51 protein-coding genes and 1 pseudogene (1 of these 52 running past the window's edge) are annotated in these 57,671 nt (G+C 64.1%); 45 read left to right on the forward strand and 7 right to left on the reverse strand.

Features of this window, described 5'->3' with window-relative positions; all coding sequences use genetic code 11:
- Window positions 1-782: 782 nt before the first annotated feature.
- The gene (locus G503_RS0101540; RefSeq protein WP_028026192.1) at window positions 783-1,178 is read right to left on the reverse strand and encodes an RrF2 family transcriptional regulator; all 396 of its coding nucleotides are present in this window, start codon (window positions 1,176-1,178) and stop codon (window positions 783-785) included.
- 152 nt (window positions 1,179-1,330) lie between these two features.
- Here G503_RS0101540 and nifS point away from each other — a divergent pair, with 152 nt between their 5' ends.
- Together nifS and nifU are read left to right on the forward strand one after the other, a co-directional pair.
- Window positions 1,331-2,557, forward strand: a complete 1,227-nt coding sequence (gene nifS / locus G503_RS13125; RefSeq protein WP_051190819.1) for a cysteine desulfurase NifS — start codon at window positions 1,331-1,333, stop codon at window positions 2,555-2,557.
- A 64-nt stretch (window positions 2,558-2,621) separates the two neighbouring features.
- A complete protein-coding gene (nifU, locus tag G503_RS0101550; protein ID WP_321194131.1) occupies window positions 2,622-3,083 on the forward strand; it encodes a Fe-S cluster assembly scaffold protein NifU in 462 nt (153 codons plus the stop codon).
- A gap of 213 nt (window positions 3,084-3,296) precedes the next feature.
- On the opposite strand, the gene G503_RS15410 is transcribed toward nifU, so the two are convergent.
- The gene (locus tag G503_RS15410; RefSeq protein ID WP_028026194.1) at window positions 3,297-4,184 is read right to left on the reverse strand and encodes a sortase domain-containing protein; all 888 of its coding nucleotides are present in this window, start codon (window positions 4,182-4,184) and stop codon (window positions 3,297-3,299) included.
- 342 nt (window positions 4,185-4,526) lie between these two features.
- On the opposite strand from G503_RS15410, the gene G503_RS15415 reads away from it, so the two are divergent.
- The 10 genes from G503_RS15415 (at window position 4,527) to G503_RS0101610 (ending at window position 19,497) form a co-directional block, all read left to right on the forward strand.
- Entirely contained in the window at window positions 4,527-7,262 is a 2,736-nt protein-coding gene (locus G503_RS15415; RefSeq protein WP_051190820.1) for a hybrid sensor histidine kinase/response regulator, read from the forward strand.
- A 98-nt stretch (window positions 7,263-7,360) separates the two neighbouring features.
- Window positions 7,361-8,938, forward strand: coding sequence for a methionine--tRNA ligase (gene metG / locus G503_RS0101565; RefSeq protein WP_028026195.1), 1,578 nt, complete (start codon window positions 7,361-7,363; stop codon window positions 8,936-8,938).
- Between the two features lie 39 nt (window positions 8,939-8,977).
- Window positions 8,978-9,979 carry a TatD family hydrolase gene (locus G503_RS13140; protein ID WP_202805147.1) on the forward strand — a complete coding sequence of 334 codons (1,002 nt, stop codon included), beginning with the start codon at window positions 8,978-8,980 and terminating at the stop codon, window positions 9,977-9,979.
- Window positions 9,972-10,928, forward strand: a complete 957-nt coding sequence (locus tag G503_RS16625) for a flavodoxin family protein (protein WP_051190821.1) — start codon at window positions 9,972-9,974, stop codon at window positions 10,926-10,928. The genes G503_RS13140 and G503_RS16625 overlap by 8 nt, the downstream gene beginning before the upstream one ends.
- Entirely contained in the window at window positions 10,912-11,964 is a 1,053-nt protein-coding gene (gene rsmA, locus G503_RS13150; RefSeq protein WP_235715466.1) for a 16S rRNA (adenine(1518)-N(6)/adenine(1519)-N(6))-dimethyltransferase RsmA, read from the forward strand. Before G503_RS16625 ends, rsmA begins: the two co-directional genes overlap by 17 nt.
- A gap of 82 nt (window positions 11,965-12,046) precedes the next feature.
- Window positions 12,047-13,600: a cellulase family glycosylhydrolase gene (locus G503_RS15425; protein ID WP_051190822.1), complete on the forward strand. Its 1,554-nt coding sequence runs from the start codon at window positions 12,047-12,049 to the stop codon at window positions 13,598-13,600.
- 540 nt (window positions 13,601-14,140) lie between these two features.
- Entirely contained in the window at window positions 14,141-14,860 is a 720-nt protein-coding gene (locus G503_RS0101595) for a GNAT family N-acetyltransferase (protein WP_156891872.1), read from the forward strand.
- 64 nt (window positions 14,861-14,924) lie between these two features.
- Complete coding sequence (locus G503_RS0101600; protein WP_028026198.1) at window positions 14,925-15,221, forward strand: nucleotidyltransferase domain-containing protein; 297 nt, start codon at window positions 14,925-14,927, stop codon at window positions 15,219-15,221.
- Between the two features lie 192 nt (window positions 15,222-15,413).
- On the forward strand, window positions 15,414-16,115 hold the full coding sequence (locus G503_RS0101605; RefSeq protein ID WP_028026199.1) for an ABC transporter ATP-binding protein: 702 nt from the start codon (window positions 15,414-15,416) through the stop codon (window positions 16,113-16,115).
- 109 nt (window positions 16,116-16,224) lie between these two features.
- On the forward strand, window positions 16,225-19,497 hold the full coding sequence (locus tag G503_RS0101610) for an ABC transporter permease (RefSeq protein ID WP_028026200.1): 3,273 nt from the start codon (window positions 16,225-16,227) through the stop codon (window positions 19,495-19,497).
- Window positions 19,498-19,574: 77 nt separating this feature from the next.
- Here G503_RS0101610 and G503_RS0101615 read toward each other — a convergent pair whose 3' ends face one another.
- The gene (locus G503_RS0101615) at window positions 19,575-20,207 is read right to left on the reverse strand and encodes a TatD family nuclease-associated radical SAM protein (protein WP_202805148.1); all 633 of its coding nucleotides are present in this window, start codon (window positions 20,205-20,207) and stop codon (window positions 19,575-19,577) included.
- Window positions 20,208-20,253: 46 nt separating this feature from the next.
- Window positions 20,254-21,081, reverse strand: a complete 828-nt coding sequence (locus G503_RS0101620) for a pyridoxamine kinase (protein ID WP_028026202.1) — start codon at window positions 21,079-21,081, stop codon at window positions 20,254-20,256.
- Between the two features lie 408 nt (window positions 21,082-21,489).
- Between G503_RS0101620 and G503_RS0101625 the strand changes: the two genes are divergently transcribed.
- The 27 genes from G503_RS0101625 to G503_RS0101760 all read left to right on the forward strand — a co-directional run bounded on the left by G503_RS0101625 (window position 21,490) and on the right by G503_RS0101760 (window position 44,408).
- Window positions 21,490-24,135, forward strand: a complete 2,646-nt coding sequence (locus tag G503_RS0101625) for a molybdopterin-dependent oxidoreductase (RefSeq protein WP_028026203.1) — start codon at window positions 21,490-21,492, stop codon at window positions 24,133-24,135.
- Between the two features lie 16 nt (window positions 24,136-24,151).
- Entirely contained in the window at window positions 24,152-24,727 is a 576-nt protein-coding gene (locus G503_RS0101630) for a 4Fe-4S dicluster domain-containing protein (RefSeq protein ID WP_028026204.1), read from the forward strand.
- A 76-nt stretch (window positions 24,728-24,803) separates the two neighbouring features.
- On the forward strand, window positions 24,804-25,592 hold the full coding sequence (locus G503_RS0101635; RefSeq protein WP_028026205.1) for a TorD/DmsD family molecular chaperone: 789 nt from the start codon (window positions 24,804-24,806) through the stop codon (window positions 25,590-25,592).
- A 28-nt stretch (window positions 25,593-25,620) separates the two neighbouring features.
- Complete coding sequence (locus G503_RS0101640; protein WP_028026206.1) at window positions 25,621-27,279, forward strand: ATP-binding protein; 1,659 nt, start codon at window positions 25,621-25,623, stop codon at window positions 27,277-27,279.
- 1 nt (window position 27,280) lies between these two features.
- Window positions 27,281-28,024 carry a response regulator transcription factor gene (locus G503_RS0101645; protein WP_051190824.1) on the forward strand — a complete coding sequence of 248 codons (744 nt, stop codon included), beginning with the start codon at window positions 27,281-27,283 and terminating at the stop codon, window positions 28,022-28,024.
- Window positions 28,025-28,307: 283 nt separating this feature from the next.
- A complete protein-coding gene (locus tag G503_RS0101650; RefSeq protein ID WP_028026208.1) occupies window positions 28,308-29,669 on the forward strand; it encodes a trigger factor in 1,362 nt (453 codons plus the stop codon).
- Window positions 29,670-29,755: 86 nt separating this feature from the next.
- Entirely contained in the window at window positions 29,756-31,894 is a 2,139-nt protein-coding gene (locus tag G503_RS13160; protein WP_235715467.1) for a YgiQ family radical SAM protein, read from the forward strand.
- Window positions 31,895-32,502: 608 nt separating this feature from the next.
- Entirely contained in the window at window positions 32,503-33,333 is an 831-nt protein-coding gene (gene rplB, locus G503_RS0101665; RefSeq protein WP_028026209.1) for a 50S ribosomal protein L2, read from the forward strand.
- A 20-nt stretch (window positions 33,334-33,353) separates the two neighbouring features.
- Complete coding sequence (gene rpsS / locus G503_RS0101670; protein ID WP_016309218.1) at window positions 33,354-33,626, forward strand: 30S ribosomal protein S19; 273 nt, start codon at window positions 33,354-33,356, stop codon at window positions 33,624-33,626.
- A 19-nt stretch (window positions 33,627-33,645) separates the two neighbouring features.
- Window positions 33,646-33,987 carry a 50S ribosomal protein L22 gene (gene rplV / locus G503_RS0101675; protein ID WP_028026210.1) on the forward strand — a complete coding sequence of 114 codons (342 nt, stop codon included), beginning with the start codon at window positions 33,646-33,648 and terminating at the stop codon, window positions 33,985-33,987.
- 4 nt (window positions 33,988-33,991) lie between these two features.
- Window positions 33,992-34,705 carry a 30S ribosomal protein S3 gene (gene rpsC / locus G503_RS0101680; protein WP_028026211.1) on the forward strand — a complete coding sequence of 238 codons (714 nt, stop codon included), beginning with the start codon at window positions 33,992-33,994 and terminating at the stop codon, window positions 34,703-34,705.
- Window positions 34,706-35,128: a 50S ribosomal protein L16 gene (gene rplP, locus G503_RS0101685; protein ID WP_016309215.1), complete on the forward strand. Its 423-nt coding sequence runs from the start codon at window positions 34,706-34,708 to the stop codon at window positions 35,126-35,128.
- Complete coding sequence (rpmC, locus tag G503_RS0101690) at window positions 35,128-35,322, forward strand: 50S ribosomal protein L29 (protein ID WP_016309214.1); 195 nt, start codon at window positions 35,128-35,130, stop codon at window positions 35,320-35,322. The genes rplP and rpmC overlap by 1 nt, the downstream gene beginning before the upstream one ends.
- Before the next feature lie 19 nt (window positions 35,323-35,341).
- Entirely contained in the window at window positions 35,342-35,602 is a 261-nt protein-coding gene (gene rpsQ / locus G503_RS0101695; RefSeq protein WP_028026212.1) for a 30S ribosomal protein S17, read from the forward strand.
- 50 nt (window positions 35,603-35,652) lie between these two features.
- Window positions 35,653-36,021: a 50S ribosomal protein L14 gene (rplN, locus tag G503_RS0101700; protein ID WP_028026213.1), complete on the forward strand. Its 369-nt coding sequence runs from the start codon at window positions 35,653-35,655 to the stop codon at window positions 36,019-36,021.
- 13 nt (window positions 36,022-36,034) lie between these two features.
- Window positions 36,035-36,367, forward strand: a complete 333-nt coding sequence (rplX, locus tag G503_RS0101705; RefSeq protein ID WP_035021434.1) for a 50S ribosomal protein L24 — start codon at window positions 36,035-36,037, stop codon at window positions 36,365-36,367.
- Between the two features lie 170 nt (window positions 36,368-36,537).
- Complete coding sequence (gene rplE, locus G503_RS0101710) at window positions 36,538-37,089, forward strand: 50S ribosomal protein L5 (protein ID WP_028026215.1); 552 nt, start codon at window positions 36,538-36,540, stop codon at window positions 37,087-37,089.
- A 96-nt stretch (window positions 37,090-37,185) separates the two neighbouring features.
- Entirely contained in the window at window positions 37,186-37,371 is a 186-nt protein-coding gene (locus G503_RS0101715) for a type Z 30S ribosomal protein S14 (RefSeq protein ID WP_013980746.1), read from the forward strand.
- Window positions 37,372-37,478: 107 nt separating this feature from the next.
- Window positions 37,479-37,877 carry a 30S ribosomal protein S8 gene (rpsH, locus tag G503_RS0101720; RefSeq protein ID WP_028026216.1) on the forward strand — a complete coding sequence of 133 codons (399 nt, stop codon included), beginning with the start codon at window positions 37,479-37,481 and terminating at the stop codon, window positions 37,875-37,877.
- An 18-nt stretch (window positions 37,878-37,895) separates the two neighbouring features.
- Complete coding sequence (rplF, locus tag G503_RS0101725) at window positions 37,896-38,435, forward strand: 50S ribosomal protein L6 (protein WP_028026217.1); 540 nt, start codon at window positions 37,896-37,898, stop codon at window positions 38,433-38,435.
- Between the two features lie 35 nt (window positions 38,436-38,470).
- Window positions 38,471-38,839: a 50S ribosomal protein L18 gene (gene rplR / locus G503_RS0101730; RefSeq protein WP_028026218.1), complete on the forward strand. Its 369-nt coding sequence runs from the start codon at window positions 38,471-38,473 to the stop codon at window positions 38,837-38,839.
- A 15-nt stretch (window positions 38,840-38,854) separates the two neighbouring features.
- Window positions 38,855-39,385: a 30S ribosomal protein S5 gene (gene rpsE / locus G503_RS0101735; RefSeq protein WP_028026219.1), complete on the forward strand. Its 531-nt coding sequence runs from the start codon at window positions 38,855-38,857 to the stop codon at window positions 39,383-39,385.
- Window positions 39,385-39,576 (forward strand): 50S ribosomal protein L30, encoded by a 192-nt coding sequence (gene rpmD, locus G503_RS0101740; RefSeq protein ID WP_028026220.1) that lies wholly within the window; start codon window positions 39,385-39,387, stop codon window positions 39,574-39,576. The genes rpsE and rpmD overlap by 1 nt, the downstream gene beginning before the upstream one ends.
- A gap of 156 nt (window positions 39,577-39,732) precedes the next feature.
- Complete coding sequence (gene rplO, locus G503_RS0101745) at window positions 39,733-40,182, forward strand: 50S ribosomal protein L15 (RefSeq protein WP_028026221.1); 450 nt, start codon at window positions 39,733-39,735, stop codon at window positions 40,180-40,182.
- Entirely contained in the window at window positions 40,176-41,456 is a 1,281-nt protein-coding gene (gene secY, locus G503_RS0101750) for a preprotein translocase subunit SecY (RefSeq protein WP_028026222.1), read from the forward strand. The genes rplO and secY overlap by 7 nt, the downstream gene beginning before the upstream one ends.
- Window positions 41,457-41,493: 37 nt before the next feature.
- Window positions 41,494-42,120, forward strand: coding sequence for an adenylate kinase (locus G503_RS0101755; RefSeq protein ID WP_028026223.1), 627 nt, complete (start codon window positions 41,494-41,496; stop codon window positions 42,118-42,120).
- Between the two features lie 113 nt (window positions 42,121-42,233).
- The gene (locus G503_RS0101760; RefSeq protein ID WP_028026224.1) at window positions 42,234-44,408 is read left to right on the forward strand and encodes a hypothetical protein; all 2,175 of its coding nucleotides are present in this window, start codon (window positions 42,234-42,236) and stop codon (window positions 44,406-44,408) included.
- Window positions 44,409-44,475: 67 nt separating this feature from the next.
- On the opposite strand, the gene G503_RS0101765 is transcribed toward G503_RS0101760, so the two are convergent.
- The 3 genes and pseudogenes from G503_RS0101765 to G503_RS16935 all read right to left on the reverse strand — a co-directional run.
- The gene (locus G503_RS0101765) at window positions 44,476-46,122 is read right to left on the reverse strand and encodes an ABC transporter substrate-binding protein (RefSeq protein WP_028026225.1); all 1,647 of its coding nucleotides are present in this window, start codon (window positions 46,120-46,122) and stop codon (window positions 44,476-44,478) included.
- A 345-nt stretch (window positions 46,123-46,467) separates the two neighbouring features.
- A complete protein-coding gene (locus G503_RS0101770) occupies window positions 46,468-47,094 on the reverse strand; it encodes a LysR family transcriptional regulator substrate-binding protein (protein WP_306812470.1) in 627 nt (208 codons plus the stop codon).
- 97 nt (window positions 47,095-47,191) lie between these two features.
- Window positions 47,192-47,554, reverse strand: a pseudogene (locus G503_RS16935) (LysR family transcriptional regulator); the annotation flags it as partial.
- A 211-nt stretch (window positions 47,555-47,765) separates the two neighbouring features.
- Here G503_RS16935 and G503_RS0101775 point away from each other — a divergent pair.
- The 6 genes from G503_RS0101775 to G503_RS13170 form a co-directional block, all read left to right on the forward strand.
- On the forward strand, window positions 47,766-48,668 hold the full coding sequence (locus G503_RS0101775; protein ID WP_028026227.1) for an N-acetylmuramoyl-L-alanine amidase family protein: 903 nt from the start codon (window positions 47,766-47,768) through the stop codon (window positions 48,666-48,668).
- Between the two features lie 45 nt (window positions 48,669-48,713).
- A complete protein-coding gene (locus tag G503_RS0101780) occupies window positions 48,714-49,034 on the forward strand; it encodes a hypothetical protein (protein ID WP_028026228.1) in 321 nt (106 codons plus the stop codon).
- A 986-nt stretch (window positions 49,035-50,020) separates the two neighbouring features.
- Complete coding sequence (gene nifJ / locus G503_RS0101785) at window positions 50,021-53,572, forward strand: pyruvate:ferredoxin (flavodoxin) oxidoreductase (RefSeq protein WP_028026229.1); 3,552 nt, start codon at window positions 50,021-50,023, stop codon at window positions 53,570-53,572.
- Window positions 53,573-53,750: 178 nt separating this feature from the next.
- The gene (locus G503_RS0101790) at window positions 53,751-55,268 is read left to right on the forward strand and encodes a helix-turn-helix transcriptional regulator (RefSeq protein ID WP_028026230.1); all 1,518 of its coding nucleotides are present in this window, start codon (window positions 53,751-53,753) and stop codon (window positions 55,266-55,268) included.
- A gap of 134 nt (window positions 55,269-55,402) precedes the next feature.
- The gene (locus G503_RS0101795; protein WP_028026231.1) at window positions 55,403-57,046 is read left to right on the forward strand and encodes an FAD-dependent oxidoreductase; all 1,644 of its coding nucleotides are present in this window, start codon (window positions 55,403-55,405) and stop codon (window positions 57,044-57,046) included.
- A 351-nt stretch (window positions 57,047-57,397) separates the two neighbouring features.
- On the forward strand, window positions 57,398-57,671 hold the 5' end (the start) of the coding sequence (locus tag G503_RS13170) for an FAD-binding protein (RefSeq protein ID WP_035021440.1). Its footprint extends 1,400 nt past the window's final position; the window shows 274 of its 1,674 coding nt (coding positions 1-274); it begins with the start codon at window positions 57,398-57,400; the stop codon falls past the right edge of the window.

Consider the following 57,671-nt stretch of genomic DNA (forward strand, 5'->3'; position numbering starts at 1 on the left):
CCAGCTCGAAGGCATTGGAGGGCGCCTGGGCGAGAGGCGCCGCCGCGCCGGGCGCAGGGGCGGGCGTCAGGGGGAGGTCCGCCGCCAGGACGGCTCGGGCCACGGGATCGGGCGCGCCGGCGGGAGAGCCGGCCGGGGCGGCGTTGGGGCCCGGCCGGGAGACCGTCCCTGCGGGATCGGCCGTGGGATTGGCTTGGGGGTCGGAGCCGATTGCGGAACCGGAATCGGTAGCGCCGTCGGGGGCGCTGGGAGATTGAGAGGGGGGAGAGGCGGCCGGATCGCCCTCGGCCGGGGTGGTCTCGCCGGGGTCGATAGCGTCGGCTACCGGCTCAGAAAACTCGATGGGGGGGGGGTCTCTGTGATTTGGGCCTCCGGGGTGGCGAAGGCCGCCGCGGGAGCCATCCCGCAGGCGAGCGCGGCCGCCAGGCCGAGGCGCAGAAGCGACCCCTGTCGCCTCTCTCTCATGGTGGTTCTCCTTCTCTCGAGCGCCTTTCCGGCGCGAAAACAGCCCGAATATACTCCTAACGTCTCTCTCGCGCAAGACGCAACGGGATTGGCGGCCTTGTTTCGGATCGAGGGAGGCTCCCCGCTGGGTGATACGTGATAACGAATTTCGAAAAACGAGCGCCTGCGGCCATTACCGCGGGCGGCCTGAAGGCCGCCCCTACGGGCGGGCTGCAAGCGGTGGCCGGCTGGTGGGTCTGCCGGAGATGTTCCGTAGGGGAGGGCTTCAGCCCTCCCGCAACTAGCATCGTGCCCCTACGGGTGCCGTAAGCGGGGGTTCAGATCATGTCGGCGAGGGTCTTGCTTTCCAGGTAGGTGTTCACGGCGTTTTGGAGGCCGCCCCACACAAGCCGGCTCGGGCAGGCGTCGGCGCGCTCGCAGGCGAGTAGGTCGCTGGTGCAGGTCATCAGGTCGAGGCCGTCTTCCGAGGCGGCGATGACATCGGCCAGGGTGATCTGCGCGGGCGGTCGCGACAGCTGGTAGCCGCCCTGGTAGCCGCGGGTGACGGTGAGCAGGCCGGCCGCGGCCAAGGGCGCCACCACCTGTTCCAGATACTTCTTGGAAAGCCCCTGGCGCTCGGCCACATCCTTCAGCGGCGTGCAGCCCTCTTCGTAGCGCGAGGCCAGATCGAGCATGGCGCGCATGCCGTAGCGAGTTTTCGTTGATATCTTCACAGGGCCACCATTCTCTCCTTGACATTCTCATTTTCCAGTTTATATTAAAACCTAGCAAACTACTAGACTTAGATGGGACGGCTGCGGGGCCCTCGGAGGAGCGAGCGGCACCGAGGGCCCCATCGCAAAGAAAACGAGGAACCGTGAGCCCCATGAAGCAGATCTACCTTGACCACGCCTCAACCACGCCGGTGCGCCCCGAGGTGGTGGAGGCCATGCTGCCGTACTTCACCGAGCAGTTCGGCAACCCCTCTTCCATCTACCCGCTCGGCCAGGAGGCCGCCGACGCCGTGGCCGCCGCTCGCGAGACCTTGGCCGCCCTCATCGGCGCCGCGCCTCGCGAGGTGTACTTCACGAGCGGCGGCACCGAGGCCGACAACTGGGCCATCAAAGGCTTCGCCCGCGCGAACGCCGGCAAGGGCAAGCATCTCATCACGAGTGCCATCGAGCACCACGCGGTGCTGCACACCTGCGAGGCCCTGGAAAAGGAGGGCTTCGAGGTGACCTATCTGCCCGTGGACGAGCACGGCCTCGTGCGCCCCGAGGACTTCGCCGCGGCCATCCGCCCCGACACCATTTTGGCCTCCATCATGTTCGCCAACAACGAGATCGGCACCATCGAGCCCATTGCCGCGTTGGCCGCCATCGCCCACGAGCACGGCGTGGTCTTCCACACCGATGCGGTGCAGGCCTTCGGCCACGAGCCCATCGACGTGAAGGAGATGGGCATCGATATGCTGTCCGCCTCGTCTCACAAGATCTACGGGCCCAAGGGCGTAGGCCTGCTCTACATCCGCAAGGGCGTAAAGGTGGAAAACTTCATCGACGGCGGCCAGCAGGAGCGCGGGCGGCGCGGAAGCACCGAGAACGTGCCCGGCATCGTGGGCTTCGCGAGGGCGGCCGAGCTGGCTGCGGCTGACATGACGGCCGAGCACGACCGGCTGCTGGCCCTGCGCGATCACGCCATCCGCCGCATTCTGGACGAGATTCCCTCGGCGAAGTTGAACGGCAGTTGGGAGAGCCGCCTGGCCAACAACGTGAACTTCTCCTTCGAGTTCATCGAGGGCGAGGGCATGCTGTTGCAGCTGGCGGCCCGCGGCATCTGCGTGTCGTCGGGGAGCGCCTGCACCTCCGGCTCGCTGGATCCGAGCCACGTGCTTCTGGCCATCGGCCTGCCCCACGAGATCGCCCACGGCAGCCTGCGCATGACCATCGGCCGCGACACCACGCGGGAGGATGTGGATTTCGCCATCGATTCCCTGAAGACCACCCTGGCGAACCTGCGCATGATGAGCCCCCTGTACGAGGACTTCCAGCACGGCAAGGTGGCCTCGGTCATCGAGCGCCTCAAGGCCGACGGCTTCCCCTACGCGAACTAGCCCGGACGGCGCGAACCCCCCCTTTTTTTCAACGACGACCCTTTGAACGAAATGAGGAACAACCATGGCAATGAACTACTCCGATAAGGTGATGGAGCACTTCACCAACCCCCAGAACGTGGGCGAGATCGAGAACGCGAGCGGCTGCGGCACCGTGGGCAACGCCGTGTGCGGCGACATCATGCGCGTGTACCTGGACATCGACGAGAACAACGTCATCCAGGACGCGAAGTTCAAGACCTTCGGCTGCGGGGCCGCCATCGCCACCAGCTCCATGGCCACGGTGCTCGTGAAGGGCAAGACCGTGCAAGAGGCTCTGGAGGTGACCAACAAGGCCGTGATGGATGCCTTGGACGGCCTGCCGCCGGTGAAGGTGCACTGCTCGCTTCTGGCCGAGGAGGCCATCCACGCGGCGCTGTGGGACTACGCCGAGAAGAACAACCTCGTCATCGAGGGCCTGGAGAAGCCGGTGACCGATATCGGCGAGCACGACCACCATCACGACCTGGTAGAAGACGAGGACTAGCATCGACGATGGCGCCGAAGCCTGACGCCGCGGGCCTTGGGGGCCTGGTGGCGCGAACGGCAAGGCAGACGCCGAGCTCGCGGAAGACGCCGCAGCGAAGGTGTCCGTTGGTGCCGGGGTGGCGTGCCCTCCCCCTTGCGGCCCTCGGGCCGATGCTCGCCACCCCTGTGGCTCTTCCAAGCGGCCGTCCCCTCGGGGGCGGTCGCTGTGTTCTCAGGCGGCCACGACGATGGTGTTGGTGGCGCCGTCGCCGGTGCAGGTTTGCAGAACGAGGGATTCCCCATAGCCGGTCACGCGCCCGGCGATGGTTTTCCAGGTGGCCGTGGTCTCGATGGTGAATACGTCGCGCACGATGTAGGTGCGCGTCGCGCCCGCTGCGTCGCACAATGTGATGGTGCTGCCGCAGCCGAGGGTTTTCACGGGGGCGAAGGGTCCGGGGTTGTGGCCGACGAAGTAGCCCCAGCTGCCGTCGGCGGTGTCGTCGGAGCCGAGCCAGAGCCCGGCGCCCGCATCGGGAGTGGTGCCCCCGCGCACGTCGCGGTAGGGAATGGCGGCCCCGCCGATGTACAGCGTGCGCGGGCTGGATGCAGGCGGCGCGGGGTCGGGCGCCGGCGCCGGTGCAGGGTCGGGCGCTGGCGCTGGCGTGCCTTCGGCGGCCGCCTCCGGCGCGCTGTCGACCGGCTGCTCCTGCTCTGTCACGGTCTCGCAAGGCGCGGTGGGGCCGTGGTCAGCAGCGGCATCGGCGGGGGAGGGCTTGCCGCCTGAGGTGTCGCTGGCAGCCCGGTGCGCGGCTTCTGCGGCTGGTAGCGCGGGTTCTGGGGCCTGGTGGGTATCGGGGGCATCGGGGGCGGTGGCCCGCTTAGCGTTGCGGATTGGCGGGTGGCCGCCCGCATCCTGATGCGAGAGCGCGGGACCGAGAGCCGGAGGCGCGATGAGACCGGCGCCTCGCCCGGCCTCTTCTCGATCGTCGGAAGGGGAGGCGGCTGCGGCTGGGGCGCATGGTTCTCCAGGGGATTGGTGGCTGGCCTCGGCGGCGGTGGCGCCGAGGGCGAGGGCGCTGCCCAGAACGACGGCGAGGATGACAATGCGGGGTGCTCTCATGACTTCTCCTCTCAGCAGTGCGGGCGAAGAGCGCACAAAGGAAAGGGTCGTGTGACCTTCGCTTTTGCACTATATCGAATATTTGTTCGCATCATACTGCCCCGTCGTGAAAAAGTAAACAATGATTCGCACATAATTCGTATTTATTTCTCTGCAAACTCGTGGTATAACCGTTCAATATTCGCATGAGATTCGTATAAATTTCCTAAATTGAGAGCCCGGCGCTTCAAAATTTCCCTTGGAGCCTGCGCAAAGTCAGTGTGGTTTCAACTTGTAACCGCGACGGGGACCTTCATCCCGTATCATGGAAGCGATGGAGACGAGCGGCCCGAGGGGGTGCGTATGGAGGACGAAGGCAGGAAGTACTGGCTGTCGGTGGCGGCCTTCGTCGTCGTGTTCGTGGCCGTGATCATTACGTTCTCCATGTTCATGCAGCAAACTTCCAACCGCATCGTGTCCCAGTCGAGCCAGTACGTGTCCGATGCCACCGACCAAACGGCTAAGCTGGTGTCCACCTTCATGGGCAATACCCAGCGCGACATCGAGACCATCGCCGCTTTGGCATCTTCCTCGTCGGATGCGGCTGCGGCGGCTACGAGCGAGGAATGGCTGCTCAGCGTGAGCGAGATCGCCCCCTTCGACACCATCGACTTCGTCGACGCCGACGGTATGCAGCATTCTCCCGGCCGTGACCCGGTGGATGTGAGCGATCGCGCCTATTACCAGAATGCCATGGCCGGCCAGTCGGGCATCGAGTGCGTGCTCAACACCCGGCTCACCCACGAGAATCTCGTGTACTTCTACGCGCCGGTGCGCGATGGCGCCGACGGGCCCATTACCGGTCTGCTGCTGGCCCACTACAACGAGGAGCGCCTCACGGAGCTTCTGCAGAACAGCTTCTTCGGCTATGAATCCCATGTGCTGCTCTGTCTGTACGACGGCGAGGTGATCGCCGCTTCCGACGGTCGGTTCACGGGCAAGAATCTGCTCGAGGAGGCCGCCCTTCAGGGCGGAGGCTCCGGTGGCCGCCAGCTGGAGCGGGCCTTCGAAACTCGCGAGGGCCTCACCTTCACCTACGACACCGCCGCCGGCGTGGGCTCGGCCTGTCTGAAGAGCGTGCCTGGCCTGGACTGGATGGTGCTGGAGACCTTCCCCGCGCCGGCCACCGAGCAGATGATCAACGCCGCCAACGAGGGTGGTTGGAGCGCGCTGTTCATTATCGTGCTCGTCTTCATGGTGGTCATTGTGGGCATCATCGTCTTCAACAACCGCCGCCACCGCCGCCTGGCGCTGTCCATGAAGGACCGCATCGACGTGCAGACCGGTGTGGGCAAGCTGACCGAGCGGCTCGTGCTCATCGACTTCAATCAGGACCGCTTCCGCTACATGAGCGGCCCGGTGACGCCGGGCGACCCCTACAACCTGGAGGGCAGCTACGACGAGATGGTGACGCGCCTGACGCGGCTCGTGGTGGGCGAGGACGCCAAGCGCGAGGTGGCCGAGCAGTTCAGCCGCGAAGCCGTTGCCGCGGCCATGGTCCCCGGCGTGGACAACCTCGGCTTCGAGTACCGCCTCAACCGCTGCGGCGAGCTGAAATGGGAGGACATCAACCTCATCTGCGTGGAGCGCAACGATGACGGCACGCCGGCGCGCGTGGTGTATACCACCCAAGACGTCACGGTGATGAAGACCCGCGAGAAGCAGTTGCAGCAGGCTATGGAGGACTCCTATCGCGCCGCCATCGCCGCCAACAACGCCAAGAGCGACTTCCTCTCGCGCATGAGCCACGATATCCGCACCCCCATGAACGCCATCATCGGTATGACCGAGCTGGCGCGCATGAGCGGGCGCGACTGGGAGCGCGTGGACGACTGCCTGGCGAAGATCACCTTGTCGAGCAACCATCTGCTGGGGCTGATCAACGAGGTGCTCGATCTGTCCATGATCGAGAACGGCCGTTTGGTGCTGAACATGGGCATGGTGGATCTGCGCGCGCTGGTGGACGAGATGGAGACTATGTTCGCCCAGTGCTGTGAGGAGTCCGGCCTCCGCTTCGCGGTGGACGTGCGGCACCTGATCCATCCCATCGTGCAGTCCGATGCCCTGCGCCTTCAGCAGATTTTCACGAACATGCTGGGCAACGCCGTGAAGTTCACGTCGACCGGTGGCTCCATCACGCTGCGCCTCATCGAGCATCCGGTGCGCATCGAGGGCTGCAGCGACTACGAGTTCATCTTCTCCGACACCGGCTGCGGTATGGATCCGGCCTTCGTCGAGCACGTCTTCGAGCCATTCACCCGCGAGCACGATTCGCGCACCGAGCACGTGGAGGGCACCGGCTTGGGCCTGTCCATCGTGCAGAGCGTCGTATCGCTCATGAGCGGCACTATCGATGTGGAAAGCGAGCCGGGGCGCGGCACTACCTTCACCGTGCATTTGAATCTGCGCCACGGAACCTCGGCGCGGAAGGGGAACGTGACCCATGTGGAGCGCGCGGATGCGCAGGACGCCGCCAAGGCGGGCGCGCCGTCGGTGGCGGCGGGGCCCGCAGACGGTGCGGTCGCTGCGGAGGCTTCCGCTGGCGGGGGCGTTTCTGCCGGTGCCCCCGGTGCCCCTGGCGCCCCCGGTGCCGCCGACGTTGCGGCTGCCGAGGTGCCGGCTTCCGAAGGTGTTCCCGCCCCCGCCGCCGACCCGCTGCCCGGTGCCTGCGCTCTGCTGGTGGAAGACAACGAGCTGAACAGCGAGATCGCCGCCGCTTTGCTGGAATCCCTCGGCATGACCGTAGAATGCGCCTTCGACGGCCAGGAGGCCCTGGCTATGTTGGAGGCCGCCGAGCCCGGCCACTTCGCCGTGGTGCTCATGGACATCCAGATGCCGGTGATGAACGGCCTGGAGGCCACGCGCTGCATCCGCGCGAGCGAGCGCGCCGACCTGCGCGATCTGCCTGTGGTGGTGCTGTCGGCCAACGCCTTTGCCGAGGACGTGCTGGAATCGAAGCGCGCCGGGGCCGACGACCACCTTTCCAAGCCCATCAGCATTAAGGATCTGGCCGCCACCCTGCGCGGAATCCTCGGGTAGCGCGCCCCTTCCCAGTGTTAAGATAGCCAGCACGTATATTCGAGGGAAGCGGCGGCGTCATTGGCCGCCCGTCTTCCGGATAGGAGCACCGATTCCTCATGGCTAAGGGAACCTTCGGCGTCACCACGCCCATCTACTACATCAACGCCGCGCCCCACCTGGGCACCGCCTACACCACGGTGGCGGCCGACACCATCGCGCGCTACCAGCGCATGAACGGCTACGACGTGTCGTTTGTCACCGGCACCGACGAGCACGGCCAGAAGATCGCCGAGACCGCCGAGAAGAACGCCATGACCCCCCAGGCTTGGTGCGATTCTTTGGCCCCGGCCTTCACCGACGCGTGGAAGACGCTGAATATCGACTACACCGACTTCGTCCGCACCACCGAGGACCGCCAGACCCGCGCGGTGCAGAAGTTCTGGAGCGCCCTGCACGATGCCGGCTGGCTGTACAAGAGCGCCTATGAGGGCTGGTACTGCGTCCACGAGGAGACCTACTACGCCGAGAGCGACCTGGAGAAGAACGACGAGGGCGAGTTCGTCTGCCCCGACTGCAAGCGCCCGGTGCGCTACGAGGCCTCCGGCGAGGAGAACTGGTTCTTCAAGCTGTCCGAGTTCCAGGACCGCCTGCTGGCCTTCTACGACGAGCACCCCGACTTCATCCGCCCCGTCACGCGCCGAAACGAGATCGTCTCCTTCGTGAAGGGCGGCCTGAACGACCTGTCCATCTCCCGTTCCAGCTTCGACTGGGGCATTCCCGTGCCGTGGGATGAGGGCCACGTGTTCTACGTGTGGGCCGATGCGCTCCTCGCGTACCTTACCGGCAATGGCTACGGCGACGCTGAGCGCGCCGGCGAGTTCGACCGTCGCTGGCCCATCCAGTACCACTTCGTGGGCAAGGACATCACGCGCTTCCACTGCGTGATCTGGCCGGCCATGCTCATGGCCGCCGGCATGCCCATCACCCACACGGTGTTCGGCCACGGTTTCCTGCTCACCAAGGGCGAGAAGATGTCGAAGTCCAAGGGCAACGGGCTTATGCCCGCCGATCTGGTGAAGGTCTTCGGCGTGGACGCCTACCGCTACTACTTTATGAGCGACGTGCAGTTCGGCCACGACGGCTCCATTTCCATGGAGCGCATGGTGCAGGTGTACAACGCCGATCTGGCCAACACCTGGGGCAACCTGGTTTCTCGCGTGACCAACATGACCACGAAGTACTTCGAGGGCCGCGTGCCCGAGGCGCCGGCCGCCGCGGCCGAGAACCCCCTGCGCGAGATCGCCGATACGCTGTACGCGGACTATGACGCCTGCATGGCCGAGGTGGACTTCACCGGGGCGGCCGCGGCCGTGCAGAAGCTCGCGAGCCGCGTGAACCTCTACGTGGAGGAAAGCGCCCCGTGGGCTTTGGCCAAAGATCCCGCGCGTGCCGACGAGCTGGCCGGTGTGCTGTACAACTGTCTGGAGGCCATCCGCATCATCGCGCTGTACATGGCGCCGTTCATGCCCAACACCTCGGCCGAGGTGTTTTGCCGCCTGGGTCTGGGGGACATCCTGGCCGTTACCGATATCCAGGACGAGACGGCCTGGGGCCTTCTGCCCGCCGGCAACGCCGTGGAAGTGGGGGAGCCGCTGTTCCCGCGCCTGGACGTTGACAACCTTCCCGAACTGTAGCGGTTGCAGCCCTATTCGCCGAAGTCAGCTAGAGGAAACATGATGAGTGAAGAAGAGCCCTTATTCGAGGATGCGACGTTCTATCAGAAGCGGAAGCACGGACAGTGGTGCGCCGTGGAGGCGCCGGTGATGGAGGGGCCCGTGGCCGACACCCACGCGCATCTCCAGATGATGCGCGACCCGGCCCTGTCGCTGGCCCGGGCCGGCGCGCACCACGTGGGCTTTGTGGAGGCCATCGTGGATCCCGCCGACGACGGTTTCGCCACCTTCGGCGCGCTGCCGGGTTGGCTGATGGAAGCGGCCGGCGATTTGCGCCGCATCACGAGCGAGCCGGGCGAGGACGTGCACGGCTGCGTGGTGGCTCTGCCCCGGGTGCGCATCGCTGCGGGCGTGCATCCGCACAACGCGAGCATGTTCACGCCCGAGCTGGAGGCGGCTCTGGTGGCGCGCCTGGCCGACCGCCGCGTCAGCGCCGTGGGCGAGATCGGGCTCGACTACCACTACGACCTGTCGCCGCGCGAGGTGCAGCGCGAGGTGTTCCGCACCCAGCTGCGCCTGGCGAAGGCCGCGGGGCTGCCGGTCTGCCTGCACATGCGCGAGGCCCACGACGACGGGTTCGCCATCTTGTCCGAGGAGGGCTTTCCCGAGGCGGGGACCCTGCTGCACTGCTTCAACCTGGACGCGGCCGAGGTGGCCCGCTGGGTGGAGGCCGGCTGCTACATCGCCTTCGGCGGTCCGCTCACCTTCAAGAAGGCCGACGAGGTGCGCGAGGCGGCGCGCGCGGTGCCGATCGACCGCCTGCTCACGGAAACTGACGCGCCCTACATGACGCCCGAGCCCCTGCGCGGCGCCCTGTGCGGGCCGGCCCACGTGGTCTGGACGGCCGACGTGCTCTGCGACGTGCTAGGCGCTGCCACGGCCGATGAGCGCCGCGCGCTGCTGACCCAGCTGTACGCCAATGCCACGGGGCTGCTCAACCGCGAGCCCACGGCCTGGCAGCTGTCCGCCGCCTCGGAATCAGAAGAGAGGGCCCATGCATAGAGTCATCCTGCACGGCTCGTGTCGTGTCGACGGTCGCAGCGCCGCTCTGGCCGACGAGCTGTTCAACGCCTGCATCGAGGAGTGCCCCGACGACGGCGTGTCCATCGTGTCGGTGGCGAGCACGCCTATCCAGCCCTGCACGGGATGCGACCAGTGCCGCGATGAGGCCGACGAGCCCATCCACGTGTTCCAGGAGGGTGATCCGCTGCTGCCCTGCGAGACCGTGGTGGAATCCGGCGCGCTGTTCCATCCCTGCGTCATCGACGATGACATGAACGAGGTGCGCAAGCACCTGGATGCGGCCGACGAGCTGATCGTGGTGTGCCCGGTGTACTTCGCCGGCGTGCCGGCCCAGATGAAGGCCCTGCTCGACCGCTTGCAGCCCTACTACTACACCGACCTGCGCACGCGTCCGAAGCGCCCTGCGGTCATCCATGTGGTGGGCGCGGGCGGCGACCCCCACGGCTTCGAGCCGCTCATCGGCACCCTGCGCTCGGCCCTGTCGGTCGCGGGCTTCACCGTGGAGCTGGTACTCGACTGGGTGGGGAAGATCCGCGCCAACGGCGAGATCACCGCCGAAGCTGAGGAATATCCCTTGCCCCCCATAGGTGGTTTCGGCGCCCTGGCCCGGGAAGACGCCGACGAGGATGCCGCTGGCGATGGGGCCGATGCCGACGACGGGGATGATGTTGACGCCGCCCGGGACGACGCTTGGGACGACGCTTGGGACGACGCCGACGCCAATCGATCCACATCCCGCGCCAAGCTCTCGGTCAGCCAAGTCCCCTCCCCGCAGAACGCCATCTCGGCCGACGGTAACGGCACTGGTCGCGCCCAGGGTCGCAAGGCCCATTCCCGCAACAACCGCAAGTCGGGAGGCAAGGGCGGCCCCGCCTACGGCAAGAAGAACGCCAAGAAGAAGGGTAACGGCCGTGGCGGCCATCGCTAGCGGATCTGCTCCCGAGGGCCGCGCCGGCGACGACGGGCGCCTCTCGCCCCTTTCCACCCCCAGCGCCACGCGGCTCGTGCTGGAGGCCCACGGCATCGGCACCAAGTACACCCTGGGCCAGAACTTTCTCGTGAACGACGATGTGCTGAAAAAGATCGTCGCCCTGGCCGAGGTGGGCGAGGCCGACCGCATCCTGGAAGTGGGCCCCGGCATCGGCACTCTGACCATCGCGCTTCTCAAACACGCCGCTCGTGTCGTGGCCGTCGAGCGCGATCCCGATCTGCCCGCCGTACTGGCCGACACACTGCATCCCTGGCGCGATCGCTTCGCCCTTATCGAGAAGGACGCCCTCGATCTGGTCGCCGCCGATATGGCCGCGCCCTGGCCGAACAAGCTTGTGTCGAATCTGCCCTACGCTGTGGCTGCCACCGTGGTGCTCGACTACTTCCAGCAGTTCCCCTTCGTGGATTCCGCCACCGTCATGGTGCAGAAGGAGGTGGCCGACCGCATGGCCGCCGAGCGCGGTACGAAGAACTACGGTGCCTACACCGTGAAGCTCGGCCTGTACGCCGAGCCCGCGGGACGCTTCACCGTGGGGCCGGGCAACTTCTTCCCGCCGCCGCGCGTGGATTCCGCGGTCATCCGCCTGAACCGCCGCGTGCCGCTGATGGCCGACGGCAGCCCCGCATCCCCGGCCGTTATTGCCGCCGCGGGCCTTATGGCCGATGCCGCTTTCGCCAACCGCCGCAAGACCTTGGCGAACTCCTGCAAGACGTTCTTCACCGGTCGCGGCACCATCGCGCTGGCCCTGCCGGCCGAGACGTGCCCCGCCGCGGCTGCGCCCCATGCTTCCGGCGCCTCGGCCCCGCTGGCTGTCGACGGCCCCGCTGCGGCGACCCAACTGCCTGCGCTGTTCGAGGCGGCGGCCGTCGATCCGAAGCGTCGCGGCGAAACCCTCAGCCAGCAGGAATTTCTCAGCTTGGGCGCCGCGCTTCTCGCCAGCGACGCCATGGTATACAATGTCAGGCTCAACTAAACGCAGCCGAAGCGCCCGCAGTGCTTCGGGCCACGGGGCCGCCTCCGCATCAGTGCGGCCCCTATAGAGAAGGGCGGTGCCTATGGCCGCGCAAGCAGGGAAGAAGGGACGCGCGAAGCGCCTGGTGATCGCAGGCCTGATCTTGGCGGCCCTCGCGGCGGCCGGCGTGGGCCTCGCCATTGTGTCGACGAGCCAGTCCGCGGCGCCCGATTACGGCGCCGGCATGGCCGTGGAGAACGAGCCCACGCGCCCCCAGCAGCCCAAGCCCGAGGCCGAGAAGCCCGCGACGACCCCCGAGCCCGAGTCCGAGGCCGAGGAGGCGTCCGAAGAGCCCGCACGGCCTCTGGCCACGCCGTCGGCCAACGGCGCGCTTGCGGTGCAGGGCTCGCAGCTGGTGGATGCCGCGGGCAACCCCGTGCAGTTGCGCGGGGTATCCACCCACGGCTTGGCGTGGTTTCCCCAGTACGTGAATCAGCCGCTGTTCACCGAGCTGCGCGAGGACTGGGGCGCCAACGTGGTGCGCCTGGCCCTGTACTCGGCCGAATCGGGCGGCTACGCCACCGACGGGGAGCGCAGCAAGCTGCGCGATCTGGTGATGCGAGGTGTGGAGTACGCCACCGCCGCCGACATGTACGCGGTGGTGGACTGGCACACGCTTTCGGACACTAATCCCTGGACCAATGAATGGGTAGCCTCCGACTTCTTCGCCATTGTCTCGCGCGACCTGGCTGGCTACGACAATGTGATCTACGAGATCTGCAACGAGCCTAACGGCGCTACCACCTGGGCCGACATCAAGTCCTATGCCGAAACCGTCATCCCCATCATTCGCGCCAACGATCCCGATGCCGTTATCATCGTGGGCACGCCCACCTGGTCCCAGGACGTGGAGCCCGCCGCGGCCGATCCCCTGGCCGACCCCAACGTTATGTACGCCATGCACTTCTACGCGGCCACCCACCAAGACGACCTGCGCAACCGCCTGCGTACGGCCGTGGAAGGCGGCCTGCCGGTGTTCGTGTCCGAGTTCGGCATCTGCGAGGCATCCGGCGACGGTGCCATCGACTACGACTCGGCCGATGCCTGGGTGCGCCTTATGGACGAGCTGAACGTCAGCTACATCTGCTGGAACCTTTCCAATAAGAGCGAGAAGTCGGCCCTGTTCAAACCCGATGTGGCGAAGACGAGTGAGTTTTCCCTGGACGATCTGAGCGAAGAGGGCCTGTGGCTCGTGGATACCCTGCGCGGTCCTGGCTTCGACCGCAAGGAAGTGCAGCTGGCCCGCGCCGACAAGAAGCCCAACACCAAGGACTCGGCCATGATGGCCTTCGCCGAGGACACCATCCAGTGGCAGCTGAACGTGACCGATACTTGGGAGCAGGACGGCCGCACCTTCTTCAAGTACGAGATGGTGGGCAACAACTACGGCGCCGGCACCGAGGCCTGGTCGGTCACCATCCCCTTCAGCGCCGATCTGCTGCTGGAAGATAGCTGGAACTGCCAGGCGACCGCCGATGCCAACGAGCTGACCGTGGCCAGCGATGCGAATAACGGCAAGGTGGCCGCCGGCGCCTATGTGCGCAACGTCGGCTTCATCGTCAGCGGCCCCGCCAATCTCGCCGTCGTGGATCTGTAGAGTCGCTGCCCGCTGCTTTCCCATGGAAGTCGCCGAAAGTGGCGCTGGATTTCGAAAAATTGGCGGGGTGCGTATACTTTCCGCAATTCAGTGCCATTTGTTGTACGGGTTGGAACTGTTTTCCCTGGTGGAGGCATTCGAGCGAGAAAAGTATCGGGAATTTCGGACGAGCGCTGCATACTTTTCGCAATCCAGCGCCACTTTCAAAGACATTTTTTTGAAGTGGGGCGAAATGATGGGCACAGGCGCGATGGGTTCTGCGCGGCGAGTCCGGCGCTGCATGGGCATGTCAGGGCGGCGGCTTGACGATGCGGTGGCTTGTTGGTGCGGCGGCTTGACGATGCGGCGGCTCGCGTCGCGATTTGATATCGGGTTCTCCGCTTGCGGGGATGCGCTCCGAGGTGATTGCTTCTTCGGTGCTACCGCAGTGCCAGCGGCTCCGATAAAGTGCGGAAAGGATGCGAGAGGGGCCAAGGCGCAGCCCATGCGTTACGTGTCGTGCTAGCATAATGGGGCCAATTCAACGGGAAGGGGAGGGTCGTGGACCGAAACACTGGCTTGATCGCATCGGCAATGTCGTTTGAGCAGTCAGAAAACGCCGGGGTGGGCGTTGAGCAAGCTCCCTTAGCGATGCCTGCCGCGCCGGCATCTCCGGCAGCGGCCGGCGCGGCGGGGCCGCGGGTGCGGTTGGCGACGGTGGCCGATGCGGCGGGGGTGCTCGCGGTATACGCGCCCTATATCGAGGACACGGTCATCACCTTCGAAACGACGGTGCCTTCGCTGCCGGCGTTCACCGTGCGCATGGAGGATATCATCGGCGACTATCCCTATCTGGTGGTGGAGGAGGCTGGCGTCATTCTCGGCTACGCCTATGCCCATCGCATCGGCGAGCGCGCGGCCTTTGCGTGGAACGCCGAAGTGTCCATCTACTTCGCCCCCGCCTGCACCGGCCGCGGTTGGGGCAGCGTCCTGTTGCGGGCGCTGTTGGATCTGCTGGCGCTGCAGGGGGTGCGCACGGCCTACAGCCTCATCACCGTACCCAACGAGGCCAGCCTGCGCCTCCACGAGAAGCGGGGCTTCACCGCCATGGGCACTCAAACCTGCGCTGGCTTCAAGCACGGTGCCTGGCACGATGTCGCCTGGCTCCACAAACCCCTTGGCTCCTTCGAGGGCACCCCGGCCCCGGTGACCCCCTTTGCCCAGCTGGAGACCGTCGCGGTAGCCGAAATCCTCGCCCAGGCCCAAGCCGCCCTCGGTTAGGGATTTAACCGTCGCCCTGTTGCCCGGGCTCCGCGGGCGATCGCTCGCCTGCTTTCGGGGTGGTGTGGAACAGACGGGCATGCATCCAGCGGTGATCGAGGCGATTCGTTTGAGCGCTCAGCGGTGCGGGTTGCGCGCCGTTACGTTGTTCGGCTCGCGAGCTCGCGGGGAACAACGGCCGAAAAGCGATATCGACCTGGCCTTGTCGGGCGGCGATCAGGTGCGTTTCGCGCTTGATGTGGAAGAAAATGTCCCCACCTTGCCTTCATTCGACTTCGTGGATCTCGACGGCTCCGTTCAGCAGGAATTGCGCGAGACCGTTGCGCGGGAAGGGCGGCTCAGCTACGAAGAAGTACGATAATTTCGCCAGCCATCTTGTCGTGCTCGCCCGGGCCGGCGAATCGGTGTCCGTGGCTGAGGCCCGTTCCGCTCCGTTCAGGACCGCCCCCGCCCTGCGGGGCTTTTCTGCGGGATTCGGGGGCCGTGGGGTGACCGAGCTGAGGTTCTCGTGTATCGTGGAAGAGATATCTATCGGCGGGGAATGCGAGGCGTTATGTCGTTCGTGGAGTTTCGCGATGTAAGCAAGGTGTACCAGATGGGCGAGGTGGAAGTGGCCGCAGTGCGCGACATGAGCTTCCAGATCGAACAGGGCGAGTTCGTGGTGATCGTGGGGCCGTCGGGCGCCGGCAAGACCACGCTTCTGAATATGCTCGGCGGCATGGATAGCTGCACGTCGGGCACTATTCTGCTCGACGGTGCCGAGGTCAGCTCGTTTTCCCGCAAGCAGCTGACGAAGTACCGCCGCTATGACATCGGCTTTGTCTTCCAGTTCTACAATCTGGTGTCGAATCTGTCGGCCCGCGAGAACGTGGAACTGGCCTCGCAGATCTGCAAGAACCCCCTGCCCGCCGACGAGGTGCTAGCCGCCGTGGGCCTCGAGGCGCGCGTGCGCAATTTCCCCGGGCAGTTATCGGGCGGCGAGCAGCAGCGCGTGGCCATCGCCCGCGCCTTGGCGAAGAATCCCAAGCTGCTGTTGTGCGACGAGCCCACGGGTGCTCTGGACTACGAGACGGGCAAGGCCATTCTGAAGCTTTTGCAGGACACCTGTCGCGAGACGGGCCGCACTGTGGTGGTGGTCACGCACAATTCCGCGTTCTGCGCCATCGCCGACCGCGTCATCCACGTGCGCGAGGGGTCGGTGGCCGCTGTGGAGATCAACGAGGCGCCCCTGTCCGCCGAGGTGCTGGAATGGTAGGGGTTCGCGCCATTCGCGCCGGCGGCGTTTGCGCCGTCCGCGCCAGCGGTGCTGCCCGTGGGACCGAAAGCTTCGTTCGCGCTCGCCTTACGCCGAGGGCGGTGCGCCGATGAAGGCCTTCAACAAGGATATTGCGCGGTCGATCCGTCACTCGCTCGGTCGCTTTATCGCCATTGCCGCCATCGTGGCCCTGGGCACGGGTTTCTACGCGGGCCTGCGCATGACGGCTCCCGACATGAAGATGGCCGCCGACGCCTACTACGACGGCACCTCGCTCATGGACATCCGCGTGGTGTCCACCCTGGGCCTTACCGACGAGGACATCGAGGCGTTGCGCCAGGTGGATGGCGTGGCCCACGTGATGGCCGCCTACTCGGCCGATGTGCTGGCCAGCTTGAACGGCGACCAGTACGTGATGCGCGTCCATTCCCTGCCCGCTACCGCGGCTGCAAGCCAGAAGGGCGACGGGGCGGCCATCGTCTCCGACGACGGCGACTACCTCAACCGGCTCGATCTGGTGGAGGGCCGCTGGCCCGAGGCGCCGGGGGAGTGCGTCGTGTTCAACGACAAGGTGATGAGCGGGCCGGCTGCCCTGGGCGACACCATCACCGTGGATACGACGGTGGGCGACGTGGACGACACGCTGTCACGCACCGAGTTCACCATTGTGGGGCGCGTGCATTCGCCGCTCTACGTCAGCTCCACCGCCATGGGCACCACTACCATCGGGTCGGGCACCATCCAGCAGTTCATGTACGTGCTGCCCGAGGACTTCAGTCCCGATTTGCCCTACGTGGAGGCCTACCTCACCGTGGACGGAGCCGCCGAGCTGCCGGCCGACAGCGCGGCCTACGAGCAGCGCGTCGGGGAAGTGGTGGACGCCATCGAGGCCATCGCTCCCGAGCGCGAGGAGGCGCGCGTGGTCGGCCTGCAGGCCGAGGCCCAGGTCGAGCTGGACAAGGCCCGCATAGAATACGAGAACGAAGAGCTGAGGGCCCAGACCGAGCTGGGCGACGCCCGCGCTCAGCTGGACGAGGCGAAGGCCGAGCTTGACGAGGGGCAGCGCAAGCTGGATGCCGCTGCGGCCACGTTGGGCCAGAGCGAGCGCAAGATCAAAGACGGCGAGAAAGAGTACATCCAGGGCGGCGAGGAGCTGAAGAACCGTCGCGCCGAGACCGAGACCCAGTTCGCCGAGGCCCAGGTCGCCATCGACGCCAACGAGGCCAACCTGGCCGAGGCTCAGGCGGCCCTGCCCGGTTTGCAGGAATCCCTGGCCCAGGTGACGGCGGCGCTCGCGAATCCCGGCCTGCCCGCCGACCAGCGCGCGCAACTCGAAGCCCAGAAGACCGAGCTGGAAGCGGCCATTGCCGATATCGAGCAGGCCGCGGTGGCTCTGGACGAGGCCAAGCAGAGCATGGCCACCGAGCGCGCCCGCGCCGATGAGTACCTCGCCGTCGCCCAGCGCCAGCTGGACACGGCCAAGCTGGACATCGAAGAGGGTAAGAAGCGCCTGGAAGAGGGCCGTGCTGAGTACGAGCAGGCCAAGGCCGACCTGGAAGCGGGCCGTGCCGAGTACGAGCAGGGCGTGGCCGACTACGACGTGGCGGCTACCGAGGCCAACGAACAGCTGGACGCCGCCGAGCGCGAGCTGGCCGAGGCCCAGGAGAAGATCAACGACATCGAGCCGCCCGACTGGCTCGTCATGGACCGCGCCAAGAACTTCGGGCTGGTCAGCTTCGAGAACGACACCGAGCGCATCGATGCCATCGCATCGTTTTTCCCCTTCATCTTCTTCTTGGTGGCCGCCCTCGTGGCCCTGACCACCATGACGCGCATGGTAGAGGAAGAGCGCATGCTCATCGGCACCTTCAAGGCTCTGGGCTACTCGCGCGGGCGCATCACGTCGAAGTACCTGCTGTACGCCGCCCTGGCCGCGGGTGTGGGCAGCGTGGTGGGCATCGCCGTGCTGTCGCAGGTGCTGCCCTGGGTGATCATGGAGGCTTACTCCATTGTGTACTACGTGCCCCGCGGCGCCATGCCCGTAGACGCCGGCATCGCGGCCGCCGCGGCCGGCTTCGGCGTGGGCATCACGCTTCTGGCCACCTGGGCCGCCGCCGCGGCCACCCTGCGGGAGAGCCCTGCGGCGCTGATGCGGCCGCCGGCGCCGAAGGCCGGCAAGCGCATCCTCTTGGAGCGCATCGGGCCGGTGTGGCGGCGCCTGTCGTTCTCGTGGAAGGTCACCTTCCGCAACATCTTCCGCTACAAGCGCCGCCTGTTCATGACCTGCGTGGGCATCGCCGGCTGCACGGCCCTGCTGCTGACGGGCCTGGGGCTGCAGAACTCCATCAACGACATCATCGACGTGCAGTACGGCGAGCTGGTGGACTACAACGTGGTCATCTCCGAGAAGGACGGCGCCACCGAGTCGGAGCGGGCCGAGGCCGCCGCGCTCATGGATGACAAGGCCGTGCTGCCCGTGAGCGTGCGGGCCACCGAGGAATCGATGATCGCCCAGGGCGCCGACGGCACCGAGGCCATGACCACCATCGTGGCCCCCGACGATTCGCTGGCCTTCGAGGGCCTGTGGACCTTCCGCACGCGCACTGGCCACGAAACGGTACCGCTGACCAACGACGGTGCCGTGATCACCGAGAAGCTGGCATCGAAGTTGGGCCTTGCGGTGGGGGGCACGCTCACCTTTGCCGAGCAGGACGATTTGGGCAATGCCACGGCGAAGACCTTCGAGGTGCCCGTGGCGGGCATCATCGAGAACTACATCGGCGACTACGCCTTCATGACCCCGGCCACCTTCGAGCGCGTCTTCGGGAAGGAGCCGACGAACCTGACGGTGTACGCCCAGGCCACAAGCGATGAGGGGCAGCGCCAGGCTTTAAGCGATGCCCTGCGGGCCACGGGCGCGGTGGACACGGTGGCCTACAACGACGAGATCATCGCCTCCTACAAGCAGATGCTGCGGTCGGTGAACATGGTCGTGGTGGTGCTCGTGGTGGCCGCGGCGGCGCTTGCGTTCATCGTGCTGTACAACCTCACGAACATCAACATTACCGAGCGAGCGCGCGAGATCGCCACGCTGAAGGTGCTGGGATTCACGCCCCACGAGGTGAATGCCTACATCTTCCGCGAGATCGTGCTGCTGACGATACTGGGAGCCGTGGTGGGCCTGGGGCTCGGCGTGGTGCTGGAGAGTTTCGTGGTGGTCACGGCCGAGGTGGACCAGGTGATGTTCGGCCGCACGATTCACTGGCCCAGCTACGGAATCGCCTTCGCCCTGACCATGGTGTTCACCGCTATCGTCATGCTGGTCATGCGTCCCAAGCTGGCCAAGATCGATATGGTGGAGAGTTTGAAGTCCAACGAGTAGAGGGACGGGCGCCCCACAATTGAGGGGGCGACCCTGTAGGGGCGGGCTTTAGCCCGCCCGCGACCGAGGTGGCCCCCTTACTTCGTGATCTTGCCCTGCTCGACCCACCGACGGATGCGGTAGGTCACGCCCAGCTCGTCGCAGATGGCCCGGCAGGCGGCCTCTTCTTCGGGGGTGAGGGTGGTTTCCACGGTGGTCATGGTCACGTCGGGCACATAGCGGCGGACCTCACGGGCGAAATCCAGCATGGCGGGGAAGGCCTCCGCGCCGAATCGGCTGCGCGTGAGCTCGGCGTAGCGGACGGGATTCGGCGTGTTCAGCGAGATGGACACTGCGTCCACCAGCCCCGCGAACTCCGGCGCGATGTCACGCCCGTTAATGAGCGAGCCCTGGCCGTTGGTGTTCACGCGCACGGGCAGCCCGTAGGTCTCCTTCACATAGGCGGCCACCTGCTTCAGCGCCTCCCAGGCCTCGGTGGGCTCGCCGAAGCCGCAGAAGACCACTTCGTCGTAGCGGCTCATATCGAACTTCGCGAACTCGTCGCGCACTTCCTCGAACGTGGGCTCGCGTTCAAGCCACAGGCTGTCCGATCCGCACACGCCCTCGCCCTGGCTGCGCAGGCAGAATGTGCAGCGGCACGAGCAGCGGTTCGTCAGGTTCACGTACAGGCCGTCATACACCTCGTACAGCATGGTCATGGCGCGTGTCATAGCTGTGTCTCCTTCGGCTTCTCCTCATCCAACGGATTGTCTCTGGCTAGTCCAATTCCCGAATAACTTCCTCGAAGGCCACCCCGTCGGTTACGGGAATGCCCAGCTGCGCCGAGCGCTCGATGCAGCGCCCGATGAACGCGGCGGCCTTCTCCACCGACGTCGGCAGCGGCACGCCATTCACCGCGTCGGCGGCGATGATGGCCGCGAACACGTCTCCCGTGCCCGAGCGGTCGCCGCCGCACTGGGGCGTGGCCACGGTGAAGGTGCCGCGTCCGCGCTCGTAGCCCACGTTCACCACCTGCCCGTCGCGCACGTTGCCGGTAATCACCACGCGCGCCGGCCCCATGGCGGCCACGCGCTCGGCCAGCTCTTCCACTTCGGCCAAGGTGGCGCCGGTGCGGTAGGGCTCGCCCAGCAGGATGCAGGCTTCGGTCAGGTTCGGTGTCACGATGTCGGCGCGGGCCACCAGCTCGCCCATGCGCGCGCACATCTCGGGTGTGTAGGTGGCGTAGGGGCGCCCGTAATCGCCCATCACCGGATCGACCACCACCACGGTACCGTCCGTCGCGAATTCGCGGATGAACCCGTCGACGATGGCGATCTGGTCGGCCGAGCCGAGGAATCCCGTGCAGATGCCCGCGAACTGCAGGCCCAACTTGCGCCATTCGGCGATGTGCGCGTCCATGTGCGCGGTGAAATCCTGGATGCTGAAGCTGTCGAACATGGTGTGGTTGGAAAGCACCGCCGTGGGCAGCGGGCAGCACTGCACGCCCAGATGCGAGATGATCGGCAGCTGCACGGCCACCGAGCAACGGCCGAAGCCGGTGTAGTCGTTCACGAGGGCGATCTTCTTTTGTCGGTTGTGCGGCACGGGGCCTCCCTTCGGGGCGATGCCCTTTTCTGCTTTCTTAGGGGGTGCCTCCCATCATAGGCTTTGATGTTGCCCTGGGGTTTCGAAATTCTTCGGCGTTGGGAGGCCGTCCGCCAACGGCAGAGGCGGGGGCTCCGTGCGGCTGGTTGTCAGGCAGGGGGCGATTATGGGGCCGGGAAGGTCGCCAGGCCAGGGAGGACTGGTTTTCGTGGGGGCAGCCTTCAGGGCCGCCTGCGGTTGAGGGCGTTCCGCATCTGACGGCTCCTCTTAAGAATTCGGAAAGATTCTCCTAAGGAAAACTAAGGATTCCGAGTATGGTGATTAATCTTTGGGTTTCATAGGCTATGGTTAGGCCTCAAAAGGGCTGCTCCTAGGGGGAATGTCAATAAAATAAGAGGAGGGTACGCTATGACGAATTATCTCGAAAAAGTACGTGAAACGTCAGCGATGAGCCGCCGTAACTTCATAAAGGCGAGTGCCGCGGCCACGGCCGCTCTGACGGCGACGGGTCTTACGGGTTGCGCGAACCAGGTGAAGACGGCCGATACGGGCGAGGCCGGCCCGAACGTGGGCTCGGATGGCCGCAACCTGGTGGACGGCACCTGGGTGAGCGCCGCGTGCTGGCACAACTGCGGCGGTCGCTGTGTGAACAAGGTGCTCGTGCAGGACGGCGTCGTGGTGCGCCAGAAGACCGACGACACCCACGAGGATAGCTATGACCATCCCCAGATGCGCGGCTGCGGACGCGGCCGCTCCCAACGCCAGCAGGTGTTCTCGGCCGATCGCCTGAAGTACCCCATGAAGCGCAAACACTGGGAGCCGCTCACCGGCGGCGACAAGAGCCTGCGCGGCATCGATGAGTGGGAGCGCATCAGCTGGGATGAAGCCCTCACCTACGTGGCCGATGAGATCAAACATGTGATGGACGCCTATGGCCCGCGAGCTATCTACTGTCCTGGCGGCGACGACATCTTTCGCACGCTTGCACTGAACGGCGGCTACACCTATTCCCACTCCACGAGTTCGGTGGGCAACTGGGCGTGGTTGCACAACTATGGTTATGGCTTCATCGGCTTGGAGGGCAACGATCGCTATGATTTGTTCAACAGCGATTATGTGGTGATGTTCGGCAGCAATCCCGCATGGAGCTCGGCAGGCAATCCCAGCTGGTTCTACAAGCACCTTAAGGATGCCGGTGTGAAGTTCATCGCCATCGACCCTTTCTTCAACGACAGCTACGACTTGCTGGACGCGGAATGGATCCCCGTCTACCCTGGTTCGGATGCGGCGCTTCTGCTCGGTGTGGCCCATACCATGTTGGCAGAGGATGGCGAGAAGGGCCTTATCGATTGGGATTTTCTGCACACCTATGCGTCGGGTTTCGATGCGGAATCGATGCCCGAGGGGGCCGATCCCAAGGAGAACTTCATGGATTACGTCCTGGGTACCTACGACGGGGTTCCCAAGACAGCCGAATGGGCGACCGAGCATTGCGGGGCTGCGCCCGAGGCTATCCGCAAGCTTGCCGAAGTGATGGGCAAGGCCAACAACGTCAATTTATTCTCGGCTTTCGCGCCGGGACGCATTATCAACGCCGAGTACTTCCCGGCTATCTTCGCCACGGTGGGACTCATGGGCGGTCATATCGGCAAGCCGGGTAACAGTGTGACAACCTCCTCCAATTCATGGGCGGCCAACTCGCGCACCGATATGTTCGTGGCGGGGCAAACGGGACTTGAGCCGTTGCCGAACCCCATTGACGACATGATCAACGACGTGGACGCATGGGACGCCATTTTGGAAGGAAAGTACCTGCACACGGGCATGACCTATCTCTTCCAGCCAGGTGAGGTGCGCGACATCGATATCCATATCATCTACCACGGTGGCCTGAATGGCGGTAGCGTCGGTACCGAGGTATGCAGCTTGCAGACGAAGCCGAACCTCAACAAGGGCATTGAGGTGCATCGCAAAGTCGATTTCGTCGTTACCCAGGCCTACACCTACAACACCGATGCGCGCTATTCCGACATCGTGCTGCCGGTGACCACGGAATGGGAGCGCGAGGGTCGTTTGTTCAACTACCAGAAAGAGGCGATGATCGCTTACGGAAAGGTGTGCGAGCCTCTCTTCGAGGCGAAGAGCGACCAGCAGGTGGCTCGCGAGCTGGCGGAGAAGCTGGGCTTGAATCCCGATGACGCCTTCCCCATCAGCGAGAAGCAGCAGTACTTCAATCAGCTGGCTACAGCCGCCTTGCTGGACGAAACGGGCACGCCGCAGCCTGTGGCCACGATCACCCAGGAGGATATCGATGCCTGGGGCGTGGAAGGGACGCCTCAAGAGGGGCTGATCCCCCTGCAGCAATGGATCGACCAGGGCGTGTTCTCGGTGCCGCGCTCCAAGGACGACGCCTATGCTGCCTGCATCGGCTACGCTGCGTTCATCGAAGACCCCGTGGCCAATCCGCGTCCCACAGCGAGCGGTAAGTTCGAGATCTACTCGCCGACGGTGCGCGATATGTTCGCGAGCACGACGCGGGAGAACGGCGTTGCCTCGGCCACGCCAGTGTGGCAGCCTATTCTCGATGGCTATGAGGGCTCCTTCGCCAATTGGGAAACGAAGGAAAAGGGCCCGTACCCCTACATTGTGTACAACCCCCATTACCTGCGTCGATCCCATTCCACCTTCGACAATGTGGGCTGGCTGCGCAACGCGTGGGCCCATCCGGTGTACATCAGCGCTCAGGATGCCCGGGAGAAGGGTATTGCCGACGGCGACACGGTAATCCTGTGGAACGACAACGGCAAGACCTTGCGCCCCGCTTGCGTGACCGAGCGCTTGATGCCCGGCGTGGTGGGGTTGCCCCACGGCGGCTGGGTCGACATCGACGAGGAGACGGGCATCGATCGCGGTGGTGCCGACAATATCTTGTGCGGCTCGCACACCAGCGTGTCCGGCGTTATCGGCTGGAACTCCTGCCTGATCGATTTCGCGAAGTACGATGGCGAGCCTTTGATGGCTGACATCGAAAAGCCGCAGACGGTTATCTTCTAAGAAGGGGTGAGCATACATGCGACAGGGCTTTTACTATAACGAGGAGAACTGCACGGGGTGCCGCGCCTGCCAGATAGCGTGCTGCGACAAGAATGACCTGAGTGCCGATGTGACGTTTCGCCAGGTGAGCAGTTTCGAGACGGGCGCGTTCCCTCAGGCGCGCGGCTTCCACTATTCACTGACCTGCAACCATTGCGAGAGTCCCGCCTGTGTTGAGGTGTGCCCCAACGAGGCCATGTACATCGACGAGGAAGACGGCACGGTGCAGCACGATGACAGCAAGTGCATCGGGTGCCAGTACTGCGCGAACGCTTGCCCTTACGGGGTGCCGCGCTACATCGAGGAGATTTCTCTGACCCACAAGTGCGATGGCTGCATCACGTTGCGCCGCAACGGCGAGCAGCCGGCGTGCGTGGCCATCTGTCCCATGCGGGCGTTGGAGTTCGGCGATATCGATGAGCTGCGGGCGGCCCACCCCGACGGGGTGGACAAGATCAGCGTGCTGCCCGATCCGTCCCAGACGACACCGTCGATCGTGATCACGCCGCGCAAGGCCGCGCTGGAGAATGGCTATCGCACTGTTGTGCTGTAGGAGGGCGCGTTCGAGCGAAGTAAATGCTGCGGCGTCGCCATCGGCGCCGCAGCTGGTAGAGGGGGGGGTGTGAACGATGCACAACGACGAAGCGGTGAAGTCCCTGCTCCAGAACCGTCGGTTCCTGTACGAGCTGCTGTTCCGCGTGTTCGCCGCCGAGCCCGACGAGGCGCTGCTGGCTGTGCTGCGCGACGATCACGTGGTGGGGGAATGCGCGTATTTGGATGATGCGGTGATCGAGGAAGCCGGCGCAGGTGGAGACGCGGCGTGCGGCGAGGGCGTCGCGGCCGCGGGGGACGCTTCCGGGGATGCTGGTGCGGCTGGCGCTGCCTGTGGCACGGCTCTGGTCGAGGCTGCCCGCGCGGCGACCGTCGATGGCCTGCGCAGCGAGTACACGCGTCAGTTCATCGGCCCGGCGTCGTTGCCCGCGCCGCCATGGGAGTCGGTCTTCCGGGCTCAGAAACCCGTGCTGTTCCAGGAGAGCACCCTGGCGGTGCGCGCCGCTTACCGTGCGGCCGGCTTCAAAGCCGCAGGCTATCCCCATGAAGCCGATGACCATCTGGCCACCGAGCTTAGCTTCATGGCCGCTCTGGCCGAGCAGACCCTGGCCGCGGCTGAGGGCACCGATGACTCCGATGGTTCCGGCACCGATGGCACCGCGGCCAGTGTCGAGCGCTTCGCTGTCCTGGTGGATGTCCAGCGGCGTTTTCTGGATGAGCATCTGCTGGTTTGGATCGATGAGTACGCTTTTCGCTTGACGGATGCTGCTGGGCCCCGTAGCGTATACGCTGCGGCGGCCTCGGTGGCCGCGCTCGTATGCCGGCGCGACAGCGACCTGCTCGCAGAGCTGGCTGCGCTTGACTGACGGGTTACCGGCATGCCAGGGGGGTGCTATGGGCAACATCAAGCTGAAAACAAAGTTCGGCCTGCTGATCGTGGCGCTCATTGCGATGTCGCTGGTGGCGAACATCGGATGGACGTCGATGAACGCCCGGGCCCAGATGGAAAACGAGCTGCGCGAGAAGGGCCAGGTGCTGGCCCAGCAGATGGACGCCGTGTGGGAGTTCATGGCCTCCAACCAAGAGCGTCTCGAGCAGATCTCCTACACGAGCGAGGGCGTCTACCAGGGCTTGCACTGCGCCATCGTGGGCCGCAGCATTGGCGCGCTGTTCACCTCGCAGTCCACCTATTCCACGAAGTTCGTCAACTTCGACCCGCGCAACTCGGCCGACCAGCCCGATGAGTTCGAATCGGCGGCGCTCACCGCGTTCAACGACGGCACCGCCACCGAGTTCTCCGAGATCGCGAAGGTGGACGGCAAGGAGGTCTTTCGCTATGTGGCTCCCATGCGCATCGAGGAGAACTGCCTCGACTGCCACGGCGAGCCGGCCGGCGAGATTGACGTGACGGGCTTTCCCAAGGAAGGGTGGAAGCTGGGCGACGTGGGCGGTGCCATCAGCATCGTTATGCCGCTGGATGTGTACATGGAAAGTGAGCGAGCCAGCGTGGTGCAGGACGTCATCTTCTTCTCGGGGATGCTGGTGGTGTGCCTCTTGGTGGTGTATCTTGCACTGAAATACCTGGTCACGCGTCCGCTTTCCCGTATTCGGGAGGGCGTGGAGAGCATCCAGCGCGGTAACCTGGACGTGCGCTTCGCCCACACCCAGTCGTCGCGGGAAATGAACGACCTCATGGGCCGGTTCAATGCCATGGCTTCCGATTTGTCCGACATCTACGACAACCTGGAAACCCAGGTGGCCGACCGCACGGCCCAGCTGGCCGCCGCCAACGAGGTGCTGAAGCGCCAGCGGGCCCAGCTGGAAGAGGCCAATGGGCGCTTGCGCGACGAGAACCGCTACAAGTCGGACTTCCTCGCTATGATGAGCCACGAGTTGCGCACGCCGCTCACGAGCATCATCGCCTTCACCGAGCTTCTGAACCGCGAAGGCGACCCGCTCAACGACGAGGAGCGGGAGACGCGCCGCGAGATCGAGGCGAACAGCCACGCGCTGCTGCTGATGATCAATGACATCCTGGAAATGACGCGCCTTGACGCCGGGAGGACCGAATTGACTCGCGAAGTAGTGGATTTGGGAGACGTGGCCGGCATGGTGTCCGATGTGATGCGGTCGCTGTCCGAGCGCAACGGCGTCGCCTTCACCTGCGAGGTGGAGCCCGACGTGCCGCTTCTGCGCGCCGACTTCGAGAAGATACGCCACGTGGTGGAGAACCTCTGCGGCAACGCCCTGAAGTTCACCCCCGTCGGCGGTCGGGTGCGGCTCCATATCGCCGGCACGGCCGAGGGGGACGAGGTGCTGATCAGCGTGGAGGATACGGGCATCGGCATCGCGCCGGTCGACCAGCAGCGCATCTTCGAACGCTTCGTGCAGGCCGACTCGTCGGTGTCGCGCAAGTACAGCGGCACGGGACTGGGCCTGGCCCTGGCCCGGGAATACGTGGAAATGCACGGCGGTACCATTGTCGTTGAGAGCGAACTGGGGCAGGGCAGCACCTTCACCGTGCGCCTGCCCGTAACGGGGGAGGAGGACTGACATGGATCAGGGAACGGGGCGCCGGAGCGGGCGCAGTACGGCGAAAGTGATGCTGATCGACGACGATCGCAGCCTGCACGCCTACATGCGGCGTATCATGAAGGAGGCCGGCTACGAGTTCTGCGGTGCTATGGACGGCCTGTCGGGGTTGGAGATGCTGGTTGCCGAGAAGCCGGATCTGCTGCTGTTGGACGTGATGATGCCGGGCATGAACGGTTTCGAAGTGTGCCGCACGATGCGAGAGAGCGGGCGGCGCATCCCGGTGATCTTCCTGTCGGCCAAAGGCGACATCGTGGACAAGTCCATCGGGTTCAATGCCGGGGGCGACGACTATGTTGTGAAGCCCTTCAGCTCCGACGAGCTGCTGCTGCGCGTGCAGGCGCACCTGCGGCGCCACCGCGACGATCTTGCCTTCGCCCGCGCCGTCAGCCGCGAGGGATCCCGCGTGACCGGCGAGCTGGAGATCCTCTTCAACCAATATGAGGTGTACCTGCGCGGCGAGCCGGTGAACCTGACGGCCAAGGAGTTCGAGATTTTAGCGCTTCTGGCGGCCAACCCAGGTCAGGTGTTCACCCGTGCCCAGATCTACGAGCACATCTGGGGCGAGGACGCCACCGTGGACGAGAGCACCATCACCGTGTTCATGCGCAAGATCCGCGAGAAGATCGAAGACAACCCCTCTCAGCCCCGCTACCTTCTCACCGTCTGGCGTGTCGGTTACAAGTTCGCCGAACAGGTGGGGTAGGGCCGGGCGGACTGTTTCTTTCGTAGGGGCGGCTTCGGGCCGCCCGGTCTGCGATGGTTGTCAGGCGGTCTGAAGCCCCTCACAAAGGCCCGTCCACGCAACCAGGACCTCCCTGCCGTCAACGGACCCCTTTCTTCCCGGGCAATGGTTCTCGATTGTGATATATGGCTGGAACTGTGCAGGTGCATAAGGGGCTTGGAGCGGCCTGTGCTACCATAGCGGCCAAACTAGGGAAGGGCCCGCAGAAGAGCGGCCCTCGTTCGCCGAGAAGGGAATCCCACCGATGCGAGTTACCGAGAAGAAGCTAACCGACGGCGTCATCAAGCTGGACTGCGAGGCCACGGCCCAGGAAGTGAACAATGCCCTGCGCGAGGCCGCCGAGGGCTTCGCCGCCCAGATGGGCATCCGCCCCCAGGTTGGCAAGACCATCGCCGAGGTGTGCCAGGAGACCATGGGCATCACCGATCTGGACAAGATCATCGAGCCCAATGCCATCGAAGTGCTGATGCCCCGCGCGCTGGATCGCCGCAACCTCGTGCCGGCTTTCCCGCCGAAGGTGACCCCTTCGGTGAAGTTCGAGCGCGGCAAGAAGTTCTCCTTCACCATGGACGTTACTGTGAAGCCCACCTACGAGCTGACCTCCTACGAGCCGGTGGAGGTCACCGTGCAGCCCTTCGTGTTCGACGAGTCGGTCATCGATCGTCAGCTGGAGGACATCGCGAAGAACTCGCTCGTCTACGAGGCGATCGATCCGCGTCCGCTGCAGGAGGGTGACGCCTGCTCGCTGGCCATGAAGTGCACCGACGAGGGCGAGGAGATCAAGGCGCTCACCACCAAGGACCGCACCTACGTGCTGGGCCGCGGCTACATGCCCGAGGGCTTCGACGAGGCGCTGCTCGGCATGGAGCCGGGGCAGACGAAGGAATTCACCTTCGACGCCCCGCTCGGCATGGAGGACGGCAAGGCGGTCATGAAGCCGATCCAATGCACCGTCACCGTGAACAGCGTGCAGAAGGAAGTCGTGCCCGTGATCGATGACGCCTGGGTGAAGGCGAACATGCCGATGTTCGCCAGCCTTCAGGCCCTGCGCGACGATATGCGCCGCGTGTTCGAGGCACAGCAGCGCGAGGCCTACGAGGGCTACGTGCAGCAGATGGCCGTGGGCAAGCTGACCAGTCGCTTCGAGGGCCGCATCGCCGACGAGATCTACGAGGCCACCCGCACCCACCTCATGCAGAACCTGCGCGCCGAGCTGCAGCAGCAGGGCATGACCTGGGAGCAGTTCGTGGCCGCCAACGGCGGCGAGCAGCAGTTCGGCATGATGCTGATGATGCAGACCCGCGAGGTGCTGGTGCAGGGCTTCTGCCTGGACGCCGTGTACCGCCACGAGCGCATGACGCTGACCGATAAGGATCTAGAGGACGCCTGCTACGGCATGAATCCCCAGGCCAATCCCAAGATGATGCGCCAGCAGCTGGAGGATTCGGGCCGTGGCTTCGCCCTGCGCGAGACCGCTGAGCGCCTGAAGGCTGCCCGCTTCGTCACCGCCCACGCCGTCATCACCACGGCCGAGACCCTGGAGAGCCCCGCGCCCCAGGAGACCATCGCCGAGGTGGAGGCCGACGCGAAGGCCGCCGAGAACTAATCGCCGTGGCCGCCCGCGCGGCCCTGCGCCAAAGGATCAACCAGGGCGGGGAGGTTTCCCCGCCCCTTTCTATGAAGAAGGTATTCGTGTCGAAGAAAACCGCATCGAAGCGTCCGAAGTCCCCCTCGTCCGCAAAGGGCGCTGCGCGGGCATCGCGCGAGCCTGTGTCTGCATCGGCCTTTCTGCCCACCACGCGCGCCGAGGCCGATGCGCGCGGCTGGGATCAGCTGGACTTCGTCTACGTTTGCGGCGACGCCTACGTGGATCACCCCTCCTTCGGTGCTGCCATCATCACGCGCGTGCTAGAATCCCACGGCTACAAAGTGGGGTTCATCGCCCAGCCCGACTGGAACGACTCTGAAAGCATCGCCGTGTTTGGCGAACCGCGCCTCGGGTTTCTCGTGTCGGCGGGCAACATGGATTCCATGGTGAACCATTACACGGTGAACAAGAAACGTCGCCACGACGATGCCTACACCCCGGGCGGCCGCGGCGGGGCGCGGCCCAACCACGCGGCGGTGGTGTATTCCAATCTCATTCGCCGCACGTTCAAGAAGACGCCTATCATCCTGGGCGGCATCGAGGCCAGTCTGCGGCGGCTCGCCCATTACGACTACTGGTCCGATTCCCTCAAGCGCTCCATCCTCATGGATTCCGGTGCCGATCTTATCTCCTACGGCATGGGGGAGCGCTCCATCGTGGAGATCGCCGACGGGCTGGCTGCGGGGCTTTCCGTAGAAGACCTTACATTCATCGACGGCACGGTGTTCCGTACCCGCTCCCTTGAGCACGTGGTGGACTACGAGATGCTGCCGAGCTGGGAGGAGGTGTCCGCCAGCAAGCGCGCCTTCGCGACAAGCTTCGCTACCCAGTACCGCGAGAGCGATCCCATCACGGGTAGCCGCCTGGTGGAGGCCTACCCCCACGGCGTGTACGTGGTGCAGAACCCGCCGGCCGCGCCCCTCACGCAAAACGAGATGGATGCTGTCTACCGGCTGCCCTACGCGCGCACCTGGCACCCCTCCTATGATGCGGCCGGGGGCGTGCCGGCGCTTTCCGAGGTGAAGTTCTCGCTCACGTCCTGCCGCGGCTGCTTCGGCGAGTGCGCCTTCTGCGCGCTCACCTTCCACCAGGGCCGCATCGTCACGGGCCGCTCCCACGAGTCGCTTCTGGAAGAGGCCCGCGCCATGACCGCCGAGCCCGACTTCAAGGGCTACATCCACGATGTGGGCGGTCCCACGGCGAACTTCCGCGGACCGGCCTGCGCCAAGCAGCGCACCCGGGGCGCCTGCGTCGACCGGCGCTGCCTGGGCACGAAGCCTTGCCCGGCGCTGAAGGCCGACCACCGCGACTACACGGGGCTGCTGCGCAAGTTGCGGTGTCTGCCCGGGGTGAAGAAGGTGTTCGTGCGCAGCGGCATCCGCTTCGACTACGTTATGGCCGATCCCGATCCCGATCGCACGTTTCTGTGCGAGCTTACGGCCCACCACGTGTCCGGCCAGCTGCGCGTGGCTCCCGAGCACGTGTCCGATGCGGTGCTTTCCGCCATGGGCAAGCCGCCTCGGGCCGTCTACGACGCCTTCTGCGAGGCCTTCGACGAGGCCAACCGAGCGGCGGGGAAGAACCAGTTCGTGGTGCCCTACCTGATGTCGTCGCATCCCGGCAGCACGCTCGCCGAGGCGGTGGAACTGGCCGAGTACGTGCGCGATGTGGGCTTCAACCCCGAGCAGGTGCAGGACTTCTACCCCACGCCTTCCACCATTTCCACCTGCATGTACTACACGGGGCTGGATCCGCGCACCATGGAGCCCATCTACGTGCCGAAATCCGCCCGTGAGAAGGCCATGCAGCGGGCGCTCATCCAGTACCGCAACCCCGCGAACTACGACCTCGTGCGCGAGGCGCTGGTGAGGGCCGGCCGCCAAGACCTCATCGGCTGGGACGAGCAGTGCCTCATCCGCCCCATCCGTCCCAAGAAGCGTGACGGGGAAGGCGAGGCGCCCCGCCGCGGCGCAAGCGGCAGAAACGGGAAGGTGTCGAAATCGGGCAAGCCATCGAGGCCCGGGGCCGGCAGACCCGGTGCCGCCGACAAGGGTGGCAAGCCGGGGAAGGGCAGCCTCCCGAAGGCCGGCTCGCCCAGGCGTCCCGGCCCCGCTCGGCCCGAGCGCGCCGGCAAGCCGCCCAAGGCCAACGGCCGCAAGGGCGGTATCCGCAAGGGACGCTGACCGCAAGGGCGGTATCCGCATCGCCCATCGTGCCCTTCGCCCAGGGAACCGAACCGCCCGTTTGCGACACCCCGCCAAGGCTTCCCGTCGCAAAACGCCACTTTGGTTCCCTGGCTTTGCCTTAAAACGTCACTTTGGTTCCCAAGGTGCGAAGAAAGACCAGGTCGGCAAAAGCTCGCCATCGCCCCGTGGGAACCAAACCGCGTTTTTGCGCCATCTTTTCTCCCGGCCGTGTCGCAAACGGGCGGTTCGGTTCCCGCCTCCGTCTGCAGCGCCCCCGAGGACCTGCCCGCGCTTTCCCCGTATGTGCGGGAAATGTGACGGTCGCGCTGCCCGGGAAAAACTTCTTGAAACCCCTTTACCCCACGCCTATAATGCATCTTTGCGTCTGTGTGCCTATGGATACACCCGGGCGCGTGGTTAGACGGCGTCGCGGTCCAGAGCCTCCATCTGAGCCGATCGGCAATCGCCTGGCCACTTAAGTAGGGGAGCTTCCGGTGTGCGGAGAGGCGCGCGAGCGGAAGATCCGAAGTAAGGGGCGACTCGCCTTCGCTGCTGCCCTACCAGCTGCGAAGAGGGGAAGCCCGAAGTCAAGAAAGGTTGTTACTGTGGGAATCAAACAGTACAAGCCGACGAGCCCCGGCCGACGTTTCCAGACGGTCTCCGATTTCTCGGAGATCACCACGTCCAAGCCGGAGAAGTCTCTGCTGGCCCCGAAGCCGAAGAAGGCTGGTCGCAACTGCTACGGTCGCATCACCGTCCGTCACCAGGGTGGCGGCAACAAGCAGCGCTACCGCATCATCGACTTCAAGCGCAACAAGGACGGCGTGCCCGCCAAGGTTGCCACCATCGAGTACGACCCCAATCGTTCCGCTCGAATCGCGCTTCTGCACTACGTTGACGGCGAGAAGCGCTACATCATCCACCCGAAGGGCCTGAAGGTGGGCGATATCGTGGTGTCCGGCCCCGAGGCCGACATCAAGCCGGGCAACGCGCTGCCCCTGGCCAACATCCCCGTGGGTACCCTCATCCACAATGTTGAGCTGCAGCCGGGCAAGGGCGCGGCTATCGCCCGTTCCGCCGGCACCTCCATCCAGCTGATGGGTAAGGAAGGCGGCTACGCCATCCTGCGCATGCCCTCTTCCGAGATGCGCCGCGTGCTCATCACCTGCCGCGCCACCATCGGCGAGGTGGGCAATGCCGAGCACTCCAACATCAAGATCGGCAAGGCCGGCCGCAAGCGTTGGATGGGCGTCCGTCCCACCGTCCGAGGCACCGTCATGAACCCGGTCGACCATCCGCACGGCGGCGGCGAGGGCAAGAACAAGTCCGCCGGTCGTCACCCGGTCACCCCGTGGGGCGTGCCGACCAAGGGCCATCGCACCCGCAATCCGAAGAAGGCCTCGAGCCGTCTCATCATCCGTCGTCGCAAGAAGTAGCGGAAGAGAAGGAGTCTTAAGTGAGCAGAAGTTTGAAAAAGGGTCCTTTCGTAGAACCGCGCCTGCTTGCCCGCATCGAGGCAATGAACGCGGCTGGCGAAAAGAACGTCATCAAGACCTGGTCCCGCGCGAGCACCATCTTCCCGGAAATGGTGGGTCACACCATCGCCGTGTACGATGGCCGCAAGCATGTGCCGGTCTACATTACCGAGTCTATGGTTGGCCACAAGCTGGGCGAGTTCTCGCCGACCCGTACCTTCAAGGGTCACGCGGCCGACAAGAAGAAGCGATAGGGCATAGGTGAGAAGTTACATGGAAACTAAAGCAGTATCGCGTTACGTCCGTATCGCTCCCCGCAAGGCCCGCGTCGTGGTCGACCTGGTTCGTGGCAAGTCCGTCGCCCAGGCCCGCGAGATTCTGGCCTTCTGCGAGCGCGCCGCCGCCGAGACCGTCACCAAGACGCTGAACTCCGCCGTGGCCAACGCCGAGCACAACAACCACCTGCGCGCCGACAACCTGGTCGTGAAGACCGCGTTCGTCGACGAGGGCCCCACCCTGAAGCGCATTCGTCCCCGCGCCAAGGGCTCCGCGTCGCGCATCAACAAGCGCACGTGCCACATCACTATTGTCGTCGCACCCCGAGAGGAGGCATAAGGTAATGGGTCAGAAAGTCAGCCCTACCGGATTCCGCCTCGGTATTACCGAGGATTGGCGCAGCCGCTGGTACGCCGGCAAAGACTACGCCGCTACGCTTGAGAACGACATTGCCATTCGCAAGTTCCTGGATGCCCGTCTCGCCCGCGCCTCCGTCTCCAAGGTGGAGATCGAGCGCGCCGGCGACAAGATCAAGGTCGTCATCACCACCGCCCGTCCCGGCGTGGTCATCGGCAAGAAGGGCGCCGAGATCGACGCCCTGCGCAAGGACCTGGAGAAGGTCGCCAACGGCCCGGTGTCCATCGATGTGGTCGAGGTGAAGCGTCCCGAGCTGGACGCCGCTCTCATCGCCCAGTCCGTGGCCGAGCAGCTCGAGGGCCGCGTGGCCTTCCGCCGCGCCATGCGCAAGGCCGTGCAGTCCGCCATGAAGTCCGGTGCCAAGGGTATCCGTATCCAGTGCTCCGGCCGTCTGGGCGGCGCCGAGATGAGCCGCCGCGAGTGGTACCGCGAGGGTCGCGTGCCGCTGCACACCCTCCGTGCGAAGATCGACTACGGCTTCGCCACCGCCGCCACCACCATGGGCTCCATCGGCGTGCAGGTGTGGGTGTACCACGGCGAGGTGCTGCCGGGCCAGAAGGCTCCCCAGCCCGCGCTCGAGGGCTCTTCCCGCCCGAACCGTTCCCGTCGTAACGATCGCCGCGAGAGGGGTGACAAGTAAATGCTCGTACCTAAGCGCGTCAAGCACCGCAAGGTGCAGCGTGGTTCCATGAAGGGCAAGGCCAAGGGTGGCACGCGCCTGAACCACGGTGAGTACGGTATCCAGGCCCTCGAGGCTCACTGGATCACCAACCGTCAGATCGAGGCTGCTCGTATCGCCATGACCCGTCACATGAAGCGTGGCGGCAAGGTGTGGATCACGATCTTCCCCGACAAGCCCATCACCTCCAAGCCCGCCGAGACCCGCATGGGTTCCGGTAAGGGCAATCCCGAGGGCTGGGTTGCCGTGGTGAAGCCGGGCCGCATCATGTTCGAGATCGCCGGTGTGGACGATGAGACCGCCCGCGAGGCACTTCGTTTGGCCATCAACAAGCTGCCCATCAAGTGCAAGATCGTCACTCGTGAAACGGAGGGGCAGCAATAATGAAAGCAGCAGAGATTCGTGAACTTTCTGCCGAGGACCTGCAGGTAAAGCTGAAGGAGGCCAAGGCTGAGCTGTTCAACCTTCGCTTCCAGATGGCCACGAGCCAGCTTGACAACACCGCCCGCGTGAAGCAGGTTAAGAAGGACATCGCGCGCATCATGACTGAGATGCGGGCTCGCGAGCTGAGCGCGTAGATCAAGGAAGGTGCAAACAATGACTGAAGAGCGTAACCTGCGTAAGGTCCGTCAGGGCATCGTGGTCAGCGACGCCAACGACAAGACCATCGTGGTGGCCGTGGAGGAGCGCAAGCCCCACCCCATCTACAAGAAGATGATTACCTCCACCAAGAAGTTCCATGCCCATGACGAGAACAACGAGGCCGGCGTTGGCGACACCGTTCAGATCATGGAGACGCGCCCGCTGTCCAAGATGAAGCGCTGGCGTCTGCTGAAGATCGTCGAGAAGGCCAAATAGTTTTGGTGCTCTGGCACGAAAACTATTGTTAAGGAAAGTAGGAACATCACATGATTCAGATGCAATCCATGCTCGCCGTGGCCGACAACTCCGGCGCTCGCAAGGTGCAGTGCATCAAGGTCCTGGGCGGCTCGAAGCGCCGTTACGCGGGCCTCGGTGACGTGATCATCTGCAGCGTCAAGGAAGCGATGCCCAACGGCAACGTCAAGAAGGGCGAGGTCGTGCGCTGCGTGATCGTGCGCGTGAAGAAGGAAGTCCGTCGCGCCGACGGCTCCTACATCCGCTTCGATCAGAACGCCGCCGTGCTGATCAACCAGGACGGCTCTCCCCGCGGCACCCGTATCTTCGGGCCCGTGGCGCGCGAGCTGCGTGACAAGAAGTACATGAAGATCGTGTCTCTGGCACCGGAAACGCTGTAGGGGAGGTGTCAGAATGGCTCAGAACAAGATGACGATCCGCAAGGGCGACACCGTCAAGGTGATCACCGGCAAGGACCGCGGCAAGACCGGCAAGGTGCTGCGCTCCGTTCCCGAGAAGTCCCGCGTGGTGGTGGAGAAGGTGAACATGGCCAAGAAGGCCATGCGCCCCACCCAGGTGAATCCCCAGGGCGGCATTTCCACCATTGAGGCCCCCATTCACGTGTCCAACGTGATGCTGGTGTGCCCCAGCTGCGGCGAGGCCACCCGCGTGGCCCGTCGCCGCGACGAGGGCAAGCTCGTCCGCGTCTGCAAGAAGTGCGGTAAGGATATTCCCGCCGCCGAGTAGCAACCGCTTAAATCCGCTTCCTGTGAAGGAAGCGGATTTTTCCTTGGATAAAGGCCCTTGTTGTGGGACAATATCCAATCGCGCGCTCGCGCGCTATGGCCCTGGGAAGGTCCCAGGGACGCGGGGTCGGAAATCCTGCGTTTAATCCATCGAAGAAAGGCAAGAGACTGATGGCTGAAACTCCTCGTCTGAAGGTCAAGTACACCACCGAGATCGTGCCTGCTCTCGTTGAGCAGCTCGGTATCAAGAACATCAACTGCGTGCCCCGCCTCGAGAAGATCGTGGTGAACATGGGCGTTGGCGCCGCCGCTGGCGACTCCAAGCTGCTCGATGCCGCCATGAACGACATGCGCATCATCACCGGTCAGCAGCCCTGCGTGACCCGCGCCAAGAAGTCCATCGCCGGCTTCCATGTGCGCGAGGGCCAGGCCATCGGCTGCAAGGTGACCCTGCGCGGCGACCGCATGTGGGAGTTCCTCGATCGCCTGCTGGCCACCGCCCTTCCCCGTGTCCGCGACTTCCGCGGTATCTCGCCGAAGAGCTTCGACGGCCGCGGCAACTACACGCTCGGCATCACCGAGCAGCTGATCTTCCCCGAGATCGAGTACGACAAGATCGACCGCACTCGCGGTATGGACATCACTTTTGTCACCAATGCCGGTGAGAACGAGGGTGCCTTCGCGCTGCTGACGGCGCTCGGCTTCCCGTTCAAGAGCAAGTAAAACGATCGGGCGCCCCTGCGGCGCTCGTCGCGTAACCTCAGGTTTTAAGCTCGCGAAAAGGAGTGCGGGCTTGAAGGCATAAGAAAGAAGGAATGCATGGCTAAGAAATCGATGATCGCCAAAGCCAAGCGCGAACCGAAGTTCTCGACGCGGCAGCACAACCGCTGCACCCGTTGCGGACGTCCCCGCGCCTACTATCGCAAGTTCGGCCTGTGCCGTATCTGCGTGCGTGAGTTGGCTAACAAAGGCGAGCTGCCCGGCGTGACCAAGGCTTCCTGGTAGGAAATCGCGGCCCACGTTTCAGGGTGTGCCGACGTTAAAGGCGGAGGCGCTATGGGCGCCGACGAACCGAACGTACGGTTCATCACGGATCAAAGGAGAAACTCAACATGACAATGACCGACCCCATTGCAGACATGCTTACGCGCGTGCGTAACGGCCAGTCTGCTGGCAAGGCGACGGTTTCCATGCCGTCGAGCAAGAAGCTCGTCGAGATCGTGCGCATCATGGAGCAGGAAGGCTACATCCAGCGCTTCGACGTGATCGACGGCGAACCCCGTGCCACCCTTGAGATCACCCTCAAGTACGGCCCGAAGAAGGCCAAGACCATCCGCGGCATCAAGCGCATCTCCAAGCCCGGCCTGCGTATCTACGCTGGCAAGGACGAGCTGCCCCGCGTGCTCGGCGGCCTCGGCTGCGCCATTATTTCGACGTCCCGCGGCGTTATGACCGACCGCGATGCCCGCAAAGAGGGCATCGGCGGCGAGGTCATCGCCTATCTGTGGTAGGAAAGGAAGGTAGAGCATATGTCTCGTATCGGTAAGATGCCCATTCCCGTTCCTGCCGGCGTTGACGTGACCATCGACGGCCAGACGGTGACGGTGAAGGGCCCCAAGGGCGAGCTGACCCGCACGTTTTTGCCGTCCATGACCGTTACCCGCGAGGGCGATGAGCTTATCGTGTCCCGTCCCGACGACACCCGTGAGTCCAAGAGCGCTCACGGCCTGACCCGTACCCTGCTCGCCAACATGGTGGAGGGCGTGTCGGCCGGCTTCTCCAAGAAGCTGCAGCTCGTCGGCGTCGGCTATCGTGCGGCTCTCAAGGGCAAGGACCTTGAGATGCAGCTGGGCTACTCCCACCCGGTGCTGGTGGAGGCTCCCGAAGGCATCACCTTCGAGGTGCCCTCCCAGACCGAGATCGTGGTGTCCGGTCCCAGCAAGGAGCAGGTCGGCCAGGTTGCCGCGAACATCCGCAAGTGGCGCAAGCCGGAGCCCTACAAGGGCAAGGGCATCCGCTACGAGGGCGAGCATGTCCGCCGCAAGGCTGGCAAGGCCGGCAAAGACTAAGCCTCTATTCGGTAGCTGATTGAAGGGATTAACCTATGAATAAGCAACAGAAGAAGCAGGCCGGTCTCGCCCGTCGCCATCGTCGCGTTCGCGGTAAGATCTCCGGCACTGCAGCTCGCCCGCGCCTTTGCGTGACGCGCAGCAACAGCAACATCTACGCGCAGGTCATCGACGATGTGGCCCACACCACCATTTGCGGCGTCTCCACGCTGGGCGAGGCCTTCAAGGCCACCGGCAAGAGCGGCGCGACCGTGGAGGGCGCTGCCGAGCTCGGCACCATCGTCTCCAAGTTGGCTCAGGAAAACGGCGTGACGGAAGTTGTGTTCGACCGTGGCGGCCACCTGTATCATGGGCGCGTGAAGGCTCTGGCCGACGCTGCCCGTGAAGCAGGTTTGAAATTCTAGAAGGGGTTTTAGCTTATGGCTCGTAACAACAACAGGCAGCAGGAGAGCACTACTCCCGAGCTGCAGGAGCGCGTTGTTTTCATCAACCGCGTGTCCAAGGTCGTCAAGGGCGGCCGCCGCTTCGGCCTGACCGCGCTCGTGGTCGTGGGCGACGGCAATGGCCGCGTGGGCGTGGGCATGGGCAAGTCCCAGGAAGTGCCCACCGCCATCAAGAAGGGCGTCGAGGACGCGAAGAAGAACATGTTTACCGTGCCGCTGACCGCCGAGGGTTCCGTGCCCCACGAGATCCTGGGCGAGTACGGCGCCGGCCGCGTGCTGATCAAGCCGGCCGTTCCCGGTACCGGCGTGCTGGCCGGTGGCCCGGTCCGCGCCATCATGGAGCTCGCCGGCGTGCAGAACGTTATCACCAAGTCGCTCGGCACCGACAACGCCATGAACATCGTGAAGGCGGCTGCCGAGGGGCTCAAGTCCATGGAAAGCCCGGCCCAGGTCGCCGAGCGCCGTGGCATCTCCGTGGCCGAGATGTTCGGTGGGAAGGAGAACTAATGGCTGAGACTAAGAAGACCCTGCGCCTCACCCAGGTGAAGAGCTCCATCGGCCGCAAGCCGAATCAGGGCCGCACCCTGCGCGCCCTGGGCCTGCACCGCATCGGTGACTCGGTGGATCAGGTGGACAACGAGAGCGTGCGCGGCATGATCTTCACCGTGAAGCACCTCATCACCGTCGAGGAGATCTAAGCTTCTCGCACCACCCAAGTTGATGGTTTCCGGCGTGTCCGATACGGGCACGCCGTTGCCATGATAGAAGGAAGTTTGCTGGCGGCGAGCTGCCAGCACCGACTGGGGCTGAAGGAAATGCCTGGTCGGAAAGCGAAACAAAGGAGAAAAGACAACATGGAACTCAAGGATCTGAAGCCCGCTGCCGGCTCTACCAAGAACCGCAAGCGCGTGGGTCGCGGCCCCGCCTCCGGTACCGGCAAGACCGCCGGCCGTGGCATGAACGGTCAGAAGTCCCGCGCTGGCGGCGGCAAGGGCGCCGGCTTCGAGGGCGGCCAGACTCCGCTGGCCCGTCGCCTGCCGAAGCTGCCTGGCTTCCGCAACATCAACCGTGTTGAGTACCTGCCCGTGAACGTGAGCCGCCTGGACGCCAAGTTCGAGGCCGGCGACGTGGTGGACGGCGAGTCCCTGAAGGCCAAGGGCATCATCAAGCATGCCGACGCGCTGGTGAAGGTGCTCGGCGACGGTGAGATCACCAAGGCTCTCACCGTGCGCGTCGATAAGGTGTCCGCTTCCGCCAAGGCTAAGATCGAGGCGGCCGGAGGAAAGGTCGAAGAGCCTTGCTAAGGTCAATTCTTGACGCATTCAAGGTTCCGGAGCTGCGCAAGAAGATCCTCTTCACGCTGGCGATTCTCGCGCTGTACCGCTTCGGTGCCTACGTGCCGGTGCCGGGCATTCCCTTCCATGAGTTTGCCACGGCCTTCCAAGACACTGGTGTGGCCATGACCATGCTGGACTTGTTCACCGGCGGTGCGCTCTCGAATTTCTCGGTGTTCTCGCTGGGCATCATGCCCTACATCACCGCATCTATCATCATGCAGCTGATGCAGGGCGTTATCCCCGCCGTGGGACGCTGGGCACGCGAGGGCGATACCGGTCGCCGCAAGATCACCCAGGTGACCCGCTACCTGACGCTGGGCCTGGGCCTGATCAACGCCATCGGCTACCTGCTGCTGTTCAAGTCCCCGGCCTACGGTGTGCAGTTTTCCAGCGAAGTGCCCGAGCTTCTGACCGACGCCATCATCGTGTTCACGCTGGTGGCCGGCACCGCCTTCATCATGTGGATGGGCGAGCTGATCACCCAGCGCGGTATCGGCAACGGCATGTCGCTCATCATCTTCGTGAGCATCGTGTCGCGCGTGCCCTCGGCCATCTTCTCGTCGGTGAACCTGACGAGTGACTTGGGCACGGGCATCGCGCTCACCCTGGTCATCCTGGCCGTGGTGCTGGTGTGCATCCCGCTGATCATCTTCGTGGAGCGCGCCCAGCGCCGCATCCCGGTGAACTATGCCAAGCGCGTGCAGGGTCGCAAGATGATGGGTGGCCAGTCCACCTACATCCCGCTGAAGGTGAACGCGGCCGGCGTTATCCCGATCATCTTCGCGAGCTGCATCATCTACTTCCCGGCTCAGTTGGCCGCCATCTTCAACGTGGGCTGGCTGACCACCTTCGCTGACTGGTGCTCTACCGGTTGGCTGAACTGGCTGCTCACGGTGCTGCTCATCGTGTTCTTCGCGTACTTCTACACCTCCATGGTGTTCAATCCCGAGGAGACCGCCGACAACATCCGCAAGCAGGGCGGCTTCATTCCGGGCGTGCGTCCGGGCACGGCCACGGTGCAGTACATCAAGAACGTGATCAACCGCGTGACGCTGCCCGGCGGCATCTTCATCGCGCTGATTGCCGTGGTGCCCACGATCATCTTCTTCTTCACGGGCAACCAGTTGATTCAGGCCTTCGGCGGCACGTCCATCCTCATCATGATCGGCGTGGCCCTGGATACCATGAGCAAGATCGAGAGTCAGCTGAAGATGTACAACTACGAAGGCTTCTTCAAGTAGGGGAAGATACGCAGGCTAAGACGAAAGGATGTTTCTCATGAACATCGTACTTCTGGGAGCTCCCGGTGCTGGCAAGGGCACCCAGGCGGCCAAGCTGGTGGAGGAGTTCAGCTTGCCCCACATCTCGACGGGTGACATGCTGCGCGCTGCCGTGGCCGCCGGTACCGAGCTGGGGCTGAAGGCCAAGTCCTACATGGACGCCGGCGATCTGGTTCCCGATGACGTGATCATCGGTCTGGTGACCGAGCGTCTGCAGGATAGCGACACGGCCAACGGCTTCATCCTGGACGGCTTCCCCCGCACCTCGGCCCAGGCCGTGGCCCTCGATGCCGAGCTGGGCAAGCTGGGTCGTCCGCTGGACGGCGCCCTGCTCATCGATGTCGACCCCGAGGTCATCGTGGGTCGTCTCACCTCGCGCCGCATGTGCCGCGATTGCGGCTACATCGGCAGCGCTGCCGACGGGGATGTGTGCCCCAAGTGCGGTGGCGAGATGTACCAGCGCGATGACGACAACGAGGCCACCGTGCGCAACCGCTTGGACGTGTACGAGACCTCCACGAGCCCGCTCATCGACTACTACCGTGGTTGCGAGCTGCTCGTGACCATCGACGGCGACCGCGACCCCGAGGTCGTGTACGCCGACGTGAAGGAAGCGCTGGCGTAGGCTTTTCGCGGGCGGGCTGAGGCCCGCCTCTTCGGGGCTTTTCGCTAAGCTGTTTGCCTTTTGAATCCCGCATCCCCGCCACGGGGGTGCGGGATTTCTCTATAATGGGGCCTATGCCTACCGTGCGCGAGAACATAGCCTATGCCTCCCAGCATTTCATGCTGGTGTACCGCGGCACGTTGTTGAGGGTGGCCCGCGCGGTGGCGCTGCTGGTGCTGGTGGCGGCACTTTTGGAAGTGTTCGTGTTCAACTTCAACTATTTCGCCTCGGCCGGCTACCAGACCATCAATCTGGAGAACCGTCTGGATATGGAATCCGAGGACGGCACCTACGCGCTCACTTCCATCGATCACGTGTTGGAGTTCTCGCACTTGAACACCGAGATTCACAATATCAAGGTGGATTTCGCTCCCGATCAGCCGGCTCAGAACGTCACGCTGAAGATCCAGTTCACCGATGCGGCCCATCTCACCTACTTCGACTCCACGGAATACACCGTAGGCGTGCCGCCGGTGGACGTGTCCACCATGGGCGAGCGCACGCAGTACATCAACTTGCAGACGGCCGGTCTCGTGGAGAACCTGCGCATCGAGGTGGTGGGCGACGAGGTCTCTTACCCCATTTTGCTCGACGGCATCTACCTGAACGCGCACCGTCCCTTCGAGTTCAGCCTGCTGCGCTTCGGCACGGCTGTGGGCATCCTGCTTCTGGGCTACGCCTTCCGGCCCGGTTCGGCCATCTACCGCATCCGCATCGTGGAGAACCCGCGCAAGTCGAAGGTGGGTATCATCTTCGCCGTCACCGTGGAAGTGGCTCTGCTGACCAGTTTCCTGCTGTTCGGATCGAACCTGGTGGGCGTGGCCACCTCGTCCTACAACTACGGCTCGTGGGACGGCACTTCGCTCGTGAACACCTTCGAAGTGGGCGGCGACAACGCCCAGCAGTATGCCGAGCTGGCCCGTGCCATGGCCGAGGGCCGGCTGTATCTGGAGGAGGAGCCGCCCGCCTGGCTGCAGGAGATGAACGATCCCTACGACAAGGGCGCCCGCGACGAGCTGCAGAAGGAGACGGGGGAGAAGTACCTGTTCGACGTGGCCTACTACGAGGGACGTTATTACGTGTACTTCGGCGTGGTGCCGGTGCTGCTGTTCTATCTGCCCTTCTATCTGCTCACGGGGGCGAATTTCCCCACGGCCATCGGCGTGCTCGTCATGGCCATTGCCTTCGTGCTGGGGGCCACGGCCCTTCTCGACCGCTTTGCGCGCTACCATTTCCGGTCGGTGAGTTTGGGCGTGTACCTGCTGCTGCAGATACCCACGGTGGCGTGCAGCGGCATTCTGTATCTGGCGAAGTTCCCCACTTTCTACTCGCTGCCCATCATGTGCGGCCTGGCGTTCTCGGTGTGGGGCCTATACTGCTGGATGCGCTCGCGGCTGTCGGGCCATCGCTGCGCGTGGCTGTTTGCCGGCTCGCTGTGCATGGCGCTAGTGGCCGGGTGCCGCCCGCAGCTGCTGGTGCTGTCGCTTCTGGCCTTCCCGCTGTTCTGGCGCACCTACATCACCGAGCGCCGCCTGCTGACGGCGGCCGGCGCGCGGGAGTTCGCCTGCCTGGCGGCGCCCTACGTGCTGGTGGCTGTCGGCATCATGGGGTACAACTACGCGCGCTTCGGATCGCTCACCGACTTCGGGGCCAACTACAACCTCACGGTGAACGACATGACGAAGCGCGGTATGAACGTAGGTCGTCTGGCCCCGGCCTTTTTCGCCTACTTTTTGCAGCCGCCCTGCATGACCGGGGTGTTTCCCTTCTTGCAGCCGGCGCCCTTCGACACCACCTATATGGGGCAGACCATCAAGGAGGTCACTTTCGGCGGCATCTTCGCCTGCCTGCCCATTCTGTGGGTGCTCGCGTTCTCGCGGCGCATCTTGGGGATGCGCGCGCGGCAGCGGTTCACACGCACTATCATGGGCGTGATCATCACGCTGATCGTGTCGGGCGTGGTGGTGGCCCTGCTTGATGCCGAGCTGGCGGGCATTCTCCAGCGCTACTACGCCGACTTCAGCTTCATGTTTCTGGCCGCAGCCGTGCTTCTGTGCTTCGTGGTGAACGAGCAGGTGCCCCCCGAGGGCTCGACGCGCCAGCTGATGCTGACGGTGTTCATCGTGCTGGTGGGGGTGTCGGTGCTCTACAGCACGCTGCTGTGCCTGGTGCCCGAGACGGGCTGGTACGCCGATGTGTACCCGTGGGCGTACCAGAACATTCTGGATACGTTCCTGTTCTGGAAGTAGGGCGGCTCGGGGCACCTCGGACGGTCTTGCGGTCTCTACGGCGCAGGGTCGGCCGTCTTCCCCGGTGCTACAGCGTGGTCGCTTCCTTCATGGGCGTCGTACCCAAGAACAGCAGGCCCGTGGCCGAGATGGGATCGTAGTTGTCCAGCAGCGAATCGTAGTAGGCTGTGGCCGTCTCGCGGTGGAACAGCGGGTATAGCGGCACCTCGGCGGCGATCAGGTCGAAGCACTGGTTCCACAGGTTCTGCTGCTCGGCCTCGTCAGTGGACACGCGGGCGTCCTGCACCAGTTGCGAAAGCGTGGCGAACTGCGGGGAATCGGCCCAGCAGCTGCGGGCGCGCGTCCACACGTTGTCGCCGTACCACCAGTTGATGAGCAGGTCGGGGTCGTTGCCGAAGCACGACGGATCGCCTGGCGACAGCACCACGTCGAAGTCCAGCACGTCACCGGCCTCGGGCGGCGTGGACAGGTCGGCGAACAGCTCGGCGGTGTCATAGGGTACGACGGTGGCGGTGATGCCCACTTCGGCCCAATCTTCCGTGAGCGCCGCGGCCAGTTCGCTTGCCCAGTTGTCGTTGCAGCGCAGGGTGAGGGTGAGTTCTTCCGCAGCCGCCTCGGTCAACAGGGTGCGGGCCTTCTCGCGGTCGTAGCTGTACACCGTGGAGGCGCGGTGGTAGCCGCGAAAGTAGTCGGGCAGGAGGCAGGTGCAGGCCCGGGCGTGGCCGTCCGTGATGCGGGCGATCAGCGAGTCGACGTCCAGGGCGTACAGCAGCGCCTGGCGCACGCGCACATCGTTGAAGGGCTCCTTGCGGCAGTTGAACATGAGGAAGGGCGCCGAGAACCCGGGCACGTACTCGATGGTGGCGCCGGCGGCGGTGATCTGATCGGCCAGCACTTCCGGGGCCGCCTCGATGCACAGGGCCCGCTTGTCGGTGAGGGCCCCGGTGCGCTTCTCGTCGTCCAGGATGACCGACCACTCCATGCGCCCGCAGGTGGCGGGAAAAGTGCCGGCGTAGTAGGGGTTCGGCGTGAACGCGATGCGGCCGCCCTCTACCAGATCGATGGTCTCGTAGCGCCACGGCCCGCTGCCGATGGGCGCCGTTTCCAGTTCCTCGGGCGCAAGATGGGCGGGGAAGATGCGCACGAGGGCCAGCCGCTCGCGCAAGAGCGACCCCATGGGAGAGCGCAGGGTGAACAGGAGGGTCCGGTCGTCTTTGGCCGTGACCGAGCGAATGAAGGACAGCAGGGCGCCGTAGGTGTCGCTCTCCATGTTCCGGCGGAAGGCCTCGCACACGTCGTTTACCGTGAGCACCGAGCCGTCGGAGAACCGGGGATTCTCGCGCAGGGTCACCTCATATTCCAATTCCGAGATCTGCATGGGGATGTCGGCGGCCAGTCCCAGTTCGGGACGGTAGGTGTGCAGGTTCAATTCGTAGAGGCCCTCGTATACGTGCCAGCCCGCGGCAATGAACAGCGCCGAGGAGGCGCCCACCGGGTTGCAGCTGCCGCCCTCGTAGGGCAAAACCGCCGTGATGGCGTCGGCCACGCCCCCGTCGGGCGGCGTCGTCCCCGGTGCTGGGCCATCGCCAGCTGCGGGCCGCTCGCTTCCTCGCGAGCAGCCGCCCAGGGCCAGTGCAGCCGCTGCCACGCCCGCCGCGGCCAGGAACTGCCGCCGAGAAACCGCACTGCTTCGTCCGTTAACCAAAGCCCGCATAAACTAAACTCCTGCCACTGAGAGCCCGTTCCAAAGTCCCCACTATTATAAAAGTCCCGCTCCGCCCCAACCGAAACCTCACACCAAAGTCGCGAGGGAGAATGGGCGGCGACCGGCAGAGCCCCCTCCGCTGGTAAATTGTGCAACAAACTCCGATAGGTAGACTTTCTTCGGAGGATTCAAGCGCGAAATAAACGTTTAGCGTTATATTTATCCCGCTTTGGGCAGGAATCTGGAACAGAGGTGTCTACATATCGCAGTTTGCTGCGCAAAACCGCCTCTTTCGGAAACTGAAGCGAGTTGGAGCGGGGGCGGAACGCGCTGGCGATGGGGCTAAACGAATGGCTAAAGCGCGTCGTATTCGGCAAGAAAGCCGCCGAGGCACCGAAGCGTCTCGTTGTTGGTGGCCTGCTTGGTCACAAGGCAGATGGGGAATGAGATCTGATGTTCGGGGGCAAGGGGAATAATGCACAGATCGTCGCGGGAAACAGCTAGCTTGTTGTTGGTATATGAGAGCACCAAACCGTCTTCGGCAAGAAAAGCGAGCAATTCTTGCGCGTGGGGTGCGATTTGAACGAGATTCGGCAAAGGGAGTCCGAAAGAGCAGAAGTGCTTTTCCAGCCCGGGGTATACGAAACGGATGTCCTCGGGGTAGGCGAGGGTGTAGGGAGCGAGGTCTTGCAGCGTTAAGTGCTGCTTGCCGGCAAGGGGGTGCATATGGTGAAGAAGCACAACAGGGGTCACGGCGCCAATCTGCTTGCTTTCGTAACCGCTGCTCTCGTAAGGCCCTAAAACAACGGCGCCATCCGCAAGATCGTTCTTCGCAGCGCGCAGGCAGGTATCGTTTGGGTATCGAAGCAGGTTTATCTGAACATGGGGGGGGCCGCTCGAGGAAAGCCGGTATCGCATCGGGAGGACAAATGTCGCCGCGATATGCGGTGGTAGCGACGGCAAGGGAAAGCGTGTCGGCAAGAAGGGCGAGGTTGACGGGCGGCTGCTCCAGATTCTCGAGAGCTGCGTAGGCGCGGGTCACCTGTTCGGCCAGGTCGGCGTACTGGCGACCGAAATCGGTCGCCCTGACGTTGCGCCCCTCGCGCACGAACAGCTTGCGCCCGCAACGCGTCTCGGTGTTCGACACGGCCTTGGAGATCGTCTGAGGCTGCACGTAAAGAGCCTCGGCTGCTCGTGTGTGGCTCTCAAGTCTCACGGCGTAAACGACATACTCTAGCTGCTGGATATCCATGGCACCCTCCTTATGCCAGTATAAGGGAAATGTGGGGTGCGTGGCATTCGTCGACGACGAATGGCGATGCGGAATGGGATCGGAATGAGCCGAAGGGCCACAGTGCGTTCCAAGGCGGACTCCCTTATGAGCTCGCATTCGCAAAATATTGGAACAAATCGGAAAAAATCGTTGAGAATGCGCAGTCATCCGCACGCCACATCGCCCCCTATACTGAAAGCACTCCCAGCGCTAGGAGAAGCATTGTTTATATACGAGGAGGGAGTAAGGCGATGAGAGATAACGCAGGAATCATGAGGAGTGGTCCCGGAAGGCTCTGCAAAGGTGCCCTGGTGAGTCTAGCGGTCATCTTCTGCGTGTGCCTCGTTTTTCAAACCAAGGCCTATGCGGCAGAACCGTGATGAGGGAGGTCGAAGTTGATTCCGATCTATGCCTTACGGTTCAGGTGGATGAGGGCGGCACGCTTCAAATTCAGGAAGCGGAACTTGAGGGAGAGGCACTTCCCCTTGATGCGGAAATTATCGAGTCGAGAGAAGTCCTGATCGCTTTAGCGGCCGCTCACAATGGATGGTACAAGTCCAATTCGGGTGATTGGTACTATTTCGTCAACGGCAAGTGGACGGTTGGCTGGAAAGCCGTGGACGGATACTGGTACCTTTTCGATAATGCTGGTCGAATGCTTAAGGGATGGCAGAGCAATGGCGGCAACTGGTATTATTTGAGGACCGCGACCAATGTTCCCAACGCCGGTCCCGAGGGTTCTATGGTGGTGGGCTGGCTATCCAATGGGGGCTATTGGTACAAGCTCAACGACAGCGGTGCGATGATGCGTGGTTTTCATGCCGACGGCGGTTATTGGTACTACTTTAGAACCGCCAACAATGTGCCCGTAGGAGGCCCCGATGGCGCCATGGTGGCTAACTGTTGGATTGAGATTGCTGGAGAGTGCTATGCATTCCAGCCGGGTGGCCAGATGCGAACGGGTTGGTTCGATGATGGCGACCACAGGTATTTCCTCGCTAACAGCGAAATAGGAATTGGCTTTAATAGTGCCGATTATGGGAAAATGGTACGAGGTTTGTGCAAGATCGGTTTGTATGAGTATTTCTTTAACGACCCGGCAAATATCATTTTCTTTGCTCCTGATGGCGCCATGATCAGAAACAATCCCTATTTTCAATTTCTCACGCCAGATGGGATAATTGTTGCGGGAATTATCGATGGCAACGGCCATGTGCATCGAACTGGCATCAAATCATTGAATGGGGATGCGCCGGAAATGGTCGACACGAGGATTGAATAAAAAGGTGACGACGACCCACCGAATGGTTGGCGTGGGGTTGGGCCTTTGCGGCTGGCTAACGCCAGCGTGGTGGCGGTGACTTACTTGGAGGCAGTCATGTTTGGTTTCGGGCTACCGTATTTTGAGATTCCGGGTGTTTCTCCGGAAATGCATCTCACGCTCCTGGTAATCATTTTCAGATTAATTGCGGCGCTTGTCGTCGGATATTTCGCCAAACGCAAGGGGTACAGCTTTTGGTTGTTCTTCGTGGTGACATTCTTGCTCGACATCCTTGCGAGCGCGGTTATTATGATTGCCATCCCCAGACGTTACGAGCGGACTGAGGGGGAGCTGGGGGCATCGAGAAAACCCGAAAATGATCTATAGGCGCATGTTGGGACTGGTCCTTGGGGTCACGGGTGGGAGGATGGCGGGACAAAATGACGTTTTTCTTCGATAGCGGGCCGTTTCCGCCATGGGTGGTCCACTGCTTATCAAGACGACCATAGCGTTGCCCACTGCCTACTATGCTAAACGCAAGGGCTACAATCTCTGGACGTTCCTCGCCGCAGCGCTTCTGTTCGATCCGATCGCGAGTCTCATCATCTTGCTCGCGATTCCCAAGCGAAATGATTGCGCGGGTGATGGCGCGAGCACCCTTCCCATTCGCTAGTGAGCCAGCAGCTTCCTAGGGACTCGCGGGGAGGAATGAGCGCTCGATGGATGATTCTGCGGAGGGAGCCGTCTGGGGCGGCTCCCTCCGTTTTTGCGGGCGCACCCGTCAGTAAAGCGGGATGAGGGGAACGGCGAAGCTGCGGTCGGCATGGTCGGAGGGGGAGTCTTTGAGGGCCGCGGCGACTTCGGCGAGGACGGCTTCGTCGCAGGTGCGGTGATGGCAGAGCCCCCTCCGCTGGTAAATTGTGCAACAAACTCCGATAGGTAGACTTTCTTCGGAGGCTTCAAGCGCGAAATAAACGTTTAGCGTTATATTTATCCCGCTTTGGGCAGGAATCTGGGGCAGAGGTGTCTACATATCGCAGTTTGCTGCGCAAAATTGCCCCTTTGGCGGGCATCTTCCCCGACACGCGCCCCTCTCTGCTTTGCGGGGCGAAAGCATTCCCCCGTTGCGTTCCCCCGTTCACCCCGCCGACCGACTGGTCAGGGCCTTGGCGGGGGTGCGGGCGGGTTGACGGTGGGTCAAGGCGCGCGGTGCTGCTAATATCGGACAGGTATTTCTGTTCGCAGAGCAAATCCGACCCGCATCGGAGGCGCTTCCGTCCTCTCGACTCCTCCGCGACAGTACCACCCGCGCGATGAGCGACGAGGCCGCAAGCCGGCCGAATCCGTGCGGGCCAGATGCAAAGGAGAGGAACATGACGAGAGTTCTCAAGTCGATGGACGGCAACAACGCCGCGGCGCACGTGTCCTACGCGTTCACCGAAGTTGCCGGCATCTACCCGATCACTCCCTCGAGCCCCATGGCCGACTTTGTCGACATTTGGGCTGCCCAGGGCCGCAAGAACATCTTCGGTACCACGGTGAAGGTGTGCGAAATGCAGTCCGAGGGCGGTGCCGCCGGCGCCGTGCACGGCTCGCTGGCGACCGGCGCGCTGACCACCACCTACACGGCCAGCCAGGGTCTGCTCCTCATGATCCCCAATATGTACAAGATCGCCGCCGAGGCGCTGCCGAGCGTGTTCCACGTGTCGGCCCGTACGGTGTCCACCCAGGCGCTGAACATCTTCGGCGACCACTCCGACGTCATGGCCTGCCGCCAGACCGGCTTCGCGATGCTGGCCGAGGGCAACGTGCAGGAGGTCATGGATCTGTCCGCCGTGGCCCATCTGGCCGCCATCAAGGGCCGCGTGCCGTTCCTGAACTTCTTCGACGGCTTCCGCACCTCCCACGAAGTGCAGAAGATCGCCGTGTGGGACTACGACGATCTGGCCGAGATGTGCGACATGGACGCCGTGCGCGCCTTCCGCGAGCACTCGCTGAACCCGGAGCGCCCGGCCATGCGCGGCTCCCACGAGAACGGCGACATCTTCTTCCAGCACCGCGAGTCCTGCAACCCCATCTACGACGCGCTGCCCGCCGTGGTGGAGGAGTACATGGACAAGGTGAACGAGAAGCTGGGCACCGACTACAAGCTGTTCAACTACTACGGAGCCCCCGACGCCGACCGCGTGATCGTGGCCATGGGAAGCATCTGCGACGTGGCCGAAGAGGTCATCGACTACTTGTGCGCCCATGGCGAGAAGGTGGGCCTGGTGAAGGTGCGCCTGTACCGCCCCTTCGTCACCGCTAAGTTCGTGGAGGCCCTGCCCGCCACCGTGCAGAAGATCGCCGTGCTCGATCGCACCAAGGAGCCCGGTTCCATCGGCGAGCCGCTGTACATGGACGTGGTGAACGCGCTGGCCGTGGAGGGCCGCGACGGCATCACCGTGACCGGCGGCCGCTACGGTCTCGGTTCCAAGGACACCCCGCCGTCTTCCGTGTTCGCCATCTTCACCGAGCTTGAGAAGGACGAGCCGCGCCGCCAGTTCACCATCGGCATCGTGGACGACGTGACCGGGCTTTCGCTGCCCGAGGTGCCTGCGCCGAACACCGCCGCCCCCGGCACCATCGAGTGCAAGTTCTGGGGTCTCGGCGGCGACGGCACCGTGGGCGCGAACAAGAACTCCATCAAGATCATCGGCGACCACACCGACAAGTTCGTCCAGGCCTACTTCCAGTACGACTCCAAGAAGACCGGTGGCGTGACCATCTCGCACCTGCGCTTCGGCGATGCCCCCATCCGCAGCCCCTACTACGTGAACAAGGCCGACTTTGTGGCCTGCCACAACCCGTCCTACATCACCAAGGGCTTCCCCATGGTGCGCGATGTGAAGCCCGGCGGCGTCTTTCTTATCAACTGCCAGTGGACGCCTGACGAGCTGGCCGAGCACCTGTCGGCCGAGGCGAAGCGCTACATCGCCGAGAACGACATCAAGCTGTACCTCATCAACGCCATCGACCTGGCCATCGAGATCGGCATGGGCAAGCGCACCAACACCATCCTGCAGTCGGCGTTCTTCGCCCTGGCCGGCGTCATGCCCCAGGAGGAGGCCATCCAGTACATGAAGGATGCGGCTACGAAGTCCTACGCCTCCAAGGGCCAGGACGTGGTGGACATGAACCACAAGGCCATCGACGCCGGCGCCACCGCCTTCGTGGCCGTGGAAGTGCCCGCGTCGTGGAAGGACGCTGAGGCGGCGACCGAGGCCGTGACCGTTGAGGGCCGCCCCGAGACGGTGGATCTGGTCACCAGCATCATGAACCCCGTGGGCCGCATGGACGGCGACTCGCTGCCCGTGTCCGCCTTCGTCGGCTACGAGGACGGCCAGTTCCCGCTGGGCGCCTCGGCCTACGAGAAGCGCGGCGTGGCCGTGTCGGTGCCCGAGTGGAATCCCGACACCTGCATCGAGTGTAACCAGTGCTCGTTCGTGTGCCCGCACGCGGTGGTGCGTCCCTTCGCGCTGACCGACGCCGAGATGGCGGCGGCCCCGGCCCAGACCAAGCATATCCCCGTGAAGGGCAAGGTGGGCGCCGACATGCAGTACGTGCTGGCCATCTCGCCGCTCGACTGCATGGGCTGCGGCCTGTGCGTCATCCAGTGTCCCACCGACTCGCTGACGATGATGCCCATCGCCGATGAGCTGGACGAGCAGCCGGTGTTCGACTACTGCGTGAAGTCCGTGGCCCGCAAGCCCGAGCTGGAGGGTACCTCGGTGAAGGCCAGCCAGTTCAAGCAGCCCCTGCTGGAGTTCTCCGGCTCCTGCGCCGGCTGTGCTCAGACCTCTTACGCCCGCCTGGTCACTCAGCTGTTCGGCGACCGCATGTACATCGCGAATGCCACCGGCTGCTCCTCCATCTGGGGCGGTCCGGCGGCCACCTCTCCCTATACGGTGAACGCCGACGGCCACGGCCCGGCCTGGTCGAACTCGCTGTTCGAGGACAACGCCGAGCACGGCATGGGCATGCTGCTCGGCTACGAGGCCGTGCAGGACAAGGTGGTGACCGACACCGAGGCCCTGCTGGCTTGCGAGGGCGCTGCCGGCGACCTGGCCGATGCCGCCACCGCGTGGCTTGAGGCCCGTACCGACGCCGAGGCCTCCCAGCCGGCCGCTGCCGCCTACATTGCGGCCTTGGAGACCGCCGCTGCGGGCGAGGGCACCCTGGCCGAGCTGGCCGCGGCCATCCTGGCCAACAAGAGCTACCTGACCAAGAAGTCCGTCTGGATCTTCGGCGGCGACGGTTGGGCCTACGACATCGGCTACGGCGGCCTGGACCACGTGCTCGCCTCCGGCAAGGACGTGAACGTGTTCGTGTTCGACACCGAGGTGTACTCCAACACCGGCGGCCAGGCCTCGAAGGCCTCCAACCTCGGCCAGGTGGCGCAGTTCGCCGCCGCGGGCAAGGACGTGAAGAAGAAGAGCCTCGCCGAGATCGCCATGACCTACGGGTACGTGTACGTGGCGCAGATCGCCATGGGCGCGAACCTGAACCAGACCATCAAGGCCATCACCGAGGCCGAGGCCTATCCGGGTCCCTCGCTCATCATCGGCTACAGCCCCTGCGAGATGCACTCCATCAAGGGCGGCATGACCAACTGCCAGACCGAGATGAAGAAGGCCGTGGACTGCGGCTACTGGAACCTGCTGCGCTTCAACCCGCAAGGCGCTCCGGGCAAGAAGCTCGTCATCGACTCCAAGGAGCCCGTGGAGGGCGAGTACCAGAACTTCCTCATGAACGAGGCCCGCTACAGCCGTCTGACCCGCGAGTTCCCCGAGCGGGCGGGCGAGCTGTTCGCCGAGAACGAGCGCGCCGCCATGGACCGCTGGGATCACCTGCAGAAGCTGAAGGACCTCTACGCCGCCGAGTAAGCGCGCCGCGAGATCAAGCAATCAGGGAAGGGGAGTCGGCTCTCGGGCCGACTCCCCCTTTCTTTTGCGGGCGGCGTCTTGGCTTTCTAACGCGCGTCCGTTGAAGGTTAGGGTATGCTCATGGTGGGGAGCACGGTGGCGCCCCCTCCAGGGGGCGAAACGAGGGAAGGGTCTATCGGTGGCAGCGGATCGCATGGAGCTGGCAGAGAGGTTCGACAAGCGCCTTTTAGGGCTGGGATTGTACTGGGCATGGCTCTTCGTCACGTTCTACACGCCCGTCCTCTTTCCCGCCGCCGATGCCGCCGCCGATCTGGCTCGGGAAGCCTGGAGTTGGGCGGCGTGGGCCCATGCACTCACCCTGCTTGTTTGCGCGGCGCTCGGACACCGGCTCTCGGCGTTCGCGGATTCTCGGCGCGTTGTGGTGGGGACGGCGGTCCTCTGCACCGCGGGAACGGCCTGCGTCCCCCTCGGCCAATGGCTTTCCGCCTGCGGATTTGCCGTTTCCTGGGGCTTGCCCGTGATGGGTGCGGTGGCGACGGGCGTTTCCACAGCGTGGTTGGTTCTGCTGTACGGTCGGCTATTCGCGCGGGAGGATGCCGCCTGTGCCCTTTGGGCCATCGGGGGAGCCTATCTGCTCAGCTGCATCGTTTATTTCCTGGTGCGCGCCTTCGATCCGCTCGTGGCCATCGCCACTACGCTGGTATTGCCGGCGGCATCTGCTCTGGCGCTGCTTCTTCCCGGATCCGGGGTGAAGGGCGCGACGGAAAAGGAGGGGCATCCCTCTCTCCGGATCAATTGGCGGGCTGCCATGCTGCTGGCCGTGCTCTTTTTCTTCGCCTTCGGCGGGGAGATGTTCCGGGGGTTTGCCGTCCCCTCGGGCAGTCCCGCCGACTTGGGCCATATGGGAGACTTGTACATGGCCGGCGGCGTGGCTGGCCTGGTGGTGCTCGGCGCGGCCATAGCGGTGCGCGTTCGCTCTTCCCATTCCGACGGGCATCCGCTTCCCGGTATGCAGTCGGTGCTCGTTATCATGGCGCTGAGCTTCCTCTGCACGGTGCTGTTCGGAACATCCTATGCCATGGGGTATGCGGTCTTTGGCGCGGGATTCATGTTCTGTCGCTGTGTGGTGTGGGCGTACTGCGCAGTTGTCTCGCGGCGGGTGAGGGCGTCGTCTTTTACGGTCTTCGGTATAGTTCAGGCAAGTTTTGCCTTGGCGGTGGTGGTCGGGGTGCCCCTTTCCCAGCGCCTCTCGCGGGCGGTGGCATCGGGGGCGGTGGCCTGGGACGCCATTGCCGTCACCTTTCTGTTCCTCATTGTGGTGGTGGCCGTGCTGGCCACAAGCAAGAGCGACTTCGAGATTGCCTGGGGGCTGGTGCCGCAGGCAAGGTCTTTCGGGGAGGGCGAGGGGCCGGCGGCGGCTTCGCGTGACGCGACGGCCCACGTGGAGGTCCCGGCGGCTCCGCGTTCTCTGGAGGAACTGCTTCAGGATCGATTCGCCCTCACGCCGCGGGAGTGCGACGTGGCCGAACTGCTGGCCCGGGGGCGATCTCTTCCCTTTATCCAGAAGGAGCTGCATATCTCGCAGGGAACCGCCCAGTCGCACCTCACCCATATCTATCGCAAGCTTCAAGTTCACTCGCGTCAGGAATTCATCGACGTCATCGATGGTGTAATGCCCGATCAGGACGGTGAATGATACTTCCGTAGGATGAATCATACGATGGGGTTTCTCGCAAAACCGTATGGTTTGCCTGGTGTTTTACGCCCGTGGTTTTCCTAAAGTTGCGAAAGCGCATAAGGCGCTTGGACTAACGAAGGAAGGGAGACATCATGGAGCGCACGTTAACTCGCCGCGCCTTTTTCGGGGTAGGAGGCGCGGCTGCGGCCGTTGCTGCGGGCGGTCTGGTCGGCTGCTCGCCGGCGGCCTCCCCAGATGCCGCGGAGGACTTGTCGGCAACGGGAGCCGCGGGGGCGGGGGATTACAAAGCCGCACCCGCGCCTATCGGCGACGATCGGATCGCCGAGACGCTCGAAGCGGATGTGGTCGTGGTGGGCGGTGGCATCTCGGGTGCCGTTGCCGCCGCTACGGCGGCCGAGGCGGCCAAGAGCGTGATCGTGCTGCAGAAAGCGGCTACGGCCCTCTCGCACGGGTCGGGCGCGGCTGCGTGGAATTCGAAGGCCCAGCAGGATCTGGGTGTGGATTTCGACCCCTGGGAAGTGGTGACGGAGTGGACGCGCCGGGGAGAGAATCGCGCTGATCTGCGTTTGCTGAAGACGTGGATATACAACAGCGGTCCGACTATGGACTGGGCCATGGGACTCACGGGGGATGTCGAGGGCGTTGGGCCGGCGTTGCTCGTTGACACCACCGCTATGGAATATCCCGATGCTCACAATCGGGCCTATACTTGCGTGCATATGTGGATCGGGCAGATGCAGGCCCTCGCCCAATGGCTGCTAGACTACACGGAAGAGCTGGGCGGGCAGGTGCTGTACCGTACGCCTGCGGTGCAGCTGGTGCGCGACAATGACAATACGGGTCGTGTGAGCGCGGTTATCGCCCAAGATGCCGAGGGCAAGTACGTGAAGGTCGTGGCGAAAGGCGGCGTCATCATGGCGGCGGGCGACTATGGCAACAATCCCGAGATGCGCGCCGAGTACCTTCCGCAGGTCGAAGGGTTGAAGTCGGCCTACTCCCAGCCCGAGATCAACACGGGCGACGGGCAGCTCATGAGCATGTGGGTGGGCGGAAAGATGCAGCTGTCGCCGCATTGCTCCAATATCCACTACGATCCGCCCATCGACGTGCCGGACATTGGCGGTTCGGGCGAGCCCTGGCTGTTCGTCAACAAGAAGGGAGAGCGCTTCTGCAACGAGGACATGACCTACGGGCAGCTGTATGCCCAGGATATGAACCAGCCGGACTACCTGCACTTCCAGATCTTCGATGACAACTTCCGCACCGACTGGGAAGACATGGGATCGGGCATGATGAAGAAGGAGCCGCCGGTGGACATCGTGGCGTCCACCGAGGAAGGCGTCGCTAAGGGGGAGGTGTTCGAGGCCGACACGCTGGAAGAGCTGGCGGGCGCTATGGGGGTGCCGGCCGATGCCCTTGTTGCCACGGTGGAGCGCTACAACGTGCTGTGCGATGCCGGCTACGATGACGATTTCGGCAAGCAGGCTGCGCGCTTGAAGCCGGTGCGCAAAGCGCCGTTCTACGCGGTGCAGCGGCGCGCCGGCGTGCTGTGCACCTTAAACGGCGTTATCACCAACGAGCGGTGCGAGGCGTTGGACGAGAACCACGAGGTCATCGAGGGCCTGTACTGCGTGGGCAACTGCCAGGGCAACTTCTTTGGCGGTCTCGAGCATCAGATGATCATTCCGGGCATGAGCCTGGGTCGCGCTATGACCACGGGTCGCGTGGCCGGCTTGCTCGCGAGCGGCCAGGAGATCAAGGGCGGCCGTATGTAGGCGGGAACGCGCCTCGTCCCTCCGTCGGGGCGCTCATCGGCCTGGGGTCGATGAGCGCCCTGTTTCTGCACGAGATTGCCAGTTGTGAGCGTCTCGAATAAAAGCTTTCCTCTGAGAAAGCAAGCTGAGTTCTTGCGACCTGGGGTTTTACGGAGTCAAAAAGCTGAAGCAGCCGATCTTCAACTGCCTAGACGCTCATAACTGGCGATCTTAAGCAGAAACAGGGGATTTCGCTAACCGGGGGAATGCCACAAATATTTTCTGGGACGTTCTCGGTAGCGTTTGTTATGCAGCGGGCCGCTTGGTGACTATGCTTTCCTCTAGGGAAAAACGAGTCTAAGGAGGGTTCCCGTGCATAAGGAAACTGAAATCATCGAAGAAGCATCGCAGGTTGCCGCGGGCATGTCCCGCCGGTCGTTCTTGGGCCTGGGCGCGCTGGGCGCCGCGGGTCTGGCGGCTCTGGGCCTGGCCGGCTGCGCCCCGCAGTCGAAGGACGACGCCCCGGCTGCTGATGCGGGCGATGCCCCCGCGGCTGACCAGCTGCCTCCGGCCGATGCTGAGGAGAGCTGCGATGTGGTGGTCGTGGGCCTCGGCACGAGCGGGCTTGTGGCCGCCTCCGCCGCCG

It is taken from the genome of Adlercreutzia mucosicola DSM 19490 (assembly GCF_000422625.1).
Classification (GTDB): domain Bacteria; phylum Actinomycetota; class Coriobacteriia; order Coriobacteriales; family Eggerthellaceae; genus Adlercreutzia; species Adlercreutzia mucosicola.

Excerpts from the sequence above, each read along its gene's own strand:
- rplX (WP_035021434.1), top strand. The coding sequence starts at position 36,035 with ATGGCTCAGAACAAGATGACGATCCGCAAGGGCGACACCGTCAAGGTG.
- G503_RS0101760 (WP_028026224.1), top strand. The coding sequence starts at position 42,234 with ATGCCTACCGTGCGCGAGAACATAGCCTATGCCTCCCAGCATTTCATG.
- rpmD (WP_028026220.1), top strand. The coding sequence starts at position 39,385 with ATGGCTGAGACTAAGAAGACCCTGCGCCTCACCCAGGTGAAGAGCTCC.
- rpmC (WP_016309214.1), top strand. The coding sequence starts at position 35,128 with ATGAAAGCAGCAGAGATTCGTGAACTTTCTGCCGAGGACCTGCAGGTA.
- metG (WP_028026195.1), top strand. The coding sequence starts at position 7,361 with ATGGCTAAGGGAACCTTCGGCGTCACCACGCCCATCTACTACATCAAC.
- G503_RS0101640 (WP_028026206.1), top strand. The coding sequence starts at position 25,621 with ATGGGCAACATCAAGCTGAAAACAAAGTTCGGCCTGCTGATCGTGGCG.
- rplN (WP_028026213.1), top strand. The coding sequence starts at position 35,653 with ATGATTCAGATGCAATCCATGCTCGCCGTGGCCGACAACTCCGGCGCT.
- G503_RS0101635 (WP_028026205.1), top strand. The coding sequence starts at position 24,804 with ATGCACAACGACGAAGCGGTGAAGTCCCTGCTCCAGAACCGTCGGTTC.
- G503_RS0101715 (WP_013980746.1), top strand. The coding sequence starts at position 37,186 with ATGGCTAAGAAATCGATGATCGCCAAAGCCAAGCGCGAACCGAAGTTC.
- G503_RS0101630 (WP_028026204.1), top strand. The coding sequence starts at position 24,152 with ATGCGACAGGGCTTTTACTATAACGAGGAGAACTGCACGGGGTGCCGC.
- rplO (WP_028026221.1), top strand. The coding sequence starts at position 39,733 with ATGGAACTCAAGGATCTGAAGCCCGCTGCCGGCTCTACCAAGAACCGC.
- rpsE (WP_028026219.1), top strand. The coding sequence starts at position 38,855 with ATGGCTCGTAACAACAACAGGCAGCAGGAGAGCACTACTCCCGAGCTG.
- G503_RS0101755 (WP_028026223.1), top strand. The coding sequence starts at position 41,494 with ATGAACATCGTACTTCTGGGAGCTCCCGGTGCTGGCAAGGGCACCCAG.
- rplF (WP_028026217.1), top strand. The coding sequence starts at position 37,896 with ATGTCTCGTATCGGTAAGATGCCCATTCCCGTTCCTGCCGGCGTTGAC.
- rplP (WP_016309215.1), top strand. The coding sequence starts at position 34,706 with ATGCTCGTACCTAAGCGCGTCAAGCACCGCAAGGTGCAGCGTGGTTCC.
- rpsC (WP_028026211.1), top strand. The coding sequence starts at position 33,992 with ATGGGTCAGAAAGTCAGCCCTACCGGATTCCGCCTCGGTATTACCGAG.
- G503_RS0101625 (WP_028026203.1), top strand. The coding sequence starts at position 21,490 with ATGACGAATTATCTCGAAAAAGTACGTGAAACGTCAGCGATGAGCCGC.
- rpsH (WP_028026216.1), top strand. The coding sequence starts at position 37,479 with ATGACAATGACCGACCCCATTGCAGACATGCTTACGCGCGTGCGTAAC.
- G503_RS13140 (WP_202805147.1), top strand. The coding sequence starts at position 8,978 with ATGATGAGTGAAGAAGAGCCCTTATTCGAGGATGCGACGTTCTATCAG.
- G503_RS0101650 (WP_028026208.1), top strand. The coding sequence starts at position 28,308 with ATGCGAGTTACCGAGAAGAAGCTAACCGACGGCGTCATCAAGCTGGAC.
- rplV (WP_028026210.1), top strand. The coding sequence starts at position 33,646 with ATGGAAACTAAAGCAGTATCGCGTTACGTCCGTATCGCTCCCCGCAAG.
- rplR (WP_028026218.1), top strand. The coding sequence starts at position 38,471 with ATGAATAAGCAACAGAAGAAGCAGGCCGGTCTCGCCCGTCGCCATCGT.
- rpsQ (WP_028026212.1), top strand. The coding sequence starts at position 35,342 with ATGACTGAAGAGCGTAACCTGCGTAAGGTCCGTCAGGGCATCGTGGTC.
- G503_RS15425 (WP_051190822.1), top strand. The coding sequence starts at position 12,047 with ATGGCCGCGCAAGCAGGGAAGAAGGGACGCGCGAAGCGCCTGGTGATC.
- G503_RS0101645 (WP_051190824.1), top strand. The coding sequence starts at position 27,281 with ATGGATCAGGGAACGGGGCGCCGGAGCGGGCGCAGTACGGCGAAAGTG.
- G503_RS0101605 (WP_028026199.1), top strand. The coding sequence starts at position 15,414 with ATGTCGTTCGTGGAGTTTCGCGATGTAAGCAAGGTGTACCAGATGGGC.
- nifJ (WP_028026229.1), top strand. The coding sequence starts at position 50,021 with ATGACGAGAGTTCTCAAGTCGATGGACGGCAACAACGCCGCGGCGCAC.
- G503_RS16625 (WP_051190821.1), top strand. The coding sequence starts at position 9,972 with ATGCATAGAGTCATCCTGCACGGCTCGTGTCGTGTCGACGGTCGCAGC.
- G503_RS0101615 (WP_202805148.1), bottom strand. The coding sequence starts at position 20,207 with ATGACACGCGCCATGACCATGCTGTACGAGGTGTATGACGGCCTGTAC.
- nifU (WP_321194131.1), top strand. The coding sequence starts at position 2,622 with ATGGCAATGAACTACTCCGATAAGGTGATGGAGCACTTCACCAACCCC.
- G503_RS15410 (WP_028026194.1), bottom strand. The coding sequence starts at position 4,184 with ATGAGAGCACCCCGCATTGTCATCCTCGCCGTCGTTCTGGGCAGCGCC.
- G503_RS0101610 (WP_028026200.1), top strand. The coding sequence starts at position 16,225 with ATGAAGGCCTTCAACAAGGATATTGCGCGGTCGATCCGTCACTCGCTC.
- rplE (WP_028026215.1), top strand. The coding sequence starts at position 36,538 with ATGGCTGAAACTCCTCGTCTGAAGGTCAAGTACACCACCGAGATCGTG.
- G503_RS0101765 (WP_028026225.1), bottom strand. The coding sequence starts at position 46,122 with ATGCGGGCTTTGGTTAACGGACGAAGCAGTGCGGTTTCTCGGCGGCAG.
- nifS (WP_051190819.1), top strand. The coding sequence starts at position 1,331 with ATGAAGCAGATCTACCTTGACCACGCCTCAACCACGCCGGTGCGCCCC.
- G503_RS15415 (WP_051190820.1), top strand. The coding sequence starts at position 4,527 with ATGGAGGACGAAGGCAGGAAGTACTGGCTGTCGGTGGCGGCCTTCGTC.
- G503_RS0101795 (WP_028026231.1), top strand. The coding sequence starts at position 55,403 with ATGGAGCGCACGTTAACTCGCCGCGCCTTTTTCGGGGTAGGAGGCGCG.
- G503_RS0101775 (WP_028026227.1), top strand. The coding sequence starts at position 47,766 with ATGAGGGAGGTCGAAGTTGATTCCGATCTATGCCTTACGGTTCAGGTG.